Genomic DNA, 57,671 nt, shown 5'->3' on the forward strand with positions numbered 1-57,671 from the left:
TACAGGCAAGGACCATGAGCATCAGGTGTGGGAACAATAAAGCAACCGAATGAAGTGTTCTTTGGGAGCACTGAATCATCGGATATAACTTGATGAACATATAAACCGTGAGGCCGCAGGGCTTCGCGGTTTTTTGCTGACTGATGAACAGGGTGAAATGGATACATATGTAAGTGCTATGTAATATACGTATTTAACACGTCTAGTAAACTATATATTAACAAAAAAAGAGAGAATAATGTCGAAATCCCGCATGATTATGTAAAGTCGAACTCTTATGTGCGGATAATGTAAAAAATAATGCTTTTCAACCACGCTTCATTGCGTTATGATTTGGAATGTAAACGATACGCACAGATATGAATAGATGTTCATGTGAGATAAACTAACCTGAATTCAGCTGGTTAAGACCGTGATTTTAGCACGCACAACCCATGAAATCTATGCTATTTCTGCGCCTATTCGTTTGCACACTATGGCATGATTCAATGTACATAACCGGGAGGGGTTATTTTGAAAAAGAACAAAAAAGTATTATCAAGCCTGACTGCCGCTTTGGTTGCATTAAACGTGCTTGCAGTATTTCCGGTACCTGTATCGGCTGCAGATGCTGCCAAAGTAAAATTGCGGATCATGGAAACAACGGACATTCATGACAATCTGATTAACTACGACTACTACTCCGATAAAGAGACCGATCAATATGGACTCGCCAAAACAGCTACGCTGATCAAAAAAGCCCGTGATGAAGCGAAGAACAGCCTGTTGTTCGACAATGGTGACCTGATTCAGGGTAACCCGCTCGGAGACTATGTAGCCAAAATCGATCCACTTCAAAAGGGTGAGACTCACCCTGTATATAAAGCAATGAACCTGCTCGATTATGATGCCGGTAACATCGGAAACCACGAGTTTAACTATGGTCTGGATTTCCTGGACATGACGCTGGAGGGCGCCAACTTCCCTTATATTAATGCGAATGTCTATGTAGATGACGGTGATGACGATGAAACGAACGACAAGAATTACTTCACACCCTATGAAATTCTGGACAAAAAAGTAACGGATGAGAGCGGCAAAGAGCACACGATCAAAGTGGGTGTTATTGGATTCGTGCCGCCACAAATCATGCAGTGGGACAGTGCTAATCTGGAAGGCAAAGTCATTGCCAAGGATATTATTGCTACAGCCAAGAAATTCATTCCGCAAATGAAGGCTGAAGGTGCAGATATTATCGTTGCCATTCCTCACTCCGGTTTTGAAGATATCCCTCAAACGGATCTGATGGAAAACTCGGTGCTGTACCTGAGCCAGGTAGAGGGCATTAATGCGATTCTGTTTGGACATGCCCACAAGGTATTTCCAAGTGCTGATTTTGAAGGCAAAAAGGGAGTAGATCTTGAAAAAGGCACCATCAATGGCGTTCCAGCGGTGGAGCCAGGGTTCTGGGGTGATCATCTCGGAATCATTGATCTTGATCTGGAACTGGTGGATGGCAAGTGGAAAGTGGTAGATTCCGCGACAGAAGCACGTCCAATCTATGACACTGCGAACAAAAAGCCATTGGTTGATGCAGATCAGGAGATCATCGATGCGGTTCATGAAGAGCACGAAGGTACGCTTGACTATGTACGTGGTCCGGTCGGAGAGACAACGGCTCCAATCAACAGCTTCTTCGCGTTGGTACAGGACGATCCATCCATTCAGATCGTGACGAATGCTCAGAAATGGTATGTGGAGAAACACATGCAAGGAACCGAGTATGAAAATATCCCGGTATTGTCTGCAGGAGCTCCATTTAAAGCAGGCGGTCGTTCAGGTGCTTCGTACTATACGAATATCCCTGCAGGCACCATCGCGATCAAAAACGTAGCGGATCTGTACGTATATCCGAATACGGTACATGCCGTTCTGGTTAACGGTGCTGAAATCAAGGAATGGCTGGAATGGTCTGCAGGCCAGTTCAATCAGATCGACCCGGCTAAGGGTGGACAGCAGCAGCTGATCAACATGGATTTCCCGACGTACAACTTTGATGTTATCGATGGTGTAACGTATCAAATCGATGTGACTCAGCCTGCCAAATACGATTCCAAAGCAACCGTGGTGAATGCATCGGCAAGCCGGATCAAGGACCTGAGCTTCAATGGCAAACCGATTGATCCGGAGCAAAAGTTTATCGTGGCAACGAATAACTATCGTGCTTCTTCGTCCAAACTGGCCAATCCGGATGGTAAACGTATCGTTTTGGCAGCACCGGATGAGAACCGTCAAGTTATCATTGACTACATCCGTGATAACAAAACAATCAATCCGGCTGCGGATGGCAACTGGTCACTGGCACCAATTAAGCCTTCTGCAAGTGTAACTGCAGCAGCACTGAACGATCTTGAAGTTGTGTTTGCGTCTTCTCCGGATGCCAAAGCGCTGGTTGAAGCTAACCCGGCAATGTCGTTCATTGGTACGAATGACGAAGGTTTTGCCGAGTATGGCTTGAAATTGACTGGAGAAGCCGCGGTGACTCCTGAACCGGGAACGAAGCCTGCTCCAGCACCAACACCTGCCCCAACACCAAAACCAAAACCAGAACCAAAACCAGAACCGCAACCGCAACCTGAGAAACCAGCAAGCGGCAAAGTGGTATATGTGGTGAAAAAAGGGGACAACCTGTACCGCATCGGCTTGAAATATGGTGTGGACTGGCGCAAGCTTGCCACAGCCAACAAAATTTCAAATGTACATCAATTGAAAGTTGGACAGAAAATCGTAATTCCCGCTTCTTAATATATAGCGGATAATGAAGGCCGACAGTCAACAGACTGGCGGTCTTTTTTTCTGCAAAAATGTTTAAGACTGTAGCAAAAACGTTCATACCGGAAGTCATTAAAACACTAGAGATTAATTTTATGACCCATGCTATAATATTTACAAACTTTGGGTATATACCATTTTACATTAATTGAAATAGAAACATAAACCGGCAAGGGGGTTCTACATGAATTGCAGTGGCTGCAGTCCAATCTATCCAATTGAGGATCAAGGTACTCTGTATCTGCGTCCCGTTTTCCCCGTTTTGCTGGAATTGCTGAGAACGTTGGGTGTGCAAGTTGAACATTCGGATGAAGCGATATGGACGAACTATACGAATGCCGAATCTGTACAAAACTGGCTGGAAGCCATACAGAAGCTCGAAGTCATCCGCCCAGAATCCATTACAGTACAGGTAACTCCAATGCATGAACAGGCGGATCAAGCAGGCTGGATTAGTCTTCAGATGATGAAATCTCGATTCGAGCATGCAGATCTGGTATCGATTATTTTGAACAATCAATTCAGCAGTCATATGCAGCCTATTGTTGATGCAAATGAACAGATTGTCGGATTCGAGTTTTTGCTTCGACCTTCCGAAAATGGCAAGACTTTTAGCCCGTATAACTTGTTTGAGGTTGCCCGGGACACGGGTTTACATTCCTTTTTGGATCGGACCGCAAGAATCACAGCAATCGAAACAAGTGCAGCTTTTTTGCCTCATGGTGTTAAGCGCTTTGTGAATTTTCTGCCCTCCTCTATATACAATCCTGAATTTTGCCTGACCCATACGTTTGAAGCGATTGAGCGCTTGGAACTGGACCCCCAGGATTTTGTGTTTGAAGTTGTGGAAACGGAACAGATCCAGCATATGTCCATTCTCCAGCATATTTTTTCGGTGTATCGTTCCCGTGGAATGTCGGTAGCACTGGATGATGTTGGGGCAGGGTATTCGACCATTGAATTGATGAATCGGCTGGAGCCTGATTTTGTCAAAATTGATCGCAGTCTGATTGATCAGTGTGATCGTGACCCAGTGAAACAACAGCAAATTATCGATATTGTGCAGATGTCACGCCGATTCGGGGGACGTGTGCTTGCTGAAGGCATCGAACGCATGGAGGAATTCGATTTTTGTCGCTCCATAGGGATCGAGCTGGCTCAAGGATATTACTTTGGCAAACCTTCGCCCAAGCCGCCACAGGGCCCATACGGGCAAACATCTGCCTAGATAAATGCCTTTCTAATATGTACATATAAACAAGTCACTTCCAATAGCGGAGTGGCTTGTTTGACATGTCATGTGAATTATTGTAATCAAATAAATTTAGACTTAAGCCGATATATAAGATAACCCTATGCGAAGATTTGGTATGAAGAGAAGGGTTAAGGTAGACATGGAGAGGGTCCTACATACGAACAAAGACAGATTGAACTTTTTAGAGGGGGAGAAGCAGATGGGGGAGAATCTGGACCAAGGGCAAGCGAAAAAAGCTGCCAAACCAGTCAAACAGAAAGAAAATAAAGCAAAAAAGAAGAACAAGAAAAAGGGCTTTGTCTGGAGTATACGAAATAAATTGCTGGTATCCTTTCTGGCCGTATTGCTGGTGCCCAGTTTGATCATTGGAATGATCACACTGTTGATTGCCGATCGCACGGTAGAAGGTCAACTGATGGATAGTGCCAAACAAAGTGTAAGCACGACGAATTCAATTATTGAAACCCATGTCAATGCGAAGATTCACGATATCAATTATTTTGCCGAATCCATTCGGACGGACATGCTTAGCGGGGATGGTGGCCTTTCTGAATTGGAAGTGAAACTACAGCAGTATGTCGGATTGCATCCTGATGCGCTGAATATATTTGTAGGAACTGAAGATGGGACTATGGTTAGGGGGAAAGAAAAAACCGGCAGTGCACAAGGGTCCAACTATGATCCAAGGGAGCGGGAATGGTACAAGCTTGCGATGGCCAACCCGGGCAATCCCGCTGTGTCAGCCGTGTCCAAGAATACGGATGGAGTAACGGTTGTGTTTATATCCAAAACACTGGAAGATCAATCTGGTGTAGTAGGTCTGTCTTTGGATCTAACGGAACTTAGCGAACAGGCTTCCATTAAGGTGGGCAAGGAAGGATACGTTATTATTATGGATCCGGAGAGAAATTATATCTCCTCACCTGTGGTGGAATCTGGCACGCACGAAACGTCAGAGGCTTTGGACCCCATGTTTGCAGAACAAGAGGGATCGTTCGATTACACCTACAATGGTGATTCCAAAATGATGATCTTCTCTACTAATGAAGCTACGGGCTGGAAGATTGGCGGAACGATGTTCCAAAGTGAATTGTCTCATGCCAGTAAAGACATTCGTATGGCAACCTTAATCGTCATTCTGGCTGCGACCTTCCTCACGCTAATATTCATTATCTGGTTTACACGCTCCATGCTGCGTCCAATCCGACGTCTCCAGGAGTCTGCTCGTGCGGTAAGCAAAGGGGATCTGACAGTCAAGATGGAAACCGGACGAAAAGATGAAGTCGGTGATCTCGCCAAGTATTTTGAGCGGATGGTAGATAACCTTCGAATGATGATTCTGGGTGTACAGGAGACGACGGAGCAGGTATCGGCTTCCTCTCAGGAATTGTCGGCGAGTGCGGAGCAAACGACCAAGGCCATTGAGCACTCGACACTTTCCATTCAGGAACTTGCGGAAGGTGCAGAGCAGCAGGTGAAGAGCGTGGCGGGCGGATCGGAGCAGATGAGTCGTATGGCCGAAGATGTCCGCATGATGTCTGAACGTGTGCAATCCATTACGCAGAACATGCGGAATACATCCGGAGCAGCTTATTCCGGTAATGAAGCAGCGGGACAGGCCATGGATCAGATGAGCAGCATTCAGGAGACGGTGGAACAGCTGGCGGTGGTGGTTCAGTCCTTGAATGCGCGGTCCACAGAAATTGGAAACATGGTTAATGTCATCGCCACCATTTCCAAACAGACCAACCTGCTTGCACTGAACGCGTCCATTGAAGCGGCGAGAGCGGGGGATGCTGGTCGTGGATTCGCAGTGGTAGCAGGTGAGGTTCGGAAACTGGCGGAAGAATCCGGCAGCTCTGCAGCACAAATCGGCGAACTCGTTCATAATATCCGTCTGGATATGGATGCCGCCATGGATGCCATGACGGCTGCCCAGACCCGGGTAGAGGATGGGATTCAGGCTGTAAATACTTCAGGACAGTCATTCGCACAGATTCGTGTGGCCGTTGAAGATGCAGCCCATACGCTCGATGATCTGTCTCAAACAACGAAGCAGCTGGAAGAAGGAGCGGCACGTGTTGCCCAAGCCATGAATGATATTTCTGTCGTAACCCAGGAGAGTGCTGCGAATACGGAATCCGTATCGGCTTCCTCTGAGGAACAGCTGGCATCTGTAGAAGAGATTGCGTCGTCATCAGCACATCTGAATAGTATGGCGGATCAATTGCAAGGCCTGCTGGGCATGTTCAAAATGATGAAAGATACGCCGAAGAACAAGGATCAGGCATAACCTGGTGATAATACTTGTTCATAGAATAAAATAAAGATAGACAATCCTCCTGTTGCCCTGTATAACTATATCGTTGGTTTTTCTCTTAGATTGCGGTGTATTTATAATAGTAGTAATAGGGTGAAGGTACAGGAGGATTTATGACATACGTAGCTATACTAATCTTTGTATTAACCGTTGCGCTGGTGATCTGGCAGCCCCGTGGACTGGGTATTGGCTGGTCTGCTTCAGGTGGAGCCGTGCTCGCCTTGCTATGTGGTGTCGTCAGTCTGAATGATGCCTCCAATGTGGCGTCCATCGTATGGAATGCAACACTGGCATTTGTCGGCATCATTATGATTTCATTAATTCTGGATGAGACTGGATTCTTCGAATGGGCTGCACTTCATATGGCGAGACTCGCTGGAGGGAACGGACGCAGATTATTCATCTACTCCATTTTGCTCGGAGCAGCAGTATCTGCTTTATTTGCCAACGATGGTGCGGCGCTTATTCTGACTCCGATTGTTCTCGCCATGGTGCGTGCGCTGAAATTCGATGAACGCATGGTACTTGCATTTGTCATGGCAAGCGGGTTTATTGCCGATACTACGTCACTGCCGCTGATTGTCAGCAACCTGGTGAATATTGTGTCAGCCGATTATTTTGGAATTACGTTTGTCGAGTATGCTGTGCGGATGATGGTTCCCAATATCTTTTCCATGGTAGCGAGTACAGGAATGCTGTATCTGTTTTATCGTAAAAGTATCCCTCATCGCTACGACATCTCCGCCGCTCGCGATCCCAAGGAAGCCATTCGCGATCCGCGGATGTTCCGTATTGCCTGGTATATGCTTGCGCTGCTTTTGATAGCTTATATCTCCAGTGAGTTTCTGCAGGTCCCGGTATCGGTTATCGTGGGCGCCGTTGCTCTGCTATTTGCCATATTGGCACGAAAGAGTGAAGCAGTTGACCTGAAACGTGTTGTCAAGGAAGCACCTTGGTCCATTGTGGTCTTCTCGGTAGGCATGTACATCGTCGTATACGGACTGCGTAATGCTGGATTGACAGATCATCTGAGCCGCTGGCTGGATGCCATAGCAGAGCATGGCCTGCTGGCTGCATCGGTGGGCATGGGATTGATCGCAGCAGTATTATCATCGGTGATGAACAATCTGCCAACCGTGTTGATTAACGCACTGGCGATCCAGGATGCACATACCGAAGGCATTGTTCGAGAAGCGTTGATCTATGCTAACGTGATTGGATCTGATCTGGGTCCCAAAATGACGCCAATTGGTTCACTGGCCACATTGCTCTGGCTGCATGTGTTGTCGCGGAAGGGTGTAAAGATTACGTGGGGATATTATTTCAAGGTAGGTGTAATCCTGACGATCCCGACATTGTTAATCACCTTGGCTGGACTGGCCCTGTGGCTGTGGATTTTGAATTAGTAGAAAGGCTGCTTTTGCTCTGGTGCCTTGCACTTGAGAGGGGGCAGTTTTTTTATTTTCTTCTATATATGAAGTTTAAATATTATTAACAAAAAGTATTTACATTAGACCAGCCTTTTATTGACTGGTCCTTTTTATTTTCTCACCTCTCCCCAGGCGGTGGATTAAAACGTCTGAAAGCGACCAAACAACACCGAGGCAGTGGAGGGAACGGAATCTATTCTGAAGAAGCGGAGCATCCGTCTGCGGCCTGGAGTTTTTAACATTACATTGGAACGGAGAGGACAGTAATAATCTGTAGAAGCGAAGCACTCGCCATTATTACCGGATTTTTACCAAAGGGAAAAATTAATGAAATCCGGGGATAACAGCGATCGGAAGATTGTTCTGTCAGCGTAGTGGCACGATGTAATTTACGTGAGGCCAAGCCAATACAGCGATCGGAAGAACGATCCGGAACCGGAACGGTCGCTTACGGTGTTGTTTTGCGTTCCATATATTTCAAAACACCGCCCATAATTTTAACATTGCGTTTACAAAACATTGATTTTGAGATGACATACCGAAACTACAATGATAAAAGAGTTGATGGTGAACAAACAAATTCACAAAACGCCATCACTACATTGGGGGAGGAAAACAAAACATGTTTAAAAAGTTGCCGTTTATTTTGATGACCTTAACGTTCGTACTGGTACTCGCAGCATGCGGATCCAAAAATGATGCTGGTACAGAGGGCGCTACAAGCAATGGTTCAGGATCAGGCGAAGCAGCTGCTGAGCTTAGCGGAAATATCCTGGCTGTTGGTTCAACAGCACTGCAACCTCTGGTAGAGCAAGCTGGACAAAAATTTATGGCAGTTGATGAATATAAAAATGTAACAGTGCAAGTGCAAGGTGGTGGTAGTGGTACGGGTCTGACTCAAGTATCCGACGGACAAGCTACAATCGGTAACTCCGACGTATTTGCAGAAGAGAAGCTGGAAGATGAAGCAAAAGCAAAAGAATTGGTTGATCATCAAGTAGCAGTAGTAGCGATCGCACCAGTAAGCAACAAAGATGCAGGTGTGGAAGATCTGACGAAACAACAATTGATCGATATCTTCTCCGGTAAAATTACAAACTGGAAAGATGTTGGTGGTGCAGACCAAGCCATCGTTATCGTTAACCGTCCAAGCAGCTCTGGTACTCGTGCAACATTCGAGAACTTCGCTCTGGGAACGAAAGTAGAAGATATCCAAGGTTCCATTCAAGAAGATTCCTCAGGTACAGTGAAGAAGCTTGTATCCGAGACTCCAGGAGCAATTGGTTACCTGGCACTGTCTTACCTCGATGACAGCTTGCAAGTACTGAAGTACGAAGGCGTTGAAGCAACCGTTGAGAACGTAGAAGCTGGAACATATCCAGTATGGGCTTACCAGCACATGTACACAAAAGGTGAGCCGGATGCAGCTACAAAAGCATTCCTCGACTACATGCTGAGTGACGAAATTCAACAAAATGATGTAACGGAACTGGGTTACATTCCGGTATCCGGCATGAAAGTAAAACGCGATGCAGCGGGTAACTTGACTCAATAATCTTTGAACTTGCGCATACAGCGAGAGAGGCGGACTAAGGTCCTGCCTCTTTACGCGGTTTTTGAATGAAATAATCCCATATTTTACATTACTCTATTATAGAAGGATGGTTGTTATGGAACAGACCGAAGGGGGAACGGTAATGAACAGCAAGATCAAGTCACGCCGACCCTTGAGAGAGAAACATTTCTGGGAAGAATGGACAGGACGGATCTATACGTCGATTTGTGTCGTATTGTTGATCGTTGTCATGTTTTCCATCGTTTATTTTGTGGCGTCCAAGGGTCTCTCCACCTTTTTTAAGGATGGTGTGAGCCTGAGTGAATTCCTGTTCGGCAAAACGTGGAGTCCATCATCAGAACCAGCAGCCTATGGAGCATTACCGTTCATCACCGGTTCCTTCACAACCACCCTGCTGGCCGCTCTGATTGCAAGCCCGCTCAGTTTGTGTGCGGCACTCTTTATGACGGAGATCGTGCCGGGTAAAGGGAAAAAGATACTGCAGCCTGCCATTGAATTGTTGTCGGGTATTCCGTCTGTCGTTTACGGTTTTATCGGTCTGAGTGTTATCGTGCCTCTATTGCGCAGCATCTTCGGCGGAGCCGGCATCGGGATTGCAGCCGGATGTTTGGTTCTATCCGTAATGATTCTGCCTACCGTAACAAGCATTATGGCCGATGCTCTGTCTGCTCTGCCCAAAGGTTTGCGTGAATCGTCCTATGCTCTGGGCGCTACGCGCTGGCAGACGATCTATCGCGTGATTATTCCAACAGTTCTGCCAGCCTTGCTGACAGGGATCGTTCTGGGTATGGCTCGTGCCTTCGGTGAAGCACTCGCTGTACAGATGGTTATCGGTAATGCACCGCATGTACCGACATCCTTGCTTGAATCAGCTTCTACATTAACAAGTGTAATCACCCTGAGTATGGGTAACACCACGATGGGTTCGGTTCATAATAATGCACTCTGGAGTATGGCGCTTGTCCTGCTTGTGATGACGTTTGTATTCGTCATTCTGGTTCGTTTGCTCGAAAGGAGAAACCGGGTATGAAAATGAAGGCAAAAACGGTCGATAAAATTGCTACATCCGTCATAGTTGTTTTAGCCTTGTTCATCGTGGTATTGCTGCTCGGTTTGCTGGGATTCATCCTGTTCCGGGGAGTAGGGCAAATCAACTGGCACTTCCTGACGAGTGCACCGCAGCTGCTCAAAGGGGGCGGCGGGATTGGACCGCAGCTCTTTAACTCCATCTTCCTGTTGATCTTAACGCTCATTATCACCATTCCGCTCGGTTGGGGCGGAGGAATCTATATGGCGGAGTATGCGAAGCCAGGCAAGATTACAAGTTTTATCCGATTGGTTGTTGAGGTATTGTCTTCCTTCCCATCGATCGTTATCGGTTTGTTTGGTCTCTTGTTGATTGTGAATACGTTCGGTCTCGGTTTCTCCCTGATCTCGGGTGCCATGGCGCTCGCGATATTCAACTTGCCGCTCATGGTACGTACAACGGAGCAGGCTTTCCGGGCCGTTCCGAAGGAACAGAAGGAAGCGGGCCTGGCACTGGGTCTGTCCAAATGGAAAATCATCACGTCGATCCTGCTGCCTGTGGCGCTGCCAAGCTTGATTACAGGTACAATCCTGGCTTCCGGCCGGATCTTCGGTGAAGCGGCAGCCCTGATGTTTACGGCAGGGATGAGCAGTCCGCCGCTGGACTTCACGGATTGGAATCCAACGAGTCCAAGATCGCCGCTGAATCCATTCCGTCCGGCAGAGACACTTGCCGTTCATATCTGGAAAGTCAACAGTGAAGGCATTGGGCCAGATTCCAAGGAAGTGGCAGCCGGAGCATCTGCGGTGCTTGTTATCCTTGTACTGGCGTTCAATCTGAGTGCACGCTGGATCGGCCGGGTTGTATACCGCCGCATGACAGCTTCGAAATAAGGAGGAACCAACATGGCCATACCTTTTGGTACGGAACAGTTAAGCATATATTATGGGCATTTCCAGGCAGTCAAGCAGATCAGCCTCGCGTTTCCTGAAGCCAGCGTTACCGCGCTGATTGGACCTTCCGGTTGCGGTAAATCCACGTTTTTGCGGTCCCTCAACCGCATGAACGATGAGATTTCCGGTTCCCGCACAGAGGGGCACATCTGGATGGATGGTAAAGACCTGAACGAGCCAGGCACCGACGTGATCAAATTGCGCCAGAAAATTGGCATGGTGTGGCAGAAGCCAAACCCATTTCATAAGTCCATCTACAACAATATCGCGTTTGGCCCCCGCTACCGCGGTATCAAAGGCAAGAAGGCACTGGATGAAATTGTGGAAAAAAGCTTGCGCCGCGCTGCGCTGTGGGATGAAGTGAAGGACCGACTGAATGAATCGGCCCTGTCTCTCTCTGGTGGACAACAACAGCGTCTGTGTATTGCACGTGCCTTGTCGGTTGATCCTCAGATTTTGCTGCTCGATGAGCCGGCATCCGCGCTGGACCCGGTATCAACGGGTAAAGTAGAGGAACTCATTTCCGAGCTTAAGAAGGATCTCCGAATCGTAATCGTAACCCATAATATGCAGCAAGCAGCACGCATCTCGGATTATACAGCGTATTTTTATCTGGGAAGCATGATTGAGCACGGGGATACGGAACATATTTTCACCAACCCCGATAACCGTTTGACACAAGAGTACATTATGGGACGTTTCGGTTAAGGAAATTGCATGACATTGGATGGAGTATAATATAAAGCAATAAACAGAGAAGAAAGCATAACTCCCAACGACGACGTTTGGGGTTATGCTTTTTATATTTTAGGAATGGTAGAGTTTGCCATAACAAAAACAATCATGCTACGATAACCAGAGTTACTAGAAAGAGTAGTGCACAGAGCTATGTTTCTGAAGGTAGAGATGACAAGTGGATATCTAGAATTCTGAAGGAGATGTTGATGATAACAACGGACCGCGAACGATTCCTGGACAGCTTGGTAGCGGATGCGATAACACGCTATCCCTTAAGGAAGCCCTCGGCCTCCTTTATCCGTCACAATGAGAATCTGACCTATCATATTATGGACGAAGCAAGTGGACAGAAGTATCTGCTGCGTATACATAAAGCTGCTTATGCAAGCATGACCGGTATTCAACATACACGTCCGGCACTGGAAGCGGAGATGAATCTCCTTCATGAAATAAAATCATCTACCGGATTACGCGTGCAGAACCCTGTTCGTAATCTGTCGGGAGATTGGGTTACTGTCTGCTTCCTGGAAAACGGGGAGGAAATCTGCTGCACCATGCTGGAATGGATTGAAGGCAGGGACATTCAGCAAGGGGAGCAGCTGACAACAGAGCAGATTCATGACTTGGGGATACAGATGCAGACACTTCATCAATATGGTCGCATGAAGGATAGACCTAATACAACCAGCACCGGACCAGAAGCGAAGGATGGCTGGACAGGCCAGACTGAAGTCCGTCCATCATATGGCAGTATCGAAGAAAATCTGAACATGCTTGGGCAGCTTGAGGAAGGCGTCACATTGGGCATATTTACACCTGAGGATGTTGCCTTGATACGTGAGACGTTTGGGAATATCAACAACCAGCTGGAAGCATATCCTATTGGCCCAGAGACATGGGGAGTGATTCATGGTGACATTACCCGGGGGAATCTGCTGATGACGGAACAGGGAATCTCCATGATCGACTTTTGCTTATATGGTTATGGCTATTATCTTTTCGATGCTGCAGGTGCGGCCTTGATCTTCAATAGGGAGGAACGGGATATCTTTCTGTCGGGTTATACCAAACAAACAGCTCCGCTCACCAAACAAGAGATCAGGCTGATGGAAGGATTTATGCTCATTTTTACGTTCGGTTACTATGCCTTCCAGATGGCCAACGAGTCCAGACATGAATGGATGAAGGATCGGATGCCGAAGCTCTGCAGCAAATATTGCAGACCCTACATCGAGAACCACAGTATTTTCTATGAATTATAAGATCATTATTTAATATAGTAATCACGACATTACGACCACATGCTTCAACCAATATAATTGGGGCGTCCTGAACTCAGGGGGCTCTTTTTGCGTACTCGTAGCTTCTTGATTCAAGAATGCATTTATGAAGAAAGTATAAACTCTGCGGAGAGAAAGATGTATTTCGTTACAATACAGTCATGGGAGGATGAAGCAGCGATGAGAGACAACGTGAACATATTGCTGGTGGAGGATGATCCGGAAATTGCCCGCATTTTGATGGACCATCTTCGGCGCGAGGGATATGGGGTGACCTGGGCTTCGAGCGGCCTGGAGAGCTGGGAAGATTTCAGGAAGGGGACCTATCAGCTGGTCCTGCTCGACCTGATGCTGCCGGAGATGGATGGGTTCACGGTATGTAAAAATATTCGGCTGATCAGCGACGTTCCGCTGCTCATGATGAGTGCACGCATCGAAGAGGAGAGCAAGGTGAGAGGTCTTGGTCTGGGCGCTGACGATTATATTACCAAGCCGTTCAGCCTGGCGGAGCTTACAGCACGCATTGAAGCCCACCTGAGCAGATATCGCAGATATCAGGGCATCAAGCCGGAAGCGACTCATCAAGCGTACAACGACGGCTTGTCAATCAACCCATTGAAACAACAGGTGCAGGTTCACGGGGAAGATGTCATGCTGACGAACAAGGAATGGGCCCTGCTCACGCTGCTCGCCTCTCATCCGGGCCGTGCATTCACCAAAGCGGAGCTGTACGAACATGTGTGGAACCAGCCGGTAGCAGGAAGCTCAGGTACGGTTACCGTGCATGTAAAAAGCCTGCGGGCCAAGCTGGGCGACGAACCACATCAACCACGCTGGATTCAGACCGTGTGGGGCAGCGGATACCGATTTATAGGAGATATAGCAGAATGAAGCTGAAGTACTGGCTGATGGTTGCTTTTCTCATTGTGATGCTGCTTCCTGTCGCTGCAGGTTGGGCACTGTTCTCCCTGTACAACTACTATAACGACCAGCGCTCCGTAGCGGAATATGTAGAGTTAACCGGGCGGCTTGCTCCTATTGAAAAGAGGTTGTCCGATCCGGGTCTGTACCGTCTGCAATCTTCGGATGCTTATGCTTCGCTCTCCGGGCTGGCTAGTGATCAATTGAACGTTGACCTCTATCTGCCTTCAGGGATCCGGGTGTATACATCCGGCGGGGATACCTGGGCTGCCGGAGCTTATACTGTCAGGGGTTCGGAGCTATATCGTGATCTGTATGACATGCAGATTCGTCATCGTACGTTTACGCTGAAAAAGCCGGTATGGGAAAAGGGTGAACTGATTGGCATTTACGAGATTACCATGCTTCGCGGAGAGTGGCTGGAGGGCATCTCGGTTCGGACAGCCTGGGTCGTTGGGTTCGCTGGTGTTTTCTTTATCCTGTTATACGGCACCGTGCTCTGGCTGCTATCCAGAAAGCTCTTCCGTCCGATGAGACATCTGATGGGCCGAATGCATGCATTTGCACGGGGGGAGGTTCCCCTGGATAACGTACCGGTACGTCGGGATGAAATGGGCATGCTGCTGGAGCAATTTGATGCAATGCAGGAGAAAGTCAAGCAGACTCAGGCAGAGGTGGAGAAGGAGCAAAAAGAGAAAGAGCTCATGGTCGCTTCGCTGTCTCATGATCTGAAGACGCCATTAATGTCCATCAGTGCCTACGCAGAGGCACTCAGTGTGGATGCTCCGCTGGAACCGTCAGAGAGACGGGACTACCGGGATGTGTTGTTTGGTAATGTGGAACGGATGAAACACATGATTGGTGAACTTGAAATGTATACGGCGCTGGGTTCCAGTGAATTGGAGATGGCCATGGTTGAGGTGGAAGGAGAAGAGTTCTTCGATATGCTGCTTGGAAGTTACGGGGGACTTGCCGAGCGTGGACAGATTGAGGTGAGAGCGGTTGTCCGCACGGATCACCTTTACCGGCTTCATCCCGAACAACTAATGCGTCTGACAGATAATTTGATCAACAATGCACTGCGTCATACAAGCAAGAACGGTTTGATGGGTCTGGGTGTGATTGCTTCAGATCAGCCGCTACCGGAATGGGTTATTCCAACACTGGCGTTGGAGCTGGATAAGTACAGAACGGGAACAACATTAATTCTGGTGCAAAATGAAGGGACTGCTATTCCTGCAGAACAGCTGGATCGTATTTTCGAGCCCTATGTGCAGCATCAGAATCAGGAAGAGAAGGCGTATGCGGGCAGTTCGGGTCTCGGATTAAGCATAGCCAAAAGGATTGCCATCAAGCATGGAGGTGAGATGCGCATGTGGTCGGCGGAAGGATACGGCACGCTGGCTGCATGCCGATTGCCTGAGATGTAATGCCCTTAAACCAATGAGAGAGGATGAACGATAATGATGAAAAAAGGATGGATGATGCTCGGTACGGCGCTACTTGCTGGGTCACTGCTCGGAGGCTGCGCTGAGAAGGATCTGGTTGGCCTGTCAGGAGATGAGATGATCGAGAAGGTTGTCACTGCAGAAACGAAACCCGCTTCGTACTATGCTGAAGGTGTAATGAAAGTGTGGTCGGATGACAAATTGAGTCACACCATGCACATTAAGGAATGGGTCGATGGAGAGACCGGGCGTAAGCGCACTGAAACCGAGGAGAATGGCAATATCAGCTACGCCGTCAATAACGGAACGGACATCACCATTTATGAAAAAGAAACCGGCACGGCGTATTCGATGAACGTATCTGCCATGGGACGACAGCCAGAACAGACTCAAAAGCAGATGCTGGTGGATCAGCTGGAACGGTTGCGGGATTCCCATGATGTGGATATGATGGGACAGGAAGAGCTTAACGGACAGGAAGTCATTCACATCAAGCTGATGCCAAAAGAGGGTGGCACTTTATCCATTTCCTCCGAATATTGGGTTGACCCCAAAACGTGGATGATTGTTAAAGTCATTAGCACATATGGTGATGAAAAGTCAGAAATGGTCTATGATCCGATTCAATATGATCCCGAATTTTCGGAGGATACGTTCGTAATCGACATTCCCGAAGAAGTGGAAGTGAAAAATCTGAACGATCTGAGCCAGCGTTCGGAAGTGAGTCTGGAAGAAGCGGAACAAGCGTTGGGCCAACCCTTTTTACAGGATATGAGCGGTGAGCTGGAGCTGTCTCGGATGGAAATGTATTCATCAAGTGGAGAGATTGGCAGGGATGAAGTGACCTTGTATTACGTCAACAAGGACAAGGTTGAAGTGAGTCAGACCGTATTCAAGGCACCGGTTGAAAATGTGGATGATACACTGCTGCCTGATGAGTCCAAGGTGGAGGTTCGGGATACCGAGGGTTCGTATATGAAGAGTATACGGAACATATCATGGACTGAGAATGGGCTGCGGTACTCCATCATGGGTGAGAACGAGGAATGGACGAAGGAGAAGCTTCAGGCTTGGGCGAAGAATCTGAAGCTTCCTAATCAGCCTTAATTTTGAATGGTAGGAGAGTGTGAGTCACGCAATGGATTACACAGAGGTTAACAACGGAGAACTGCGACGTCTCCACCCCAAAGCCAAACAAGCTACAGCCCTGACGGCCCTTATGGTCAATGGGCTGTTGACTCTTTTGGCTGCTGGATATCTGATTATTGCATGGGTTAGAGACTGGGTGCTGTGGCCGGGCTGGATTGGCTTAGGGCTTTTTATCATTTCACTGATCTGGTACACCTGGATTCTGCCCGGATTGCGACACCGACACTTTAGTTTTCGGGTGGCTGAGGATGAAGTGGAGATTCATTCCGGCTGGTTATGGCATACGGATACGATTGTGCCGATGACACGTGTACAGCAGGTGGAACTGGAGAGCGGTCCGCTGCTGCGAAAGTATGGACTTGCCAAAGTCAGCATCGTTACTGCGGCAGCCACACTCCATATCGCCGGACTGGAAAAAGAGGAAGCAGAGCAATTGAAGCGCAGTATCGGACATCTGGCGAAGGTGGAAGATCCCGATGAATGAACCCAAGCATCTACATAAGCTGTACATGTTATTTCCCTTTTTTAGCGTAATGAAGTCCATCATTCCCATCCTTGTTCTACTCATCATCAAAGGCGTGAACTGGAGCAAGTTTCCCTGGTATGGTTATGCGGCTGCCGCTGTCCTATTTGCGCTTCCGTTTATTCTGTATGGTTGGTTTAAATGGCGTAAATTCAGCTACACGCTTCAGGATGATCGGATTGTGCTGCGTCAGGGCCTATTTGTCCGGGAGGAGAAATCGATCTATTTCAGCCGTATTCACTCCATCCAGACACAGCAGCCTCTGATTCAGCGCTTGCTCCGGCTGGCACAGCTCAAGATTGAGACGCCAGGCGGCAGCAAGGAGGCCGATGGGGTATTACCCGCTCTGGCGGTTGCGGAAGCCGAGCGGGTAGAGCAATGGTTATATCAGAAGCGGAATGAGGCTGTGAGGAAAGCGGAAGCACCTCTCCCAGTTGAACATGCTGAAGATCTTAACTCCGATGAAGAGGGAGAATCTCCTGAGCAAAAGGAGAAACACCTCCAGCCATCCGCTACGCTTATGCAGCCAGAACGGGAAGTTCTGCTGCGGCTGTCAGCCGGAAGACTGTTTGCCGGAGCGCTGACCACGATGAATTTGCCGCTCGTCGTCGTATTCGGTACGGGGGTTTATTCCTTCGCGGATGATCTGCTCCCTGCGCACTTCTACAGCAGCTTGGTTGAGCGGGCTGGGCAGCTGCCAGCGATCTGGTGGCTCGGGCTTGTTCCTGTCATGTTTTTACTGGCCTGGATCTTATCAGCTGTCCTGTTCACGATTAAGTATGCCGGATTCACGGTGGAGCAGGAAGGCGGTAATATTACGATTGTTTCCGGATTGCTCGACCGAAAGAAGCATGTGTTCTCACCAGGGAAGGTCCAGGCGGTGGAGATCAGGGAGGGACTGCTGCGACAGCCGTTTGGTTATGCCGAGGTGGAGATTTTTGTTTTGACTTCAGAGACGGAGAAAAAAATGATGCTTCATCCACTGCTGCCGCTCCGCGATGTCAATGAGCTGCTTGCCCGAATTGTACCGCAATTCGTCATGCAGCCACCCGCTAACAGACCCCCGGATCGAGCCCGCTGGTTATTCCTGCGCTGGAAATTGCTTGGTGCAGCCCTGCTGGGAACAGCGGGGACGGTGTTTCTGGGTCCGATGGGTGCATTTCTATTTCTCCTTATTCCCTTATGTGCCGTTTGGGGATACGAGTGCTTCAAGGATGAAGGGCTGAGCATTCAGGGCAAGCTGCTAACCCTTCGCCACCGGACCATCTCCCGCAGAACAGCGCTGATGCGCCGGCCTCATGTGGTCACAGTGGATACGGTTGCTACCCGAAGACAGCGAAGCAAGTCCTTGTTATCCGTTCGGGCGAGGCTGATGGTGAATCGGGGCGGCTTCAAAGCCATATTCCTGGAATATGGCCAGGCTAATGCCGTAAAGGAATGGTTTCGGCAGGCTTCGGATCTGACCCAAAAATGATATAGAAAAGCAACTTGGATTAAACCGACTTGAGACTGCCCGATTAACGGCAGTCTTTTTGGTACGGGAAGCCTTGCGAAACATGAAGATCGACGCCGGGCATAGTCCATTTTTTTACTGCGAAAAAGGATCAAATAGGAGATAATACAATTATTGGGTTTTAATTCAGTACTTCTTAAAATTCATGAATGAATCTGGGAGGGATCTGATGAATGAGCAATGATCGAGATCAGGAGAACGGGAAGGGCACCCAGTCAGGGGGATGGAAACATGCCGGTTTGCTCCTGGGCGGAGTAGGCATATCCAACCTGGGGGATTTTATCTACATTGTGGCCATTAATTTGATGGTGCTTAACATGACACAGTCCCCGGCGGCAGTTGCAGGCTTGTGGATTATCTCGCCGATTGCCTCGGTATGCACCAAATTCTGGTCAGGCAGTCTGATTGACCGCTACGACCAGCGGCAGCTGATGATTGGGGCGGATGTGGTGAGAGCTGTGCTCGTGGCATTGCTTCCGCTGATGCCCAGTCTATGGATGATGTACGGCATCATGTTTCTTGTCAGCATGTCCTCATCCATATTCGTGCCTTCTTCGCAGGTGTACATCACCCGGCTGGTTCCTGCTGAGCGGCGCAAGCGATTCAATTCCCTGCAGGCCATGATCAGTTCTGGTGCTTTTATTACAGGCCCAGCCATAGCCGGAGTCATGTTGATCTATCTGTCACCTGCAGCGGCGATCTATGCCAATGCAGCTTCCTTTGTGGTGTCGGCGCTCATCCTGATGTTACTGCCAAGGCTGGGCACTGGAGAGCAGAGCAGCGGTAGGGCAAGGCTAACCCCTCGTCTGATTGCCCAGGATTGGCGAGCCGTAATGCTATTCAGTCGACAAGCAGGATATGTGGTGGGCATCTATGCCTTGTTCCAGATTATTCTTGTTATTGGCATGTCGCTGGATGCACAGGAAGTGGTTTTTATCCGTCAAGTCATGAACCTGTCCGAGTCACAGTATGGTGCGTTGATGAGTGTTACTGGAGCTGGATACATGGCGGGTTCTCTGCTGGTGTGGTTGTTCGCCAAACACTTGTCCATCCGTCACATGATGGGCGGAGGCGTGCTCTTGGTTGCGCTTGGTTATTTCCTGTTCGCTCGTTCGTTTTCGTTCGAGCTTGCCGCATTCGCCTTTATTCTGCTTGGGTTGTGTTCGGCGCCGGCAAACACGGGACTGGTCACCTTTTATCAGAATAATATACCGGTAGACTTGATGGGGCGAATGAGCAGCGTACTTGGACTCATGCTGAGTGCATTGCAGGTCATTTCGATTTTGGTCATGGGTGTAGTTGCCGAAGTGGTCTCTCTTCGAACGGTATATACGGTCGTTTCGGCAGTTCTGATGCTGGGTGCCCTTCTGTTATGGCTTACGAGCTGGCTTCCTTCAAGACAGTCATATTATAAGGATCACAGCTCTTCCTCAAAATCACTACATAGCTAGTCTATATCCTATTGGAAACTGAACGATTCCGTGGAAAGCTGCATATAATATTAGAGGAATTTTGCCAAGATGATAATGATGCGTTACTTTTGTTGACATTACGTGTGTTGCATATTAATCTGTTATATGAATGATCAATCTCACAAGGACAACGTTTGATATGTGTTCAAGCGAATATATACGATACAGCGGATGAAAACGAGCGGGAGAGACCTGGGCAGGCCACTGGTTTCAGTAGGCTGCCAGGCACCGAAGGAGCAAGCCGCTGCGCACCCGGCGCAGGTGGTTAATCTCTCAGGTAAATGTACCATCGTTGGACGCAGCTCTGGAGAGTGCGCGAATGCGCCACCCAAGGGGTATATGATGAGAAGGGTACCCCATGGGGCGGCCTCTGATCATGAAACTCTCAGGTAACGAGGACAGAGAGAGGGCCTAAGGCCTTCTACTGTCCTTTTTTGATGTCATCATTCAGTAATGAAGGAACATTATGGTGCATGTCTGGATGGATATGACGATATGGAGGGGTACAGGATGCGATTTAAAGATGTTTTTTCAATTATCGGTCCGTCGATGACGGGCCCTTCAAGTTCACATACAGCCGGGGCAGCGAGACTGGGGAGAATTGCAAGGCAGTGGCTGGGGTGTACCCCTGAACGTGCCAGGCTGACACTGTACGGCTCATTTGCCGATACGTATCAAGGTCACGGTACGGATCTGGCATTGATTGGTGGTTTGCTTGGCTATGTCACGGATGATCCGCGGATACCGGACGCCGAGGCGTATGCCGAACAAGCGGGCATGGAGGTGGAGTTCTATACAAGTGGACTGCCTGCTCCGCATCCGAATACGGTCAAAATTGAGTTGTGGCACGGTGAGCGTCAATGTTCTCTCGTTGGTGCTTCGATTGGCGGCGGCAGTGTGTCGGTGCATGCGCTTAATGATTTTCGGGTACAGATCAGCGGGGAATTCCCCACACTCGTTCTGCGTCATGCGGACAAGGCAGGGGTGCTTGCTTCCGTGACGTCTACGATCAGCTCCTCAGGGGTTAACATCGGTTATATGCAGGTGGACCGGAAAGCCCGGGATGGCGAAGCGCTAACAGCGATGGAAATGGACGGAGCACCAAGTGCCGAGATGTTGGAACGCTTGCGTTCATTGGAGCATGTGCTGGATATTCGCGTTATTGATTTGAAGAGAGGGGTTGATCCGGATGCGCTTTAAGCACTTGCATGAACTGAATACGATCTGTACGGCTGAATCCAAAACCATTGCCCGGCTAATGATCGAGGAGCAGGTTCAGGAGACCAATACGCCGGAAGCGGACGTTGTGCGGCAGATGTCGGAATATTATCAGGTGATGAAAGAGGCTGTACGGAAAGGACTGACGGAGGACACCACCTCGCGCAGTGGCTTGACTGGCGGAGACGGCAAAAAGATGGCCGAGTATATTCGCCAGGGCGAAACCTGCTCGGGGGACGCTTCCGCACTGGCAATGGCCTATGCGCTGTGTGTATCTGAAGTCAACGCATCTATGGGCCGGATTGTGGCTACGCCGACAGCGGGTTCTTGCGGGATAATCCCCGGTGTATTCATCAGCTCCCAGGAGCGATTCGGATGGAGTGATGAGCATCTGGTGAACGGCTTATTCTGTGCAGGTGCAATTGGATATGTCATCGCCAATAACTCGTTTATTTCAGGTGCAGAGGGTGGCTGTCAGGCAGAAGTCGGTTCGGCGATCGGCATGGCAGCCGGTGCAATGGTGGAGCTGCGTGGGGGGACGCCGGAGCAGGTCGTTCATGCCGTAGGTCTCGCGTTAAAAAATACACTGGGCCTCATCTGCGATCCGGTTGCAGGGCTTGTTGAAATTCCATGCATCGTCCGCAACGGACTCGGTGCGGTAACGGCACTGGCTGCAGCCGATATGGCGCTGGCCGGGGTAAGAAGTGCCATTCCATCGGACGAAGTCATTGACGTCATGCTGGAAGTGGGAAGTACGATGCCGAGCAGGCACCGCGAGACGGCGCAGGGCGGATTGGCCCAGACGCCAACGGGCCGAAAAATGATGGAGAAGCTGGCGAAACCCAAAGCGAAGCGTGCGGAACCTGAAGCTGAGTCCGAACCACAGAACACGAAGGATAATGAGACAGAGCAGGCATAGAACGAGGCTGATAGGATAGGATTTATTATACGGGAGACAAACGGAGAAAAGCGTCCGCTGGCCTTTACAGGTCATGCAGGACGCCTTTTTTTGTTTGAAGAGAAAGAGCCTCAGCCTAACTCCGGGCTTTACAGGAGAAAGCTCCTGTAATCTATAACGATAAGAAATAAATATTTACCGTTTATCCCTGAACGATATCCGTACTTAACACGGCATAACCGTATGCTGGCAGTTCAACAGCGAGAATATCGCCGTCCCTGGCCGTGCGGTGGTTACCGTCCAACAATTCGGTCCATTCGTCCGTACCCGCCTCGAATTCAATGATCGCCGTTTCCTCCGAACGATTGAACAGAACGAGAATGCGTTCATCTTCACTTTGCCGTTCAAGAATCAGCTGGCTGCCTTCAGGACGGGCTTGCAGGAATCGGACGTGACCTTCTGCACGCAGAGCGGGATGGGCATGGCGAAGGGCGATAAGCTGCTGATAAAAGGTGAACAATTCACGGTCCTGCTTCGCCTCGTCCCATTCCATGCATTTCCGGCAGCCCGGATCATGGTCACCATCCAGCCCGATCTCGTCTCCGTAATAGATGCACGGTGTGCCCAGATAGGTGAACTGGAACAATGCTGCCAGTTTCATCTTGCGCTGATCACCTTCACACAGTGTCAGTAGTCTTGGCGTATCATGGCTATCCAGCAGGTTGAACGCCACTTCGCTGGCTTGCAGTGGATAACGTGAAAGCTGCCGTCCGATGGAATTTGCGAACGTCTCGGCATTCATTTTATTTTTGACAAAGAAACTATTCACGGCATCGGTAAACGGATAATTCATGGAAGCATCGAACTGATCACCTTGCAGCCAGGCCGAGGATTCGTTCCAGATTTCTCCGAGAATATACGCCTCTGGATTCGCAGCCTTGACCACCCGGCGGAAATCGCGCCAGAACGCATCATCCACTTCGTCCGCGACATCCAGCCGCCAGCCGTCCATGCCCACTTCCTTGATCCAATACTCGGCTACCTTCAGCAGATAGTCCTTCACCTCCGGATTTTCCGTGTTCAGCTTCGGCATGTGAGGCTCAAATCCAAAGGTCTCATACGTAGGGATGCCATCCTTCACGTCCAGCGGGAATTCATGAACATGGAACCAATCCTTGTATTTGGACTTCTCCCCGTTTTCCTGTACGTCTACAAATGGGGCAAACGTCTTCCCGGAATGATTGAACACCGCATCGAGAAGCACCCGAATACCGCGTTCATGACACAGTTTGACCAATCGTTTTACGGTGTCTGCATCACCGAAATGCCGATCTACCCGGAGGTAATCCTCGGTATCATATTTATGATTGGTGGTTGCTTCGAAGATAGGGGTAAAATAAATGGCATTAATGCCTAGCTCACTGAGGTAGTCCAGATGATCCATTACACCCTGGAGGTCGCCTCCGAAGAAGTTGGATGGTGTAGGCTCGCCGCCCCATGGTTCAACATTCTCCGGATTCAGTTCCGGATTGCCGTTGGCAAATCGCTCGGGGAAGATCTGATAGAAAACCGCATCCTTGACCCACTCAGGCGGCGTAAAGACGGCACCCTGGTGGATATAGGGGAACTGAAACATCTGCCCCGGATCGTCTGGTTCGTCTTCCTGGAAACCCGTTTCAGACATCCAGATCTGCTCGTCTCCGCTTTTGAGCAAAAAGGAGTATTTCAGACGATGGTACGGAGGCTTTATTTCACCTTCATAGTAGTCGAACATGGAGTCTGAGGTGAACTTGGTTAAAGAGATCTGCTTTTTTGTATTTTCCCATGCGTATTTGTCGCCAGTCATGGCGTATACCTCGGTGAGATCATTCTTTTTGGCACGCAGGCGCAGGCGAACAGTATCCTTATCGTAGGCATATGCCCAGTTCCGTTTGGGTTGATGATAGATGGCTTCCAGCAGCATGTTAAAACTCCTCCCGTCTACTCACTTCATATGTACTTCATGGACATCAGGCATGGCATTTCTGTAGCTGAAGATTAAGGTATAATACTAATGAGAGTAACGGAGTAATCCCTTAGATGGTGCTTCGTTCGTTCCTACATACAGCTTACTCCAATATGTTCAGATATATAATTAACCCAAAGGGTGCAGAAAGGAAACGAATCTACGCATGAAAACAAAACTGCTATACATTGAGGACGATACGGAAATCGCGACATGGGTCAGAGCTGACCTGGAGGAACGCGGTTATGAGGTCATATGGCTGGGAAGCGGTGAGGGGGCTGCCGAAGCTGCCGGGGACTGCTCCCTAATTATTTTGGATGTCATGCTGCCTGGGCTGGATGGATTTACGGTAGGACAGAGGCTCAAAAAGGAACACCCTTCCGTGCCCATCGTCATGCTCTCGGCCAGAACCTCCATCGATGACAAGCTGCATGGGCTTGATTTTGCCGATGATTATGTAACCAAGCCGTTTCATCCCGATGAGCTTGCTGCACGAATTGAAGTGCAGCTGCGCAAGGCAGGGACCACCGTTTCGTCCGATGCTGCCCTGAAGCTGGATCACCTGTCCATCTATGAGAAGGACAATCGGATCGTCAATGAGGAGACGGGGGAGGAGATTATTTTATCGGGAAAACAATTTCACATCTTCGCGTACCTGCTCAGGCATATGGGCATGATCCGTACGAAAGAACAGATTTATGAGGCTGTCTGGAATGAGCCTTATCTGGATGGGGATAAGACATTAATGGTACATATTCGCCATCTGCGCGAGAAGCTTGAACGGGATCCGGCCAATCCGTCGGTTATTCAAACCGTACGCGGGGTTGGATACCGTGTGAAGAAACCATGATCAGACGGTTCAGAAAGCGAGAGAATCCGAAGGGTCAGAGCGAAGGGGAAAATACAGGGAAACGTAAGTTTCGATTTGGCCAATCACTCATGTCCCGTTATATGATTCTGATCTTGTGTGCCGTTTTATTTGTTCCCGTCGTACTTCCCATTACCTCCATCGTATATGTGGTGATTGTGAATAACATGGGCAAGAGCAGTAATACTGCTCCTTACGGTGACGTTACCCATATAAGCAATCTCTGGTCCAATGAATCGAAGAAGCTGGAACAGGCAGCACCTGCCAAGGTAGATCAACGCATACAACAGTTACATGCCCAATATCCCAAATCTTCGATGTACAGAGTGGATGAAAATGGGGAGACCGTGTTTATTCTTGGGGGTGAAGGTGTAGAAGTAGTTGAAACTCCGGCAAATGGCTCAACCCTGACTACTCTGAAATGGCCGCTGGATGATCAGAAAAAGGTAGAAACCCGCATTCCCGCAGTATGGGATGCATCCTACACGCTGGCATTCATGAAGGAGGCCGTCTACCGTGACCCGTTAACCGTCGTTTCGTTTATAGGTGGAGGCAATGAGGACAAGGGAAAAGGCTTCATGGTCATTGAAGTGCCGAGATATCTGCTCCAAAAATCCCAGAGCAACTGGCCGATGGAGCTCCTGTATCTTGGTTTGCTGATGACGATTATTTTTCTGTTCTTCATTGTGATGTCCATTCTGTTTTTTGCACGGATTCGCAAACGCCTGATCCGTCTGCAGACAGCCATGATTACGCCAGGTAAGGAAGGCATTCCGCTTCCTGTTGATATTCGCAGATCGGACGAGATAGGTCAGCTGGAAGACTCCTTCAATCAGATGGTGTATCAGTTGACCGAAAGCCGTCACAGGGAACGTGAGGAGGAACAATTCCGCAAACGTCTCATTGCAGGACTCTCCCATGATTTGCGTACGCCACTAACGGTCATTCGTGGACATATGCATGCTCTTCACAAGGAAGCGCTCAGCGATAAGGGAATTAGTTCATTGTCACGCATGGAGTCCAAGATGGATGATCTAAGTGGACTTATTGATAACATGTTATCGTACAATCTGCTGGCGAGTGGTAAGTATACACTGAAGCTGGAAGAGAAAGATGTTTTTCGGATCGTTAGAGAAACGGCCGCGGCATGGTATCCCGTATGGGAGAGAGAGCAGTTCGACATCGATATTGACCTGCCGGATGATCCGCTGATCTGGCGTGTGGATGAACAGGGCATGCGTCGTATTCTGGATAACCTGTTTCAGAATGTGGTTCGGTATGCAGGAGACGGAAAATACATTGGCATATCCACTGAACGGATTCATGACAGAGCAGCTCTGGTTATTCGGGATCAGGGTCCGGGTATGCAGCAAGAGGTGGGGGCGAAAGGTACAGGTCTCGGGCTGTCCATTGTGGATCTGCTCGTTCGCGAGATGGGCCTGCGTAAAAAGGTGGATAGCTCACCCGAAGGAGTTCGGATATTTATTTATTAACCTTAGGTCTGACCTTGCAGTATTTAAACTAAACTTAAACTTCGGACAACTGTAGTTTTAACCTTGGACGGTTACGATGATATCCGAGGTGATTAAACAGTGAGTGATAACATTATTCAAACGGCTAATTTATGGAAAACATATCGGGATCGTGCGGCGGTTCGTGAATTGGATCTGCATATTAAGAAAGGGGATATCTACGGTTTTCTGGGACCCAACGGTGCGGGTAAAACAACAACCATCCGCATGCTGCTGGGCTTGATCAAACCGACAAAAGGCGTAATTCGTGTCTTCGATAAAGACATTCGGAAGGATCGCATGGATATCCTGAGCCGTGTCGGCTCGCTCGTGGAGTATCCGTCCTACTATGGCCATCTGAATGCGGTGGAGAATCTGGAGGCATTGCGCCGGATCCTGAACGTGCCCAAATCGAGAATTGCCGAGGTCCTGTCCATTGTCGACCTGACGAGGGATGCGAAACGCTCGGTTAAAGGATATTCGCTTGGAATGAAGCAGAGGCTCGGAATAGCAAGTGCCTTGCTGGGCCAGCCCGAACTGCTGATATTGGATGAACCTACGAATGGACTGGATCCGGCCGGTATTCAGGAGATCCGGGAGTTAATTAAGCGCATGCCGCTGGAACACGGGATTACGGTATTGGTATCAAGTCACTTGCTCAGTGAAGTGGAGCAGATGGCCAGCCGGGTTGGGATTATTCGCGAAGGCAAAATGGTCCTTCAGGATACAATTGCGAATTTGCACAGCCAGACAGGCAGCTCCATCCGATTGACCGTCTCCGAGCCGGAGGAAGCGATGAAGCTGGCGAGAGAACAAGGACAATTTGGTCAGCGTCAAGGGTCTGAGCTGACATTTCCATACATGGACAACAGTGCGATTGCGCTGCTGGTACGCAGGCTGGTTGAGCAAGATCACGCTATTTACAGGGTGGAGGAGCACCGACAGTCTCTCGAAGACCTCTTCATGCGGGTCATTGGTGAGGGGGCTATGGTATGACGGGACGTGCACTATCGTCGGACTGGCTCAAAATTCGTGGCAAGGGCATTTGGTTTCTTGTATTTCTCGCACCCATCGGACTTACCTTAATGCAGGCTCTGAACTTTGGACTCCGTCTGGATTATTTAAAAGGAATATATGGGGATAATCTGTGGAATGGGCTTCTGGAGAATGTGGTTGTTTTTGTACCGCTAGCATTAATGCTAGGCGCAACGATCCTGAGCTCCATGATTGCCAATGTTGAGCATGAGCAAGGTTCATGGAAGCAGCTTCTGGCCATGCCGATTCCGAGACCAGCAGTATATCTGGCGAAGTTCTTATTGGCGTGTATACTGCTTGTGATCTCTTGTCTTCTTTTGACTGCCGGAATCGTGATTCTGGGCCTCGTGTTCGGGTTCAATGCCGGAGACATTCCCTGGATTCAAGCATTCAAGCTGGGCCTGCTGCCACTGGCCGGTGCACTTCCTGTACTATCCATTGAATTGTGGCTAACGATGGTTGCCAAAAATCAGGCACTTCCGGTGACCTTGGGCATTGTCCTTGCGATCACAGGTATGTTCGCACTTAGTATCTCACCAATCTTCCCGCTCGCATGGGCACAGATGGCATGGAATGGACCGAATCCATTCATGTACGCAGGGATGGGATTGGCGGCGGGGATCCTGATTATGCTGCTTGGAATGATGCATTTCAGCCGGAAGGATGTGGCTTAGGATGAACTTTGCTGCGACGTATTTCCGAATCCTGTCCTCTGAACGGCTGAAAATGGGCAAATCACCTGTATGGCTCTTGATTCTGTTGAGTCCGTTGTTAGCTTTGCTTATTGGGCTTCTCAGTGAGCCATCAGGACAGTGGAAAGTTCTGATGGGAACGATGGTCTTTTTGCATGGAATGCTGCTCATGCCGATCCTGACGGGGGTATTCACCTCGTTTGTCTGCCGCTTCGAACATGCTGGTGGGGGATGGAAGCAAATGCTGGTACTGCCGCTTACCCGGACAGGCGTTTATGCAGGCAAGCTGACGATCGTCATTTTACTGCTGCTTTGCACCCAAGTGTTACTGCTGGGATCCATTCTGCTGGCAGGATTTATTCAGGGTCTAACCGAGCCCATACCCTGGGAATGGATTGGGGGCAAATTGCTGCTGGGCCTGTTCGCCTGCCTGCCCCTTGCCGGTTTACAAATGTTAGTTTCCCTGATCTGGAGCAGCTTCGCAGCACCCCTTGCTCTGAATTTTGCCTTGACTGTACCGAACATCCTGATTGTGAACTCGGCGACATTCGGTCCGTTCTATCCTTGGGCTCAGCCGATGCTGCTGATGACAGAGGCGGAAGGCGGAGGATTCGGAGCCTACAATGTACCGCTGGGTACGCTCCTTGCAGTAGTTGGAGGGAGTGCAGTGCTGTTTATTTTGATCGGAGTTTTGTATTTTAGAAAAAAAGAAATCTAGGATTGCACGATGTTAAAAACAGATCTTCATTAAAACAAGATCCCCCAAGACCGTCCACCGAGCAAGGATGATGTGCGGACAGGGGGATCTTTTCTTTATCTCAACCAACCTTCGTGTATGGTAAGTTCACGAATCACCTTTGCCGGTGTTCCGGCAACTAATGTATTGTCGGGTACATCCTTGGTGACCGTACTCCCCGCGGCAACGACAGCATTTTTTCCTATGGTTACTCCGGGAAGGACCAATGCGCCGGTTCCGATCCAGGCGTTGTCTTTAATAATGATTTTTTTGGCCATGCTGCTCCCGTCATCAAGAGAGTCAATTCGGTGGTAGGCACTATCGAATATGCTTGTCCTTGGTCCAATCATGACATTATTGCCAATGGAGATTTCGATATTGGCAGCAATCCCCACTCCGGCATTAATCATGACGTCATCCCCGATGGTTAACCTTGCCCCTTTGACAACAGTCAGCTGTGTCCCCCAAGGCTTTCCAATGATATTAAGTCGTTTGCCCACATGGAGATCACCAAATTTATTCAGGTAAACCTTGCCTCGTATTCGTGGCAGCAGCCTAAGTGACGGCTGAATTCTTCCAAATAAGACATTGTAACTAATATCCAGATTTTCAAAGCCAATTTTGGACTTCCGGAACAATCATTTAATTTTGATGTTGAAATAAAGAATGGAAGGTTCCATCTTTTTCAAGTTGGGATATTACAAATTTAAACGAGATTGTAAGCAAAATCAGACTGGAATCTGGTAAAATAAAAAAAGCTGTTTCTAGGCAGCTATACATGGTTATTCGAGGGTAGATACTTAATACTAAAAATGGCTTTTTAGAATGTTTAGAAAAAGATACAGGCTGAGAAAAGAGGGGTAAGCCTTGGATATTAATAAAACGGAAACCCTGAAGCGGATTATTTCTGAGGGAAGTTCTTACCAATCATTGTTTTTTAATCACCCGGATGCCATATATGTGATGGACATCCATGGAAACTATATCGATGCCAATCCATCAGTAGAGCGAATATCAGGCTATACGCTTGACGAGCTGATGCGTATGAATCCAGGTCAGGTCTGTCCACCAGACAGTGAACAGTCGAGGCAGGAATATATTAACGAGGTCATTACTGGCCGTTCAGTCAGTAACAGTATAACGTTTTATCATAAAAATGGAGCTGTAAGACAAGCTGAAATTACCTACGTGCCCATAACAGCGGGAGAAGAGGTTGTAGGCATCTATGGTATTGCCAAAGATGTGACGGATATTGTTGAAGTGGAACGGAAACTCCAGGAGACGCAAGAAAAGTATCAGGTGCTTGCTGAGCACGCCCAGGATCTGATTACGACAAGTGCGCTGGATGGCAAACTGCTTTACGTTTCCCCATCCGTGTATTCTTTGCTCGGATATCGACCGGAAGAAGTGACAGGCAAGTCCTTCAAGGATTATTGCTATCCCGGAGATTACCCGGATCCGATGGAGCTGTCTGAGATTGGCAACGGCTGCAAAATGCGCGTGCGGCACAAGAAAGGTCACTATATCTGGATGGAAACTCTGGCTAAGCCAGTAGCTGGAGAGAAGGGAAGAGGCATTCAGATCGTAAGCATCAGCCGTGATATTACCCAGCATAAGGATGCGGACAGACGTCTGAGAGAGAGTCGTCAGCGGTATAAATCCTTGTTCGAGCACAATCCAGCTGCGGTGTACTCATTAAATCTTGAAGGTAAGTATAGTGCGGTGAATCGTAATCTGGTTAAAATGCTCAACATTCCTCGCGGCAAGCTGATCGGACAGTCGTTTCTGTCCAATCTCGATCCATGTGAGGTAGGGCGCGGCAAATCCTACTTTGAGCTGGTGAAGCAGGGTAAACCGCAGCATTATGAAACGCGTATTGTGAATTCCATGGGGAAGACGTTCGATGCATCCATTATCAATGTGCCGATTATCGTCGATCAGGAACTGGTTGGAGTGTACGGAATATTGTCTGATATTACCGAACGTAAGGAGTATATGGATCGTATTCAGGAACTCAGCAAACAGCATGCGCTGATTCTGAATTCCGTTACAGAAGGCATATATGGTCTGGATGCGGAAGGAACCACCATGTTTATGAACCCGGCGGCGGCTTCCATGTTTGGGTATGAAGTGGAAGAGTTTATCGGCAAAAGCGCCCATCCGATCATCCATCACTCCCGTGCGGATGGAAGTTATTTTCCTAAAGAAGAATGTCCAATTCACATGACCGTCATGGATGGACAAAGACGCTCGGTCAAGGAAGATGTATTCTGGCGCAAGGATGGCAGTAGCTTCCTGGTGGAATACCAGGTTACACCGATTATTGATCAGGAACAGATTCAGGGCGTAGTCATTGTGTTCAATGATGTAACCGGAGAGCGTGAAATTGTGCGCGCCAAGGAGACGGCTGAGCTTGCAGCGCAGGCCAAGTCAGAGTTCCTGTCGATGGTAAGTCATGAGATTCGTACGCCGATGAACGGGATTGTGGGCATGACCGAACTGCTGATAGGAACCGATCTGTCGGAAGAGCAGCGGGAATATGCCCAGATTATTCAGGAGAGCGGAGATGCACTGCTGAATATTTTGAATGACATTCTGGATTTCAGCAAACTGGAGTCGGGTAAGATGGCTCTTGCATATGAACCATTCTCTCTACGCAAAATGCTGGAGCAGGTGGCAGAGCTGTTTAAAATTCGGGCAGACGAAAAACAGCTGCAGCTCAGGTATCGTCTGAATCCAAGCATTCCAGAATTCATGGTGGGTGATGCCATGCGTATCCGTCAAATTCTGGTCAATCTGGTTAGTAACGCACTAAAATTCACGGATAAGGGCAGCATCGAAGTCAATGTGGATATCGTTAAGGGCAGAAAGCCAGAAGATAGCGTGCTTGATTTTGCAGTGAAAGACACCGGGATCGGTATTCCTGCGGACAAGCTGGATCAGTTGTTCCAATCCTTCTCCCAGCTGCACCCGGTCATTAATCGCAAGTATGGAGGTACAGGACTTGGTCTTGTTATCTCGAAGCGGCTTGTGGAGATTATGGGCGGTAGTATTAGCGTGGAGAGTGAGGACGGAAAAGGATCAACGTTCCGTTTTGCAGTACCTGCAACGAGTGTAGATTACGCGTCAGAAGACACAGCACGTCAATTCAGTCATGATCGCACACGTCAAGGTGACAAGGTGTCCATGCGTATCCTGGTAGCTGAGGATCACCCGGTGAACCGAAAAATTTTGACCGAGTATCTGGAAAAGCTGGGTTATGAAGCGGATGTATGTACCAATGGAGTCGAAGCCATTGAGGCCATCTCGCAGAATTCGTATGATATTGTGTTGATGGATATTCACATGCCGGTCATGGATGGGCTCAAGGCAACCGATCTGGTGCACCGTCTGATTCCACAGGATCGCATTCCGGCTATTATTGCCGTAACAGGCAATGCAAAACGGGAAGACAAGGAAGCGTGTCTCGAGATTGGTATGCGTGACTTCATCAGTAAACCGGTCATGCTCAGTGAACTGAAACGGGTACTTCAGCAATGGGGGCCTACAGATCAGCCCCAGCTGGCACCGAATTAAATAAAATCCTGAGATGTTAATCCAAACAGGCCAGCGATTTCTCCTAGCAGGAGGTCGCTGGCCTGTTTGATTGTTCCTGCTTTTCAATTCAGAAATGAGTCTTTAAGGCCATGGAACAATTAGGCCAAGGTCAGGCGATTAATATTGCCCGCTAAAATCTCACAGGAACGCTCGAATTTTTCACGCTCGGATGGGTCCAGATTCAATTCGATGACTTCCTGAATCCCGTTTCCTCCAATAATGGCCGGAACGCCTGCACAGACGCCTTTCTGACCATATTCTCCCTCCAGAATGGCCGATACGGCAATGATTTTGTGTTCATCATTAAGGATGGAACGTGTAATATGAGCCAGGGCATTGCCAATCCCGAATTGGGTGGAACCTTTGCGGGTGAAGATCTCCCAACCGGCATCTTTGGTTTTGCGGGCAATATCATCGAGATCCAGGTGTTTGAAGCGTTCCTTATGCTGTTCCATGATGTGCATGATCGGTTTGCCTCCAATTGTTACGTGGGACCAGGCTACGAATTGGGACTCCCCGTGTTCCCCGAGAGCATATCCGTGCACACTGCGCGGATCAATCGAAAACACTTCGGATAGCAGCGTTTTGAGCCGGGAGGAATCGATGGAAGTCCCTGTGCCAATGACATGCTCACGCGGAAGGCCGGACAATTTCCATACCATATAAGTTACTATGTCAACCGGATTGGCTGCGACGACAAAGATACCGTTGAATCCGCTATCCATGATGGGGAGGACGATGTCTTTTGCAATCGATTCGGCCTCCTCCAGAATATCCAGACGTGTCTGGCCAGCTTTTGGATTGGCTCCTGCAGTCAGGACAATGACATCCATGTTTCCGCAATCTGCATATGTCCCGGCATATACTTTGGTACGATTATGTGTAAAATCCATACAATGCGAGAAATCCAGCGCCTGGGCAACAGCGCGGTCATACGTCCGATCCACCATCATGATTTCCCTGCATATCGACTGATTAATCATGGAATATGCACAACTTGAGCCTACAAGACCCGCCCCGATAACCGCCACTTTACCTGATTTGCCTAACACTGCCGTTCAACCCCCATATCCTAATCATGTAATTGTCCTGACTTCAAGCCATATGTTAAGTATAGTCCTTTAATTTATGCCGAAATCCGTTTCTACGTTACATAAGATAACACATGGAAAAGCTGTGCAGCAATGATATCCTCTGTCGCGGGAGCGTATTGGAGTAGTGGGGTTAACAAAATTGACATGAATATCCTGTTTTCATAAACCGACGGCGTCTGCACCAGCATAATTCGATTGTGACAGCATTCCTCCTCCATGTCGGAATAAGAGGGATTTTTACGAATAACAGACGTGACAAAACTTCTTATGAATCCCCAGAAACAGAACAAAACCGCCAAAGGGATCGAGCCAGACGTTGACGAATACCTATGGCAAGCTAAACAAAAGCCATTTGTTCATGAGACAGGTTGACCCGATCCGATGACAGTTCCAGAAGGGAACGCTGAAGCCACCATTTCGAATTCAAAAGACTTCATTCCGGGAGGGAATAATGATGATTGAAGAAGCAGGAGCAACGACGGAAACGGCCAAGAGCCTGGGCATAGGAGCCAGTACTCTTCGTAAATATGCGGCAGCACTTGAGGAACAGGGATATCGATTCGAGCGTTCCGCCAACAAGTCCAGATTGTTCAGATCGGACGATATTCAGTGCATTGAACGATTAATGACGGAGCTGAGGGAACATAACCTGCCGCTTGCAGATGCCGTGGTGACGGTCCTGTCCCCGAATGTGCCAGAGAGCACAGTAGAGATGACTTCTGAGAAGGAATGTGCAGCAGCCGTGCTGCCTGCCGTATTCCCTGAAGAAACGGAGCCGACTGGCCATCTCCGGTCCTATGAAGGTCTGGGTCAGCTTGTGAATGAAGTGACCTTCGGGATGATCGAGCCACAGGATGATCGTGTGCAAATGCTCCAGCAGCGGGTGGATGAGCTGGAGTTAACGCTGAAGCAGCTTGCTGATACGCATACGGCTCTCCAGGATCAGATGGAGAAGCAGCGTCTATGGATGAATGAGAAGTTGGAAGAAGAACGGGATCGTGAACTGGTCACCAATCTGCGCAGCTTCCAGGGCCGTAAACGCAAACCGAAAGGGACTTCACTGCGTATGCTCTTTGGCTTGCTGCCCAAGAAACACAAGGAAGCGTGAGGGCAGAGGGGCTGCCGTGATTTCGTGCAGGCAGCCTGATATAATAGGCTCCATAGTACAACAGGAAAACTGGCTGTTAGGACTGCTCGAATGTGCCTGTGAAGGGTCGCGTGAAGTTCAGAAGTCGCCAGTGTGGGAGGACAAGTGGAGCTGCAACGAAGCTGGCAAAGATTTGTGGGTCTGTGGACAGACCGTCCTCGGCAAGAAGGTTCTCTGATCTCGGGACGTTACCGAATTCAGGAGCTGCTTGGTATGGGAAGTTATGGACTCACCTATTTGTGTATCGACGAACTGAATGGCAAGGAAGTGGCGTTAAAGGAATCGAAGCCCAGCAAAGGCAGACTTTCTGCCCGGTTGCTGGAACGGGAAGCGGACGTGATGAGCCGGATGGATCACCCGGCCATCCCGAAGCTGCTGCATGCATTTATATATAAGAGGAGAAGCTACATTTCCACAGAGTATATCCGGGGAGAGACACTGGAACAGTGTATATTTGAACAGGGCCGAAAGTATACAGAGCAGGAATGCTTGGCACTGGCTCTCCAACTGCTGGAGCCTGTGGTCCATGTTCACGAGCGGGGATATATCCATGGGGATGTGCGGATACCCAACGTTATTTTGCGTGATGAGCGTGTACATTTGATTGACTTCGGTCTGGCACGGCGTATGGGGGAGCCGTTGCTGCCTGAGCTGAAGCGAAGAATGCGGGAACTGCCCATGCCGGAGGATGAGCCGGCTGCACCTGATCAGGATCTGCAGGATCTGGGACACTTTCTTCTGTTTATGCTGTACTCGGCATATGAGCCGGAGAAGGGCAAGGCACCTGCAAGCTGGCAGGAAGAACTGAAGCTTACGCATGGTTTGCACCACATGCTGGAGAGACTGCTGGGGCTTCGCCCGGGATACACAGAAGGAGCACCTGAATTACAGGCCGAGATAGAACGCCTGCTGGATTCTTATTAAAAGTGAATCGGAAACGCCAATAGGGGATGTTCTGCTGCCGTGAGATACGGCTGGCTGAACATCCCCTATTGGCGTATATCATCATTGCAGCACCATATTAGCTGGAGCTGTACTTTCTACTTTTGTAATAACCGGAGCCATGGCGGTTATCCCTGTATTTCATATCGGACGATGAATATCGTTTATAGCTTCGTTTGCCTGAAGAGCTGCTGTAGCGTTTATAGGAGCGTCTGTCCGAGGAGCTATAGCGCCTTCGGTGTGATGAAGATTTCGAATCAAGGAGTTTGCCAATAATTTTTTTGAACATGCAAGATCATCCTTTCGTCTTCCGTTTTAAGCATATACGCAGCCTTTGTGGGGAGGGTTTCGTGTTTTTTATGGGAAATGGTATTCATTGCACACGAGGTTGGCGTATAATAGGATGTTGGTGCTTTACAGATTGTACGAATTTTTTATTTTGTGCGTTTCGCGTTACAATAGAAGACAGGATAAGATCATAACGGACAGGAGAAGTTGTAATGATTACGTTAAAAACCAAAGAGCAGATACAAAATATGAAAAAGGCGGGCGAAATTCTCGCCGCGTGCCATAAAGAAATTGCGAAAATGATTCGTCCAGGGATCACCACCCAGGAGATTGACCAGTTCGCAGAAGCTTTTATGAAGAAAAATGGCGCAACACCGGAGCAAAAAGGGTACAACGGGTACCAATATGCGACATGTGCGTCTGTAAACGACGTGATTTGTCATGGCTTTCCGGGAAAATACGTACTGCAAGAAGGCGATATCGTGACGATTGATATGGTCGTGAATCTGAATGGCTGGCTGGCCGATTCTGCCTGGTCTTATGCAGTGGGTCAAGTGACACCGGAAGCCCAGCATCTGCTGGATGTCACCAAAACGTCCCTCTACAAAGGCATTGAGCTTGCCGTAGTTGGCAACCGGATCGGTGATATTTCCCATGCCATTCAGACGTATGCTGAAGGGGAGGGCTTGTCTGTCGTACGTGAGTTTATCGGTCATGGCATTGGCGAGAAAATGCATGAAGAACCACAGGTGCCTCACTATGGTCCACCACATCGTGGTCCCCGCCTCAAAGAAGGCATGGTCATTACCATTGAGCCCATGCTGAACATTGGAACGTACCGCAGCAAGCTGGATGCGGATGGCTGGACAGCCCGTACGCAGGACGGAAGCCTGTCTGCTCAATACGAGCACACCATTGCCATCACAGCAGATGGTCCTGTAATTTTGACTGCGCAGGAATAGTGAATCAATTATGGCAATAGAATGAGATTTGATGTTTTCAAGGCGGCCCACGTTTGTGATCCGCCTGTTTCGGTTTAAACTATTAAGAGTCAGTATTTGGCATATAGGATACAGAAAGCATCATGGGGATTCTGAATTGCTAACGGTGCCTTCCAGATCAGCTATGTCCAAATGCTCGAAAAGATAACATATAGTGCTGGTGGTATAACATATACGATGATAAGGGTTATACGCAGGCCACTGGCAACAAGGAGGTCATGAAGTTGTCTCAAAATGAACAGATCGTACTAGCATCCCGTCCGGAAGGTGCACCATCCAGGGATAATTTCAAATTCATTCAGACGCCGCTCCCTGAACCGGAAGCAGGACAGGTTCTGGTGCGTACATTATATTTGTCGGTTGACCCTTATATGCGTGGCCGTATGAAGGATACGAAGTCTTACGCACCTCCATACGCGCTGAATGAAGTGATCAAAGGTGGGGCCATCGGACAAGTGGTGGACTCGTCAGAACCCAATCTGCGAAAAGGTGACTTTGTCTCCGGCATGTGGGGCTGGCAGCGGTATGCAGCTGTCAACACGGGAGATCTCTCGCTGATCGATACGGAGGAAGCGCCGCTTACAGCCTATCTTGGTGCCCTCGGCCTGACGGGCCTGACGGCTTATTTTGGTATGGAGGATATCGGCAAACCGAAGGATGGCGAAACGGTGGTGGTATCCGGCGCAGCGGGAGCCGTCGGTATGATCGCCGGCCAGATCGGCAAGATTGTCGGAGCAAGAGTGGTTGGAATCGCAGGTTCTGACGAAAAATGCGCATATCTGAAAGAAAAGCTCGGGTTTGATGTGGTCCTCAACTACAAGCGGGAGAATGACATGTCCGCAGCGATCGAACGGGTATGTCCAGATGGGGTAGACGTCTACTTCGACAATGTTGGCGGTGACATTTCGGATGCGGTACTCAGACATATCAACCGAAATGCACGTATTCCGCTGTGTGGGCAGATTTCGTCCTACAATTTGGAGAAACCGGACATCGGCATGAGACCACAGACGCTGCTATTGACCAACACGGCGCTGATGAAAGGATTTCTGCTCGGGGACTATGCCAAATCCTTCAAAGAAGGACGCGCCAAATTGGCAAAATGGATGAAGGAAGGTCTCATTCAGTATGAGGAGAACATTGTAGAGGGATTTGAACAAACACCTGAAGCCTTCATGGGTCTTTTCTCGGGAGATAACCTGGGTAAACAGCTGGTGAAAGTTGCAGATCCCGAGTAAGATCGTGCGCTACCCTATGTGCCATGAATCAAGGCCAGATAAACAACAAAAAGACACGTTCCGCATGCGTACATGCCGAGAACGTGTCTTTTTTGACGTCGTCGCTAGTTAGGCTCAAGCCGATGCAGCGACAACTTCTTTGTAGTGTTTGTACATATATACCCGCCAGCGCACAATCATGCCGAAGGCCAGAAGGAAGAATAATCCGCCTGTTTGCGGGATGGTAACGTACTGCTGAATGACTTCATGCAGGATCAGGCGTACCGCCAGCAAACCAAGCAGAATGAAGGCAAAGCTGCGGGAACGGGTCGCGAATATCTCCTCGTTTACCTTTTCAAACCGGGTACTGCGAATGAGAGGATAGGAGAAGATGAACCAGCCAACCAAAAATGCAATGACAGCCCACCATAGTGGAAAATGCGTTTCCGGGACAACAAACATCAAAAATCCGGTACTCATGCCCAGTGGGGGAATCAGAATTTTGCGTATGGTCACCGGCCTGTGACTGGCTTTCATCCGAATGAAAATGGCAAGCAATGCCATGATGAGCATACCCAGGGTTGCACCGATCTGAAGGTAAGACGGACTGATTTGAGCCACGAAAGTATCCCTCTTTCTGGAATAATATATGTTCCGTACATCCGGATCATCAAACAAATCATAGAATTTAATGTTTCTATATATAGATTCTATTATATCACAAACCAAGAAAGCCGATAGAATGCTTAGTGCATCATTTGCCCGAATACGGTATAACGAGATTAACACAGTTTGGCATTGGAAATTTGTATTATTTTGTCCAATGCAGGTGCATTTATGCGAACAAGGGCAAAACAGGTAATCAAGCACGATATCGATGCACAAAGAGAGCAAGCAAGACACCCTGGGAGGAAGACACAGCATGAAAAGAAACCACAGGCCGCTAACCTTATGGTTGCTGGCTTGTCTGACACTGATATCGGTCGGTCTGGTTGTCCCCTGGATCTGGTGGCAATCTCAAGCACCAGTGCTGCTGAACATCATGATAATAGACAAAACGAATGCTAATGCACCTTCTCCGGGATATAAGGGCCTGGTTTGGCTGTTAAATCAACAGAAGATTGTACAGAAGACTGGAGAACGATACGTTTATGACGAAAATGAGGATGAGGTTAACCTCCTAGAGCATGCTTCCCCAATAACGAAAAAACTTCCGGACGAAGTCACTGAAACCGATCTGATCTATCTGGCTTCATCGAAAACAAATGCTGCACCTCCTGTTAATTTCAGAACGAAGAAGGTCGAGGAGGACGCAGGATTAACGGTTTATGATGTCCTTAAAATTCGCGAAGCAGCCAGCAGAGGGGTCGCAGTCGTTGCAGAGTATAATACACAATCCTTATGGACGTCGGATAACGTCAGGGAGCAGCTGCATCCCATTTTGGGCTTGAAGAGCAGCGGGTGGCGAGGAAAATATATATCCAATCTGCAGAGCCGAGTTCAAGTGCCTGAACAGGTACGTATGGATTATGAGCGTATTGCTGGGCAGGCTTGGCCATACTCCGGAAAAGGCATTCTCTTGGTGCATGAAGATGGCCGGGTCATCGTGCTGCGTGGCGGCAAGGATGTCGGGGCAGCAGAGATCAAGCTGTCCTTTACGGAGAAAGGCAGGCAGTGGAGCGGCATTCAGCAGGAGTTCCAATATACCAGCTGGTTCGATGTTGTCGTGCCGGATTCGCCAGAATCGATACTGGCAAGATATAAAATGAGCCTGACTCAAGAAGGACGGCAGAAGCTGATTAATGCCGGTATTCCGGGTGATTTTCCGGCCATCCTTCGCAATGATGGAGATTATCAGTCGTATTATATGACAGGTTCATTCGGAGAGATGGAGCATTACTCATTCTGGCGCAGGATCAAGGGATGGGATGTCATCAGAGAGTGGCTTACACCGAATCGAAAAGAAATACCGGATATGTTTTACTGGAAGGTGTACGTGCCTGTCATGAAGCAGATTCTGAAGGAAGTTCAAGCCGAAGAGCGTGTGTGGCCATAGGGAAAGACCGTTCGGAGAGAAAGGCCGAAGGTAGAAAGGGATGCAGTGTAGTGCTGCATCCCTTTTCAGATATTTAGGTGGAGAGTCAGTCCTGATGCAGATGCTGCAGTCCGTTAAGGAAGGCCTGGACAGTCAGGTGCAGGCTCTCATTGGAATCAAAATCCATGTTGAACCCGCCCTGGGCTTCAATGGATGCGAAGCCATGGCACAGGCTCCTTAATCCGCGCACCGCATGCAGCGCTTCGGCTTCGGTGAGCGGGTAGGGCTGCAATGCATGCAGCAGAATGTCCAGCGTAGCTGCACTGGCTTCGGCAAGCTCCGGTTCATGGATATCCGGAGCGTGGAACGAGGCTTCGTACAGCCCTGGATGCTGGCGGACAAAGCCGATATAAGCTGCGGCGATGGCCTGTATGGCCTCGTCGCCCGTGCGTTCAGCGGCAGCCGTGGCAAGTGCCTGGCTGAGCTGTAGTACAGACATCAGCGCCAGTTCCTGGCGAAGCCCGGGAAGCCCGCTGATGTGGTTGTACAGCGACGGGGAGCGCACGTCCAGCCGCTGGGCCAGTGCGGCCAGCGTCAGCGCCTGGAAGCCGTCGCTGTCGGCAAGCTGTGCCGCGGCACTTAGCAGTGTGCCGCGATCCAGCCCCTGCCGCGGGCTCACAGGTGCCCCCCGGCAGGGCGCAGCCGCTGCTCCGCATCAGCCGCTGCCGCACGCATGGCGGCCCCTGGCTGGTGCAGCATCCGTCCGTGGCCTACCGCCAGCACGGACGGTTCCAGCTCGGCTAGGTGCTTCGCGCTGGCCAGAGCCAGTTCCCGGTTCCACGTCGCAAGCGCGGGGAACGGGAAGAGCGGGCGCACGCGGCCGGAGACGGCGAGGCCGCCATGCAGCTGATACGCGTCGCCGGCAATGAGCACGCGGCTGCGCGTGTCCATGAAGGCCATATGCCCGGGCGTATGGCCTGGAGAAGCAATCGCGATCAGGGAGCCAATGCGATCGCCGTCTTCCAGCAGCCGGTCCGGACGGGTGCGGATGCCTTTCGGTACACTGCCGCGTACTGGGGTCTGGGGTTCTCCCGGAAGCAGGGCAGCATCTCCGGCCAGCAGCCTGGCATCCCGGCTGGAGATAGAGACTTCCGCTGAAGGGACTGCCTCCTTGAGGCCATCCAGCGCACCGACATGGTCGCCATGGGCATGGGTCAGAATAATCCGGGTGATCGGTTTACCAAGGGACTTGGCGGTAGCAAGAATCCCCTTCAGACTAAATGGCATCCCCGCATCAATAACGGTTACACCATCTTCTTCTTCCACGATATAGACGTTCACAGGGAAAAGACGGGGGAGAAAGGAAATCTGAATAACGTCATGTTCACGAGTTAATCTCATGCAATGGGCCTCCTAAAACTAATGGTATTAGTAATATAACTAATGTCATTAGTTTTTGCAAGATGCCCCGTAAAATAAAAAAAATGGAGGAAAATCTCCTCTTTACAAAAAAAGCGTTTTCAAATTGAGGAATACCGATTATAATGATGACGTAAGCCCTTTCATATGTCTATCTTTTTGGAGCCATTCGCGATGCGATTGGCTCACTTTTTTGTTCATTTTGTATAGAAATACGGTTACTTTCGTAAAATGAGCTTGTTCTGTTTGAGGACCATAAATGCTGCTATAACAGGGAATCCTGGGCCTGGTTGAACGGGGGAGCAGAAGTTGACAAACATAACTGTTATTCCTATAATAACAGTTGAACTTACCTTGTGTTTTACTACATCGGTGATTGCTGCCGGGAAGGGAGTAAGTGATGAACAGTGAATTTACCATTGCCGTCCATTGTCTGGTTTTTCTGTCCATGAAGGATGAGTGCATGGCGAACAGTGAAGACCTGTCCCATAGCGTCGGTACGCACCCGGCGAGAGTACGCAAGGTTCTTAGTGTGCTGCGGAAGAATGGTTATCTGACCACCAAGGAAGGTGCTCACGGCGGATACCTGCTCAGTCGTCCGAGCGAAGAGATCAAGCTTGGGGAGTTGTACCGTCTGGTTGCCGGCGGCTCACTTGGGCCCAATTGGTGTTCCGGAGAGTCCGGTTCCAATTGCATCGTATCCTCTAACATGCAGGATGTCATGGGGAGCATCTATGATGGCGGTGAGGATGCGCTAACTTCCTATTTCGACAGTATATCGATTGAGGATGTGAAGCATCGTATCGGAAATGGGGAAGCATGCTCTTCGTCCAAGAATGAATTGTCGTCGAACGGTTAATTGGCATGGACGTTGTCCCGGGGAAATGAGATTCATGGATGTTTCAGGAGATTCCGGGCATAACGTGAACACAGATGGGTGCGATCCTCTGCGCTGATGTTATTTTCGGAAGGTGGGTATCTCGTAGAGATCACTTGATATGGCCTTGCGAACATAAATGGAAACAACAGAAATGATAAGATATAATAAAAAAACAATTTTGGGGAGTGGAATGAATGTCCAGCATTGAAAACAATGAAACACTGCGCGTCATTAACGAGCGTCATTCAGTCAAGAAATATGAAGCCGGATTTGTTATGCCAGAGGAGGATCTCACTGCAATCCTGACTGCAGCTTCTGAAGCTCCATCTGCATGGAACCTGCAGCACTGGAAATTCCTTGTGATTGAATCCGAAGCGGATAAGGCTAAATTGCTGCCGATCGCTTATGGCCAAAGTCAAATCACAGAAAGCTCCGTTACGATCGCTGTACTCGGAGACCTCGAAGCCAATCGCAATGCAGTCATCTATGATCAGGCTGTTGAAGCGGGCCACTTGAAGCCTGAAATTCGCGACGCGTTGGTTGGTCAAATCAACGGTGCTTATCAAAGCCAGCAAACGGCTCGCGACGAAGCGATCCGCAATGCTTCTTTGGCTTCGCAAAACATTATGCTGGCTGCGCGTTCCCTTGGCTATGATACATGCCCAATGGGTGGTTACAACCCGCAGCAACTGATTGAAACATTTAACATTCCTCCTCGTTACATTCCTATCATGCTGATCACAGTAGGTAAAGCGGCACAACCGGCTCGTCCGGCAGGTCGTTTACCATTGTCTGATGTCGTAGTTAGAGGTTCGTTCTAAGATATATTCATATTAAAAATAGCCGCATGCCCTCTCAGGGAGCATGCGGCTATTTGCTGTAAGAGGCAGGAAGGATTGGGTAGCTCAGCCGCCCATCCTTTCCAGCTCTTCATTGCAATTCTTATTTCTCAGGTGTTTCCGGGATTTGCGGAGCATGGAAGCTTTCCATGTATTCGATGGCATTGTACATCATAACTGCCGCTTCTGCACGAGTGATGGTTTCCTTCGGATTGAAGTTGCCATCCGCATCAAGCGTGTTGATTTTAAGAACCAGCGAGCGCTGAACCGCACCCTGATATTCCGGAGTAAGCTCCTGTTCATCTGTAATTTCTACCGGTTTGATGTTAATCATCGGCAGGCCGCCTTTGGCTTCGATTCCCTTCATCAGGAACAGAGTGAATTGTTCACGTGTCATTTCTGCAGCTGGATCGATATCCTTGGGCATCTGAATTCCATTATACTGGGCACGAACGAAGGCATCGCTGTACCATACACCGTCCTTGACGTTGCTGAAGGTATCACTCGGGAGCGGTTGTTTGATAAAACGGATGGCATCCAGGTTCAGATCGAGACCATCGGTAATCAGCTGCACTCCTTGTGCAGTATTTAATTGCTGTTCCGGTTTGAACAAGCTGTCGCTCACTCCCTTGATCAATCCATCCTGATGCAGAGCTTCAATTTTGTCAGCACCTGCAATACCTTGAAGGTCCGTAAAATGGGCTTGAGCAGCGTTAATCGGGCCAGCACTCAGGGAGAGTGTGAGCAGTGCTCCGGCAGTTATAGTGGCTAGTATATTTTTTTTCATGTTGAAATCGCCTCACTTTTCTAGGGAGTCCCTTTGTATAAAAGCTATTTTCCCTATAGACGACCCTTGTCTAAAAAAGGTTGCTGCAATTTTCCAACAGATGATTCGCATTATTTCAAGTAACAAGGGAATGCACAACTAACCCTTGGATTTGTTGCGATACTCCGTGGGTGAACGTCCCATCATTTTGCTGAACAGTCGTGAGAAATAATAAGGGTCCTTGAACCCCAGTTCGGAGCTGATCTGTTTGACGGTCCAGTCCGTAAAATCAAGATAACGGCAGGAATGCTGGATTTTGAGTCGCAGGAAATAATCTATGGGTGAATGTCCGGTTGCCTGCTTGAACAGTTGTGAATAATGGGGTGCTGATAACTGGGCCTGTGCTGCTAGCTCCTTTAACGTCAATCCGCGCTCCAGGTGTTCCAGCATATACTGGACCGATTGCTCTGCTGCTCGTTTGCTGCTGATCATGCTGACCCCTGTTCCCTGACCATAGGCCAGCATACCGAGCATATAGCCCGTAATCTGCGAAGCGTATATCATGGCTTGCAGGGAGTACCCGGTTTCCAGTGCATCATAGCATTCATGGAACAGCTCCAGCCATTTGGGGGCTTTGGAAGGAACGATGGCAGAGATTTTATGGGCCAGGAGCAGTTCAATATAGGTAGAAGCGTGTTCGCCACGCAGATGAATCCAGTAGATGCTCCAGGGTTCAGCCGCATTAGCCCCGTAAACGTGGGACATATATGCAGGCAAGATGACCAGGTCACCTGCATGTACAACTTGGGGTTTGCTGCCATCTAATTCGTACCATCCTGTTCCTTGTACGCAATACATGAGAATATGGGAGTCACATCCTTGAGGCCGATCCCGGTAATGATGCTCTGCTTCATGGAAATATCCGATATCCGTAACGTACAGCCCTGAAGTTACTGGGTATCGAGCTGCTTCATCGAGCAGAGGATCAGGCAGTACAATGAGTTTTTGCATAGGGAATCCAGCAGATTTGCGCAGTGTGGTTGTACGGTTGTAAGGTCTCATACTTGTATTATGGTGAGGGAGGATGGGGGAGTCAATGACGGATATGCAAGCGTTCACAGAAATATCATGATCTTCAGAACGTTGCGAGTGTTCCGATGAAGCAGAAGCCGGTGAATTGGGTAAGTACATCATAGTGGAAGCATTAATCCAGAGCATGAACCGACTCAATGAAGAAAGATAGACATGGAATTGGAAAAGAGAAGGAGAGATGAGAGATATGGAACAAGCAGCAGCGAATGAAACATTTTTCTATACAGGAACTTATGCATCAGCAGATCAACCAGGGATTGTGCTGTGCGCACTGGATGCAGATACAGGTGAGATGAGAATCGTCAGTCACACAGAGGGTGTGGACAACCCATCCTATCTCGCATTATGCCCAGATGCTAACTGTCTGTACGTTGCGAGTGAAACCGATGAGGGCGAGTTGCTTGTATATCGCAGGGATGCGGCAACAAGTGAACTGCATCTGATGGATCGCAAGCTGACCAAAGGGGCTTCTCCTTGCTATGTGTCGGTCACCAAGGATGCCAAATGGGTTCTGACTTCGAACTACAGCAGCGGTAGTGTGAATGTATTCCCGGTAGGGGATCAAGGGACGCTTGAAGAGATGAGTGCACTGGTTGAACATACGGGCAGAGGGAAGAACGATGATCGTCAGGAAGGACCTCATGCTCATTCCATACAGCCGGACCCGTCCGGACAGTATGCGGTCGTATGTGACCTTGGGCTCGACCAGATTATTGTTTACCGTATGGAAGAAGGAAGGCTGGTCACACACCGCGAGACGAATCAGCCTCCTGGTTCAGGGCCAAGACACTTGGTTTTCCATCCGAGTGGGAAATGGGCGTATGTCATTAATGAGCTGAACAACACGGTTACCGCATTCATGTATGATGAGCGGAGAGGCGAGTTCAATACACTGCAGCATATCTCCACGCTGCCTGAAGGGCATTCGGGAGAAGGAACAGCTGCAGATATCCGTGTATCCCCTTGCGGCCGTTTCCTGTATGCTTCCAACCGCGGCGATGACAGCATCGTGCTTTATCATATTGATCAGGAATCCGGAAAATTGGAAGCTGTGGAATGGACGTCGACCATCGGTCAGACTCCTCGTAACTTCAATTTGATGCCAGGCGGCATCCTGCTCGTGGCCAATCAGGATAGCAACAATATTGTTGCTTTTCAAATGGATGGGGAAGATGGGCGCCTGACGCACAATGGATTCAAGCTCGAAGTGTCACGTCCGGTATGCATTACGCCTGTGGTATAAGCTGCAGTGCTGCAATTGAGCAGATTCAAATCCGATTAACTCAAGACCATGCATGGGCCTGATCCAGCATGGTCTTTTTATTTTTTATTTTTCAATGTATCCCGAGAGTTCAAGGTATTCCGAAGAATACAAAATCAAAGTGCTTACGACACAAAATTACTAATTTAGACCTATAGATGGAATTAAATGTTTAATTTAGAATGAAATTATTAAAGCGCTTACATAAAGATGACGCTAAGGAGACAACGGGCTTACCAATTCCATTTGGGGAGGCTATTATTCTATGTTGAATCGATTGTCTTGGAGAAGGGCGCTGCGAATTACCGGAATAGCCCTGCTAAGTTCAGCCATGCTGACGACTGCGTTAGGACTGGGGAACACACCGGTAACCGAGGCGGCGGGTACGCGTCAGATGGAGTTTCTGGACCGTGGGGTGGTTGCGGTAAAGACAGGTACGGGTGTATTTGTCAGCTGGCGTCTTTTGGGTACGGAAGGATCCAATGTTTCGTTCAATGTATATCGGGATGGAACCAAAGTGAACGCATCCCCCATAACCAATAGCACGAACCTTCAGGACGCCAGCGGGACAAGCAGTTCCAAATATACGGTTCGGGCTGTAGTGGGCGGAACCGAGCAGTCGGCTTCGGCTGCTGCGAGTGTATGGGGAAACAACTACCTGTCTGTGCCTCTCAGCATACCATCGGGCGGGACAACACCGGATGGGGTGGCTTATACGTATAGCGCCAATGATGCCAGTGCAGGCGATCTGGACGGCGACGGGGAGTATGAACTAATCGTGAAGTGGGACCCCTCCAACTCCAAGGATAACTCTCAGAGTGGATATACCGGTGAAGTATTTATCGATGCCTATAAATTGAACGGGACACGTTTATGGCGAATTAGTCTCGGCAAAAATATCCGCGCAGGTGCTCATTATACCCAGTTCATGGTGTATGACCTGGATGGAGACGGCAAGGCCGAGGTTGCGATGAGAACGGCTGATGGAAGCAAGGATGGCACCGGTACGGTCATTGGCGATGCCAGCAAGGATTACCGCAATTCCAGCGGATACGTTCTATCCGGACCGGAATTCCTGACCATCTTCAATGGGCAGACTGGCAAAGCCCTGTCCACAGTGAACTATGAACCGGCACGTGGCAACGTATCCGATTGGGGAGATAATTATGGCAACCGGGTTGATCGCTTCCTCGCAGCGATTGCCTATCTGGATGGAGAACGTCCAAGTCTGGTCATGGCACGTGGATACTACACTCGTACGGTGCTTGTAGCCTACAACTGGCGGAATGGGCAGCTGACGAAGCAGTGGACATTCGATTCGAATACATCCGGCAATTCGGGATATGCCGGGCAGGGGAATCATAATCTGAGCGTAGCGGACGTGGATGGAGACGGCAAGGATGAGATTATCTACGGTGCCATGGCGGTGGATGATAACGGAAAAGGGTTGTACACGACAGGCCTTCATCATGGCGACGCCATGCATCTAAGTGACCTGGACCCCGACCGTGCCGGGCTGGAGGTATTTCAGGTTCATGAGACCCCGTCCAATGCGGGAGTTGAATTCCGTGATGCACGTACAGGGCAGCTGATCTGGGGCATACCTACAACAAAGGATATCGGACGCGGCATGGCAGCGGATATCGACCCGAGATATAAGGGGGCGGAGGTTTGGGCGGACGGTGGTCTGTATACAGCCAAAGGACAGAAAATTGGAACAACCTTGCCTTCATCCACGAATTTTGGCATCTGGTGGGATGGAGATCTGCTGCGGGAACTGCTGGACAGCAACCGAATCGATAAGTGGGACTATGCCAACAGCAAAACGGTTAATTTGCTGACAGCTTCAGGTGTTTCCTCCAATAATGGTACAAAATCCACACCGAATCTGCAGGCTGACCTGTTCGGGGACTGGAGGGAAGAGGTGGTATGGCGGACAAGCGATAGCTCTGCGCTGCGGATCTACACCACAACTGCGGTCACGGACAAGCGGATTTATACCCTGATGCATGATCCGGTGTATCGTCTGGGTATCGCATGGCAAAATGTTGCCTATAATCAACCGCCCCACACCGGTTTTTATTTGGGTGAAGGCATGAGCACGCCACCGGTACCCAATATTCATTATGTCGGGAAATAAGAGATAAGCATGAGCTGCGGCAACCAGAGCAAGATGCAATGTTAATTCGTTATTCTGCCTGATCTGAGGACAACAGGGGAATCCTGTTGTCCATTTTTCATTCCATGTCAATCGGATAGAAATCCGGAACAAATCGGAAAAAACGTTTGACACGTCAGAGGGCTGCCCTTATGATATGCATATAACTTACTAAACAGGTAGGAATAATGAAAATGATTGCTTTAACTATTGCGTCAGCAGTCATTACAGTCAGAGAAGAGTAACTTGAACAGAATAACGTTCTAACCGTATCGACGGAGGAACACTGCAGCACATCATTTCTGGATGAAGCATACACGGCCTTGGGTCGGCATGACTTTGTGAGGGAGAAGTGTGCGGGTGGTTCCTCCGTCTTTTGTTCTTTTTTCGGTGCGTTCCATACTGTTCAGCCTGCCTGAGGTAGTCATTGCAGAACCATTCTGGGGGGAGTGTTGTTTATGAAAAAGAGAATTCATAAGGGTATTCTGGTTGGTCTGGCATTGGTATTAACAGGGTTACTGGCAGCGTGCGGGTCGGAGAGCAGCGGCTCCAGTGCGGCAGGAACATCGGGAGAGCAGGATAGCGGCAAGGAAGCTGCCAAAGCCATCGAGCTGCTGAATGTATCCTATGATCCGACGCGAGAACTGTATGAGCAATATAACAAGGCGTTTGCGGCGTATTGGCAAAAAGAAAAAGGCCAGGAAGTGACGATTAAGCAGTCACACGGCGGTTCCGGTAAACAGAGTCGTTCCGTGATCGATGGCTTGGACGCAGATATCGTTACACTGGCATTGGGATATGATATTGATGCGATCGAGGATAAAGGGCTGATTAATGCCGGCTGGCAGGATAAATACGAGCACAACAGCTCCCCATATACTTCAACCATTGTATTTTTGGTACGCAAAGGCAATCCAAAAGGCATCAAGGACTGGGATGATCTGATCAAAGGGGATACCCAGGTGATTACCCCCAATCCGAAAACGTCCGGTGGAGCAAGATGGAATTACCTGGCGGCATGGGGATATGCACTGAAGAAAAACAACAATGATGAGGAGAAGGCGAAGAAATTCGTTGGTGAACTCTTCAAGCATGCACCTGTACTTGATTCCGGGGCACGTGGCTCTACGACAACATTTGTTGAACGTGGTATCGGTGATGTGCTGCTGGCCTGGGAGAACGAAGCGTTCTTATCGGTAAAAGAGCTAGGTCCGGAAAAATTCGATATCGTTGTTCCTTCCGTTAGTATCTTGGCTGAACCACCTGTAGCGATCGTGGATAAAAATGCAGACAAAAAAGGCAGCCGCGAGGTGGCAGATGCTTATCTGAAATATCTGTACAGCGAAGAGGGGCAGACCATTGCCGCGGAAAATTACTATCGCCCGACGCTGGATAGCGTGAAGGAGAAATTCAAAGACCAGTTCCCGGATGTTGAATTGTTTACCCTGAATGATGTATTTGGCACTTGGCGGGATACGCAGGCCAAGCATTTCAATGACGGCGGAATCTTTGATCAGATCTACGTTCCAGGCAGTTAATTTTGGATACAAATAAAGCTCACGACCATGTAAGCGGCCAACCAGCCTACCGGCTGAAGGCAGAGAGGATGAACGTCCATGAGCAAGGTGATGGTGGCCCGGAGACGCACACTGCCGGGCTTCGGATTGACAATGGGGTACAGTGTGTTCTACCTGAGCCTAGTTGTACTTATTCCACTGGCAGCGTTGATCTTTAACTCCACGGGCCTGACCTGGTCCACGTTAATTGAGACAGCAAGTAACCCCCGGGTACTTGCTTCTTTCAAGGTTAGCTTCCTGACTGCAGGAGTCGCTGCCTTGATTAATCTGGTTCTTGGGCTGCTCTTGGCTTGGGTGCTGGTCCGATATGAATTCCCAGGCAAGCGCCTGTTTGATGCAGTCATTGACCTGCCATTCGCCTTGCCTACTGCAGTGGCAGGTGTTGCCCTTACGGCCCTATATGCCGGGAATGGATGGATAGGGCAGCTTGTGGAGCCTCTGGGTATCAAGCTGGCGTATTCGCAGGCAGGTATTACCCTGGCACTGATGTTTATCGGCATTCCGTTTGTTGTACGTACGGTACAGCCGGTTTTGGAAGAGCTGGAAGCCGAAGTGGAAGAGGCAGCCGCAACGCTGGGAGCAGGGAGATGGCGAATTTTTCGGACGATATTGCTTCCAGACCTGATCCCGCCGCTGCTGACCGGGTTTGCACTTGCTTTTGCCAGAGGCATTGGTGAATATGGATCGGTCGTATTTATCTCGGGTAACATGCCGATGAAAACGGAGATTGCACCCCTGCTGATTATGGCGAAGCTGGAGCAGTTCGATTACGCAGGAGCTACGGCTGTAGCCTTGCTGCTGCTGCTGGTTTCTTTTGTCCTGCTGCTGGTGATTAACTCCCTTCAGCGCTGGAGCAGGAAGGCAGGCCGGGCTTAGGCGTAATAAGCCAACCTTAAACCAAAAGGAGGTACATATGATGGCGGGTTCTGTTCCAATAACGCCTGCTCCGCAAGTGCGAACCGGTCCGGGGACAAACCGTGCAACTACGGAAGCTCCATGGGTCAAATGGCTGTTGATCGGACTGGCAAGTCTGGTACTGCTCTGGCTTCTCATTTTGCCACTAATCATTGTAATGATGGAAGCACTGAAGCAAGGGTGGGATGTCTATATTGCAGCTCTCACCGAACCGGATGCCATGTCTGCCCTGAAGCTGACACTGCTGGTAGCGGCGATTACCGTACCGCTGAATACGATATTTGGTGTAGCTGCAGCCTGGGTCATCACCAAGTTCCAGTTCAAGGGAAAGGGAATCATGATCACGTTAATTGATCTCCCCTTCTCCATCTCGCCAGTTGTGGGCGGGTTGATCTTTGTACTGGTATTTGGCTCCAATGGCTGGTTTGGTCCGTGGCTGGCAGAGCATGATATCAAAATTATCTTTGCCTTGCCTGGTATCATAATCGCAACGCTGTTTATTACCTTTCCTTTTGTAGCGCGAGAACTCATTCCATTAATGGAGGATCAGGGTACGCGGGAAGAGGAGGCGGCAGTTACGCTCGGCGCTTCGGGATGGCGCATCTTCTGGAATGTCACGCTGCCCAACATTAAGTGGGGGCTGCTGTACGGCATCATTCTGTGCAATGCCCGTGCGATGGGCGAGTTCGGAGCTGTATCCGTGGTGTCGGGACATATTCGCGGAGAGACGAATACACTGCCGCTGCATGTCGAGATTTTGTACAACGAGTATCAGTTCTCGGCATCGTTCGCAGTCGCTTCCTTATTACTGATTCTGGCTCTGGCAACGCTGCTGCTCAAGAGCTGGCTGGGACACAGAACCGTTTCAGAGAAGTAATTAAGGGTCCGAATTTTGGCCCATTTCCAGCTTATTTGGGAGAAATCATGAGTTCATTATATTTCGATAATGTTTCTTGAAAATACAGATTGACAGCTACTGGAAGCCCTGCTAATGTATAAACCAAGTATATGGGTTGGATAAGAATGAATTATAAGTCGGATGGATGATCATGCGTCAATCATATAGCGGGCAGCAGCCCGGGAAGAGGAGGCGGCTCTATGGCTAAGCCGTTAAAAGTGGATGAGGTATGGATGGATCGAATTGCCGGACAGCTGAATGACATGGAGTTTGGCTCGCTTCACATCGTTGTACATGAAGGCCAGATTGTGCAGATGGAGCGGACTGAACGCAAACGATTTGAGAACACGCCCTCAGGCAGCACCTCCAAATCCGGCAGCACTGCACGAAGCAGCTCCCCCCGCTCATTGCGCGGATCGAACGCAAGTGCGAAGGGGTAAGAGACTGAGGCGGCATCAGGGAGCACAGATTGAAGCATAGATTGGCTTAGTGTGGGTTACCCATAAGTTTTCCAAAGAACACGTATTCTTTTGGAAACTCATGGGTAATTCATGCTTTTAATGTGATAATGTGGCCAAACTATTTCGTGGAATTTGTCTCCATTTGCCCGTTATACCATTCATTAGCTTCAGTCAGCACCTGCTTCCCGCCTGCTTCCATAAATTCCTCCACGAAGGTATCAAAACTTTCAACAGGCTGATCGCCGGTGATGATGGAGATGTATGCTCTGTCCCTCATATGGATCAACTCAGATGAATATTGAATCAGGGCAGGGGTAGCGACCTCCAGATGATTATAAATACCGTTCTCCGTCAATCTCTCAGATGCAGCCCACTGCTCCCGTTTGCCAGAGGTTGCGCCTGGAACGGTCATGCCAATGCTGGAGCCGATCATATTGGTGTAATTCTCCATACGGTTATATGGGGGCAGAATGTGAAATTCCCCTGAAGATGAAGAGCTCCAGTTCCAGTGCTTTCCTGGAAGGCCATATTCCATTTTGATCTGCTCTGCCGGATCGGAGTTAGCACTGACATAATCGAGGATTTCAAGGATTTTTTCCAGTTTACCAGGCTCGTTGACCGTATCGGCCCCGATTGTAATGAAACTCATCAGCAGATTGTAGCCTTTGGAGCCACTGAGTCCATCAGGACCTGTAACAGGAGGACCGAATTCAACGCCTGCGGATGCGTTCTTCTGCAGGAGTTCATGGACATTGAACATGGCTCCGACGGGAATTTCCTCATCCTTTTCATTAAGAATGCTATAATCGCCGTCTTGAGTCCAATGATAATAATTGCCCATGGAGGTCATCCCAATTCTGCTATTAATAAACGCATGCGACAAATGCTTGTAGCCACCTTTATTTTCTCCAGTTATGAATTCAGGATCGATAATCCCATCCTGATACCACTTCTGCAGATAAGCTAGGGCTTTCTTCATCTCAGGTTCCAATGCGCCGATCACGAGTCGGTTATTTTTTTGGTTAAAATATAGCTGCTCGGTAAAAACGGACTGCCCAAAAGCACCAAAAACGACATTCATGCCCTCTTTGGATAACCCGTATGTATCCTGTTTCCCATTTCCGTCAGGGTCACCTTTGGCGAATGCATACATAACTGTCTCAAACTCCTCTAATGTTCGCGGAACTTCGAAACCGAGTTTCTCCAGCCAGTCTTCCCGATATACAATAGGGGTCCGGTAGATGTTAGTCTGATTGATGACCGGGATTCCATATAAGGCGCCATTTATTTTTCCGTACTCCAGGTAACGTGAATCATAATCACGGATTCGCTTCACAATATTAGGCGCATGTTCTTCAAGTACGTCCTCGGGAATTTCTGCTAATACCCCCTGCATCTGATATTTAAGCAGATCATGTGGCTGCCTGATCCGAAGAAGATCCGGTATGTTTCCTTGAGCGAGCTTCAAGTCCAGCAGGTCCTCATAGCGTCTGTTCTCCAGGTTCCACACCTCCAGATTCACATCAAAAAGATCCTCAATATAGGTGATCATCTCTGCATTCTCAGGAACGGGAGTATTCTGATGCATGGTCCAGGAAATTGTATATGGCGGCTCTGTATCCTTCTCAGACTCATCAGCAGGATTGTGCTGCTGCATTTGAGCGCGTTGTTCCCCCGAAACGGTGCAGCCACTCATACATATGATAAGGATAACGGTTGTGATCAATAGACACAGAGCTCTTGAAAGGTTGAGGTTCATAGCAGCTCCTTCTCATGGTTTGATATCTGGGTCAATGTCCTAGGATAGGGATAACCCTTCGGCTATTCAGTTCATCAGACTGCGCATGAAGTTTTTCGGTGTACAGCCGTGAATTTCTTTGAACTTCTTAATGAAGTAAGCAGAGGTACGGTATCCGACCGTGCTCGCAACCTGCTCAATAGTAAATTCCTGTTGTGCGATGAGTTCGCGTGCGCGTTCCATTCTCTGATTGGTGACATATTCCGAATAGGCCATGCCAGTCTCTTCCTTGAAAATCTTACTAAGATACTTGGGACTGATATACACCTGTTCTGCGACATGATCCAGCGTGAGATCGCCCGAAATATGCTCGCGAACGTAGGCTTTGACAGCTGAAATGGTATCCGGGCTCCTGACCTCGCTTCGTTTCTCCATCTGTGTGATAAATTCGGTTACCAGATCAGTCATCCATTCCGAATACCGGTTGATATTGTAGAACGAGGAATATTGCTTGTACAAATTCATGGAGCTCATCTCGGCGGGCTGCCAGCGCACCTGACTGATGCAGTCAGCGTATATGGAAACCATTTTTAATAAAATAATGCGGCTGTATTCGGCTGAATAGAGGCCTTCCTTGATGGTCGATACCACATCCTGAATGGCCTGAACCGTACCATCCATATCACGGGATTGCAACTTCTTCTCAAAACTCATGAGGTAAGCGTCCGGAATCTCCAAACTGCTGGTTTCCCTTTGCAGGAGATCAAGGTCTTGAATGGCAGACAGAGCGGGAAAGAAATAGCTGTATTGAATCAAGGCTTTCGCCTCATGATAGCTTGTGTGAATCTTCGTGAAATGCTCTACCCAGCCGCCTAACGACACTGCAAATTCCAGACCGAACCTGTTTCTCGCCTCGGAATGAATAAAGGATACAATGTGATCCGAAACAGGCTCTTCGCGTTGGTTCGTACAGATGATCACGGCTATTTTGTGATCCTGCAATTCCTCCGCAAGCAGCTTGGTTTCAGCCATTTCTGCTGTCTCCAGCTGCTGAATCATCGTGTACAACGTATGCTGCAGCTGTCGTGGCTGCAATTCCTTCCACTTCTCGCTGACGGGGTCAATGACGATACAGCGATAGCGGGAATAGGCCACAGACACCTGAACAGACTGCAGCTGTTCTTTAAGTTCCTCAGGCGTAAATCGGTTATTTAACATATTCAGCATGATACTGTGCCTAATCATTTTGTGATTGGCCTGCAGCGTTTCTTCCAAACTATCGACTTTGATGGATAGGCTGCTGATAGCCGAATCGATGAATCGATATTCATTCTGCTTCAGGCTGCCGGGGCTATCTACCCTGGCCTTGATATTATTCAGGATACGCTTAAGGGGACTGTAATTGGCTACAGTGAAGCCGAACGACATGGCTATCCCAACCGCTACAGCAAGCAAACCCAGAAGCGCAGAGACCTCCTTTAAGCTATCCAGCTTATAATAGAAGCTTTTATTCGGGATGGTTGTGTAAATTCTCCATCCATTTTCTTCGAATTGCTCCTGGGAAACAACATAAGCATCATGATTAAAGTTTTGCGTGAAGCTCTCGCCGGAAGAAGGACTGGAGAGCAGCGATTGAAGCAGAGTCTCGTTCGTGGAGCTGCCTAACATCGATTTATCAGCGGCAGATATGACGACCCCACGCTGATCTACGATGTATGTATTTTCATAGTCTGCAGGAATCATATTACGAATCAGCTGACTGATCGTCGATTCTTTGATATCAATCGCAACCATGACCTTACTGTCTTGTCCAGAGGACTGAAATGGATAACTGTGAACATAGGAGATTAGAGGCATCGTGCTGCTCTGTTCGGGTGATTCGATATAAGTGTCCTCGGGAACCATACGTGTCTGCATCCATAAGGAGCTTTTGTCACTCTTTTTCATCGCTTCAATCCAGTCGTAGGCAGTATCTTCGCTCGAAGGATTGACCTCATGGAGCTGCAGCCCATATACAGAAGAGATCATGAAATGATTCTCTGTATCGTACACATGAATGGCCTGAATCAGGTCGGAATAATTCTGCACCTGACTTTTGAGCAGCTGCTCAATGTCCAGAATTTTGCTGTGGTTTCCTTGCAGGCTATCGAGCTGAATGCTGACTGGGCTGCCCAGGGCAAGAGAAAGATAGACTTGGTTCACCTTTTCGATAACGGAGGTCTCAATATAATTGACGGTACTTTGCAGCTGCAATTGTTTGTTGATCCGAATCTCTTTGCTGTATTGATGGGAGAAGAAGAGATATAAGATAGATCCGAAAAGAAGCGCAATAACAAGGACGACAGCAAGATAGGAAAAAATCATCCTGGATCTCACCGACTGGAAGAGCTTGCGCATTCTTTTTCCTCCTTCATAACGGGTTTCTAGACAACTTCATCATTATATAATAGCCCCGGGACTAGAAATCATGTTGATCGAAATTTAACAAACACCCCCAGAATAATTTACTTTCCGTTAATCTAAATTTACAAACAACTGCACTCTAGATGACGATTCTATTATTCACTCTATTTTTTGGAGAATACACCGGCCAAAACGTACGAATTTGATATAAAACGGAATTTGTTCTATAGATGCCAGGCTCCCCCGAGTGCTAAAGTTAACCCCAGATCAGACACGGAATGAATGGAGACCATCCTACACATTCGCTGATGAAATCGAAAAATTACGATTATGGGAGCGTGTATTTGCAGGCCATGAGAAAACCACTTAAAAAATCACTGGCATTACTTCTAATGTTGTCTATGGTAAGCCCAACGTTTGCAGATCGGAGCTTTGCAGCCGATCAGAAGATTCAGTTCTCTGATATTAAGGGACACTGGGCGGAAGCAAACATTCAAGCATGGGGTGATGAAGGACTGATTCGGGGCTATCTGGATCGTTCATTCAAACCAAACAACGAGATTA

General features: G+C 48.9%; 48 protein-coding genes and 2 riboswitches (2 of these 50 only partly in view). Of the genes, 38 read left to right on the forward strand and 10 right to left on the reverse strand.

The features are described from left to right. The 18 genes from AC3RCI_RS02275 to sdaAA all read left to right on the forward strand — a co-directional run. On the forward strand, positions 1–40 hold the 3' end of the coding sequence (locus AC3RCI_RS02275) for a pyridoxamine 5'-phosphate oxidase family protein (RefSeq protein ID WP_095291705.1). 377 nt of this gene lie to the left of the window's left edge; the window shows 40 of its 417 coding nt (coding positions 378–417); the start codon falls outside the window, past its left edge; the stop codon is at positions 38–40. Between the two features lie 473 nt (positions 41–513). Beyond that, on the forward strand, positions 514–2,784 hold the full coding sequence (locus tag AC3RCI_RS02280; RefSeq protein WP_492527432.1) for a bifunctional 2',3'-cyclic-nucleotide 2'-phosphodiesterase/3'-nucleotidase: 2,271 nt from the start codon (positions 514–516) through the stop codon (positions 2,782–2,784). Between the two features lie 211 nt (positions 2,785–2,995). Beyond that, the gene (locus AC3RCI_RS02285; RefSeq protein WP_492472297.1) at positions 2,996–4,039 is read left to right on the forward strand and encodes an EAL domain-containing protein; all 1,044 of its coding nucleotides are present in this window, start codon (positions 2,996–2,998) and stop codon (positions 4,037–4,039) included. Positions 4,040–4,265: 226 nt separating this feature from the next. Continuing rightward, positions 4,266–6,359, forward strand: a complete 2,094-nt coding sequence (locus tag AC3RCI_RS02290; RefSeq protein WP_492527433.1) for a methyl-accepting chemotaxis protein — start codon at positions 4,266–4,268, stop codon at positions 6,357–6,359. 140 nt (positions 6,360–6,499) lie between these two features. Continuing rightward, on the forward strand, positions 6,500–7,792 hold the full coding sequence (locus tag AC3RCI_RS02295; protein ID WP_492527434.1) for an arsenic transporter: 1,293 nt from the start codon (positions 6,500–6,502) through the stop codon (positions 7,790–7,792). 646 nt (positions 7,793–8,438) lie between these two features. Then, on the forward strand, positions 8,439–9,371 hold the full coding sequence (locus tag AC3RCI_RS02300; RefSeq protein ID WP_153976682.1) for a phosphate ABC transporter substrate-binding protein PstS family protein: 933 nt from the start codon (positions 8,439–8,441) through the stop codon (positions 9,369–9,371). Positions 9,372–9,486: 115 nt separating this feature from the next. Next, complete coding sequence (pstC, locus tag AC3RCI_RS02305; protein ID WP_236146679.1) at positions 9,487–10,422, forward strand: phosphate ABC transporter permease subunit PstC; 936 nt, start codon at positions 9,487–9,489, stop codon at positions 10,420–10,422. Positions 10,423–10,424: 2 nt separating this feature from the next. Further along, a complete protein-coding gene (gene pstA / locus AC3RCI_RS02310; RefSeq protein WP_095291810.1) occupies positions 10,425–11,312 on the forward strand; it encodes a phosphate ABC transporter permease PstA in 888 nt (295 codons plus the stop codon). 12 nt (positions 11,313–11,324) lie between these two features. Next, on the forward strand, positions 11,325–12,080 hold the full coding sequence (gene pstB, locus AC3RCI_RS02315) for a phosphate ABC transporter ATP-binding protein PstB (RefSeq protein WP_095291715.1): 756 nt from the start codon (positions 11,325–11,327) through the stop codon (positions 12,078–12,080). Between the two features lie 236 nt (positions 12,081–12,316). Further along, the gene (locus tag AC3RCI_RS02320; protein WP_492527435.1) at positions 12,317–13,372 is read left to right on the forward strand and encodes a phosphotransferase enzyme family protein; all 1,056 of its coding nucleotides are present in this window, start codon (positions 12,317–12,319) and stop codon (positions 13,370–13,372) included. A 198-nt stretch (positions 13,373–13,570) separates the two neighbouring features. Then, positions 13,571–14,281 carry a response regulator transcription factor gene (locus AC3RCI_RS02325; RefSeq protein WP_127539153.1) on the forward strand — a complete coding sequence of 237 codons (711 nt, stop codon included), beginning with the start codon at positions 13,571–13,573 and terminating at the stop codon, positions 14,279–14,281. Continuing rightward, positions 14,278–15,741, forward strand: a complete 1,464-nt coding sequence (locus AC3RCI_RS02330) for a sensor histidine kinase (RefSeq protein ID WP_492527436.1) — start codon at positions 14,278–14,280, stop codon at positions 15,739–15,741. The genes AC3RCI_RS02325 and AC3RCI_RS02330 overlap by 4 nt, the downstream gene beginning before the upstream one ends. 33 nt (positions 15,742–15,774) lie before the next feature. Then, positions 15,775–16,866 carry a LolA family protein gene (locus AC3RCI_RS02335; protein WP_492527437.1) on the forward strand — a complete coding sequence of 364 codons (1,092 nt, stop codon included), beginning with the start codon at positions 15,775–15,777 and terminating at the stop codon, positions 16,864–16,866. A gap of 31 nt (positions 16,867–16,897) precedes the next feature. After that, the gene (locus tag AC3RCI_RS02340) at positions 16,898–17,392 is read left to right on the forward strand and encodes a PH domain-containing protein (protein WP_492527438.1); all 495 of its coding nucleotides are present in this window, start codon (positions 16,898–16,900) and stop codon (positions 17,390–17,392) included. Further along, a complete protein-coding gene (locus AC3RCI_RS02345; RefSeq protein ID WP_492527439.1) occupies positions 17,385–18,905 on the forward strand; it encodes a PH domain-containing protein in 1,521 nt (506 codons plus the stop codon). Before AC3RCI_RS02340 ends, AC3RCI_RS02345 begins: the two co-directional genes overlap by 8 nt. A gap of 212 nt (positions 18,906–19,117) precedes the next feature. Beyond that, positions 19,118–20,395 carry an MFS transporter gene (locus tag AC3RCI_RS02350; protein WP_492527440.1) on the forward strand — a complete coding sequence of 426 codons (1,278 nt, stop codon included), beginning with the start codon at positions 19,118–19,120 and terminating at the stop codon, positions 20,393–20,395. Between the two features lie 193 nt (positions 20,396–20,588). Then, positions 20,589–20,714: riboswitch (glycine riboswitch) on the forward strand. A gap of 4 nt (positions 20,715–20,718) precedes the next feature. Then, positions 20,719–20,820, forward strand: a riboswitch (glycine riboswitch). 106 nt (positions 20,821–20,926) lie between these two features. Next, positions 20,927–21,616 carry an L-serine ammonia-lyase, iron-sulfur-dependent subunit beta gene (gene sdaAB / locus AC3RCI_RS02355; RefSeq protein WP_492527441.1) on the forward strand — a complete coding sequence of 230 codons (690 nt, stop codon included), beginning with the start codon at positions 20,927–20,929 and terminating at the stop codon, positions 21,614–21,616. Then, entirely contained in the window at positions 21,606–22,553 is a 948-nt protein-coding gene (gene sdaAA / locus AC3RCI_RS02360; protein WP_492527442.1) for an L-serine ammonia-lyase, iron-sulfur-dependent, subunit alpha, read from the forward strand. Before sdaAB ends, sdaAA begins: the two co-directional genes overlap by 11 nt. 181 nt (positions 22,554–22,734) lie before the next feature. Here sdaAA and AC3RCI_RS02365 read toward each other — a convergent pair whose 3' ends face one another. After that, complete coding sequence (locus AC3RCI_RS02365; protein ID WP_492527443.1) at positions 22,735–24,495, reverse strand: alpha-glycosidase; 1,761 nt, start codon at positions 24,493–24,495, stop codon at positions 22,735–22,737. Between the two features lie 208 nt (positions 24,496–24,703). Here AC3RCI_RS02365 and AC3RCI_RS02370 point away from each other — a divergent pair, with 208 nt between their 5' ends. The 5 genes from AC3RCI_RS02370 (at position 24,704) to AC3RCI_RS02390 (ending at position 29,361) form a co-directional block, all read left to right on the forward strand. Next, positions 24,704–25,387, forward strand: coding sequence for a response regulator transcription factor (locus AC3RCI_RS02370; RefSeq protein WP_336783762.1), 684 nt, complete (start codon positions 24,704–24,706; stop codon positions 25,385–25,387). Beyond that, a complete protein-coding gene (locus AC3RCI_RS02375) occupies positions 25,384–26,898 on the forward strand; it encodes a HAMP domain-containing sensor histidine kinase (RefSeq protein ID WP_492472310.1) in 1,515 nt (504 codons plus the stop codon). The genes AC3RCI_RS02370 and AC3RCI_RS02375 overlap by 4 nt, the downstream gene beginning before the upstream one ends. Before the next feature lie 99 nt (positions 26,899–26,997). Next, complete coding sequence (locus AC3RCI_RS02380) at positions 26,998–27,912, forward strand: ABC transporter ATP-binding protein (protein ID WP_336783760.1); 915 nt, start codon at positions 26,998–27,000, stop codon at positions 27,910–27,912. Continuing rightward, positions 27,909–28,625, forward strand: coding sequence for an ABC transporter permease (locus AC3RCI_RS02385; protein ID WP_110756779.1), 717 nt, complete (start codon positions 27,909–27,911; stop codon positions 28,623–28,625). Before AC3RCI_RS02380 ends, AC3RCI_RS02385 begins: the two co-directional genes overlap by 4 nt. Before the next feature lies 1 nt (position 28,626). Next, entirely contained in the window at positions 28,627–29,361 is a 735-nt protein-coding gene (locus AC3RCI_RS02390; RefSeq protein WP_336783758.1) for an ABC transporter permease, read from the forward strand. A 95-nt stretch (positions 29,362–29,456) separates the two neighbouring features. Here AC3RCI_RS02390 and AC3RCI_RS02395 read toward each other — a convergent pair whose 3' ends face one another. Beyond that, positions 29,457–29,879: an acyltransferase gene (locus AC3RCI_RS02395; protein ID WP_492527444.1), complete on the reverse strand. Its 423-nt coding sequence runs from the start codon at positions 29,877–29,879 to the stop codon at positions 29,457–29,459. Positions 29,880–30,246: 367 nt separating this feature from the next. On the opposite strand from AC3RCI_RS02395, the gene AC3RCI_RS02400 reads away from it, so the two are divergent. Beyond that, a complete protein-coding gene (locus tag AC3RCI_RS02400) occupies positions 30,247–32,955 on the forward strand; it encodes a PAS domain-containing hybrid sensor histidine kinase/response regulator (RefSeq protein WP_492527445.1) in 2,709 nt (902 codons plus the stop codon). Between the two features lie 119 nt (positions 32,956–33,074). On the opposite strand, the gene AC3RCI_RS02405 is transcribed toward AC3RCI_RS02400, so the two are convergent. After that, complete coding sequence (locus tag AC3RCI_RS02405; protein ID WP_127539168.1) at positions 33,075–34,028, reverse strand: L-lactate dehydrogenase; 954 nt, start codon at positions 34,026–34,028, stop codon at positions 33,075–33,077. 493 nt (positions 34,029–34,521) lie between these two features. Here AC3RCI_RS02405 and AC3RCI_RS02410 point away from each other — a divergent pair, with 493 nt between their 5' ends. The 4 genes from AC3RCI_RS02410 to AC3RCI_RS02425 all read left to right on the forward strand — a co-directional run bounded on the left by AC3RCI_RS02410 (position 34,522) and on the right by AC3RCI_RS02425 (position 38,686). Then, positions 34,522–35,178, forward strand: coding sequence for a MerR family transcriptional regulator (locus AC3RCI_RS02410; protein WP_492527446.1), 657 nt, complete (start codon positions 34,522–34,524; stop codon positions 35,176–35,178). Between the two features lie 144 nt (positions 35,179–35,322). Continuing rightward, complete coding sequence (locus tag AC3RCI_RS02415) at positions 35,323–36,141, forward strand: serine/threonine protein kinase (RefSeq protein WP_492527447.1); 819 nt, start codon at positions 35,323–35,325, stop codon at positions 36,139–36,141. A gap of 518 nt (positions 36,142–36,659) precedes the next feature. Then, on the forward strand, positions 36,660–37,409 hold the full coding sequence (map, locus tag AC3RCI_RS02420; protein WP_154896565.1) for a type I methionyl aminopeptidase: 750 nt from the start codon (positions 36,660–36,662) through the stop codon (positions 37,407–37,409). A gap of 257 nt (positions 37,410–37,666) precedes the next feature. After that, positions 37,667–38,686 carry an NADP-dependent oxidoreductase gene (locus tag AC3RCI_RS02425; protein WP_336783753.1) on the forward strand — a complete coding sequence of 340 codons (1,020 nt, stop codon included), beginning with the start codon at positions 37,667–37,669 and terminating at the stop codon, positions 38,684–38,686. 114 nt (positions 38,687–38,800) lie between these two features. On the opposite strand, the gene AC3RCI_RS02430 is transcribed toward AC3RCI_RS02425, so the two are convergent. After that, positions 38,801–39,286, reverse strand: a complete 486-nt coding sequence (locus AC3RCI_RS02430) for a CcdC family protein (protein ID WP_336783752.1) — start codon at positions 39,284–39,286, stop codon at positions 38,801–38,803. Positions 39,287–39,587: 301 nt separating this feature from the next. Here AC3RCI_RS02430 and AC3RCI_RS02435 point away from each other — a divergent pair, with 301 nt between their 5' ends. Further along, positions 39,588–40,721, forward strand: coding sequence for a hypothetical protein (locus AC3RCI_RS02435; protein WP_492527448.1), 1,134 nt, complete (start codon positions 39,588–39,590; stop codon positions 40,719–40,721). A gap of 85 nt (positions 40,722–40,806) precedes the next feature. On the opposite strand, the gene AC3RCI_RS02440 is transcribed toward AC3RCI_RS02435, so the two are convergent. Further along, entirely contained in the window at positions 40,807–41,379 is a 573-nt protein-coding gene (locus tag AC3RCI_RS02440) for a TetR/AcrR family transcriptional regulator (protein WP_492472317.1), read from the reverse strand. Next, positions 41,376–42,101, reverse strand: coding sequence for an MBL fold metallo-hydrolase (locus AC3RCI_RS02445; protein WP_492527449.1), 726 nt, complete (start codon positions 42,099–42,101; stop codon positions 41,376–41,378). The genes AC3RCI_RS02440 and AC3RCI_RS02445 overlap by 4 nt, the downstream gene beginning before the upstream one ends. 418 nt (positions 42,102–42,519) lie before the next feature. Between AC3RCI_RS02445 and AC3RCI_RS02450 the strand changes: the two genes are divergently transcribed. Continuing rightward, positions 42,520–42,978 carry an Rrf2 family transcriptional regulator gene (locus AC3RCI_RS02450; protein WP_154896569.1) on the forward strand — a complete coding sequence of 153 codons (459 nt, stop codon included), beginning with the start codon at positions 42,520–42,522 and terminating at the stop codon, positions 42,976–42,978. A 215-nt stretch (positions 42,979–43,193) separates the two neighbouring features. After that, positions 43,194–43,820 carry a nitroreductase family protein gene (locus AC3RCI_RS02455; RefSeq protein ID WP_492527450.1) on the forward strand — a complete coding sequence of 209 codons (627 nt, stop codon included), beginning with the start codon at positions 43,194–43,196 and terminating at the stop codon, positions 43,818–43,820. Positions 43,821–43,941: 121 nt separating this feature from the next. Here the strand turns inward: AC3RCI_RS02455 and AC3RCI_RS02460 are convergent, their stop codons facing one another. Further along, positions 43,942–44,625 carry an S-layer homology domain-containing protein gene (locus AC3RCI_RS02460; protein WP_336783748.1) on the reverse strand — a complete coding sequence of 228 codons (684 nt, stop codon included), beginning with the start codon at positions 44,623–44,625 and terminating at the stop codon, positions 43,942–43,944. A gap of 138 nt (positions 44,626–44,763) precedes the next feature. Continuing rightward, the gene (locus AC3RCI_RS02465; protein ID WP_492527451.1) at positions 44,764–45,615 is read right to left on the reverse strand and encodes an AraC family transcriptional regulator; all 852 of its coding nucleotides are present in this window, start codon (positions 45,613–45,615) and stop codon (positions 44,764–44,766) included. 268 nt (positions 45,616–45,883) lie between these two features. Between AC3RCI_RS02465 and AC3RCI_RS02470 the strand changes: the two genes are divergently transcribed. The 6 genes from AC3RCI_RS02470 to AC3RCI_RS02495 all read left to right on the forward strand — a co-directional run bounded on the left by AC3RCI_RS02470 (position 45,884) and on the right by AC3RCI_RS02495 (position 52,945). Next, positions 45,884–46,939, forward strand: a complete 1,056-nt coding sequence (locus AC3RCI_RS02470; protein ID WP_492527452.1) for a lactonase family protein — start codon at positions 45,884–45,886, stop codon at positions 46,937–46,939. Between the two features lie 349 nt (positions 46,940–47,288). Then, on the forward strand, positions 47,289–49,097 hold the full coding sequence (locus tag AC3RCI_RS02475; RefSeq protein WP_492529773.1) for a rhamnogalacturonan lyase: 1,809 nt from the start codon (positions 47,289–47,291) through the stop codon (positions 49,095–49,097). A gap of 476 nt (positions 49,098–49,573) precedes the next feature. After that, positions 49,574–50,653 carry a sulfate ABC transporter substrate-binding protein gene (locus AC3RCI_RS02480; protein WP_492527453.1) on the forward strand — a complete coding sequence of 360 codons (1,080 nt, stop codon included), beginning with the start codon at positions 49,574–49,576 and terminating at the stop codon, positions 50,651–50,653. A gap of 78 nt (positions 50,654–50,731) precedes the next feature. Continuing rightward, positions 50,732–51,568, forward strand: a complete 837-nt coding sequence (gene cysT, locus AC3RCI_RS02485; protein WP_127539183.1) for a sulfate ABC transporter permease subunit CysT — start codon at positions 50,732–50,734, stop codon at positions 51,566–51,568. Between the two features lie 40 nt (positions 51,569–51,608). Beyond that, positions 51,609–52,484 carry a sulfate ABC transporter permease subunit CysW gene (gene cysW, locus AC3RCI_RS02490; RefSeq protein WP_492529775.1) on the forward strand — a complete coding sequence of 292 codons (876 nt, stop codon included), beginning with the start codon at positions 51,609–51,611 and terminating at the stop codon, positions 52,482–52,484. Between the two features lie 221 nt (positions 52,485–52,705). Beyond that, entirely contained in the window at positions 52,706–52,945 is a 240-nt protein-coding gene (locus AC3RCI_RS02495; protein WP_095291770.1) for a YezD family protein, read from the forward strand. A 139-nt stretch (positions 52,946–53,084) separates the two neighbouring features. On the opposite strand, the gene AC3RCI_RS02500 is transcribed toward AC3RCI_RS02495, so the two are convergent. After that, the gene (locus AC3RCI_RS02500) at positions 53,085–54,623 is read right to left on the reverse strand and encodes an extracellular solute-binding protein (RefSeq protein ID WP_492527454.1); all 1,539 of its coding nucleotides are present in this window, start codon (positions 54,621–54,623) and stop codon (positions 53,085–53,087) included. Between the two features lie 168 nt (positions 54,624–54,791). Next, on the reverse strand, positions 54,792–57,101 hold the full coding sequence (locus AC3RCI_RS02505; RefSeq protein WP_492527455.1) for a helix-turn-helix domain-containing protein: 2,310 nt from the start codon (positions 57,099–57,101) through the stop codon (positions 54,792–54,794). 359 nt (positions 57,102–57,460) lie between these two features. On the opposite strand from AC3RCI_RS02505, the gene AC3RCI_RS02510 reads away from it, so the two are divergent. Further along, a protein-coding gene (locus AC3RCI_RS02510; protein ID WP_492529777.1) for an S-layer homology domain-containing protein crosses the window boundary here: on the forward strand, positions 57,461–57,671 show its 5' portion. Its footprint extends 2,501 nt past the window's final position; only the first 211 of its 2,712 coding nucleotides appear in the window; the start codon lies at positions 57,461–57,463; the stop codon falls past the right edge of the window.

It is taken from the genome of Paenibacillus sp. MT124 (assembly GCF_058792755.1).

Coding starts and splice junctions, on each gene's coding strand:
- AC3RCI_RS02285 (WP_492472297.1), top strand. CDS start 2,996: ATGAATTGCAGTGGCTGCAGTCCAATCTATCCAATTGAGGATCAAGGT.
- AC3RCI_RS02290 (WP_492527433.1), top strand. CDS start 4,266: ATGGGGGAGAATCTGGACCAAGGGCAAGCGAAAAAAGCTGCCAAACCA.
- AC3RCI_RS02295 (WP_492527434.1), top strand. CDS start 6,500: ATGACATACGTAGCTATACTAATCTTTGTATTAACCGTTGCGCTGGTG.
- AC3RCI_RS02300 (WP_153976682.1), top strand. CDS start 8,439: ATGTTTAAAAAGTTGCCGTTTATTTTGATGACCTTAACGTTCGTACTG.
- pstC (WP_236146679.1), top strand. CDS start 9,487: ATGGAACAGACCGAAGGGGGAACGGTAATGAACAGCAAGATCAAGTCA.
- pstA (WP_095291810.1), top strand. CDS start 10,425: ATGAAGGCAAAAACGGTCGATAAAATTGCTACATCCGTCATAGTTGTT.
- pstB (WP_095291715.1), top strand. CDS start 11,325: ATGGCCATACCTTTTGGTACGGAACAGTTAAGCATATATTATGGGCAT.
- AC3RCI_RS02320 (WP_492527435.1), top strand. CDS start 12,317: ATGATAACAACGGACCGCGAACGATTCCTGGACAGCTTGGTAGCGGAT.
- AC3RCI_RS02325 (WP_127539153.1), top strand. CDS start 13,571: ATGAGAGACAACGTGAACATATTGCTGGTGGAGGATGATCCGGAAATT.
- AC3RCI_RS02330 (WP_492527436.1), top strand. CDS start 14,278: ATGAAGCTGAAGTACTGGCTGATGGTTGCTTTTCTCATTGTGATGCTG.
- AC3RCI_RS02335 (WP_492527437.1), top strand. CDS start 15,775: ATGATGAAAAAAGGATGGATGATGCTCGGTACGGCGCTACTTGCTGGG.
- AC3RCI_RS02340 (WP_492527438.1), top strand. CDS start 16,898: ATGGATTACACAGAGGTTAACAACGGAGAACTGCGACGTCTCCACCCC.
- AC3RCI_RS02345 (WP_492527439.1), top strand. CDS start 17,385: ATGAATGAACCCAAGCATCTACATAAGCTGTACATGTTATTTCCCTTT.
- AC3RCI_RS02350 (WP_492527440.1), top strand. CDS start 19,118: ATGAGCAATGATCGAGATCAGGAGAACGGGAAGGGCACCCAGTCAGGG.
- sdaAB (WP_492527441.1), top strand. CDS start 20,927: ATGCGATTTAAAGATGTTTTTTCAATTATCGGTCCGTCGATGACGGGC.
- sdaAA (WP_492527442.1), top strand. CDS start 21,606: ATGCGCTTTAAGCACTTGCATGAACTGAATACGATCTGTACGGCTGAA.
- AC3RCI_RS02365 (WP_492527443.1), bottom strand. CDS start 24,495: ATGCTGCTGGAAGCCATCTATCATCAACCCAAACGGAACTGGGCATAT.
- AC3RCI_RS02370 (WP_336783762.1), top strand. CDS start 24,704: ATGAAAACAAAACTGCTATACATTGAGGACGATACGGAAATCGCGACA.
- AC3RCI_RS02375 (WP_492472310.1), top strand. CDS start 25,384: ATGATCAGACGGTTCAGAAAGCGAGAGAATCCGAAGGGTCAGAGCGAA.
- AC3RCI_RS02385 (WP_110756779.1), top strand. CDS start 27,909: ATGACGGGACGTGCACTATCGTCGGACTGGCTCAAAATTCGTGGCAAG.
- AC3RCI_RS02390 (WP_336783758.1), top strand. CDS start 28,627: ATGAACTTTGCTGCGACGTATTTCCGAATCCTGTCCTCTGAACGGCTG.
- AC3RCI_RS02410 (WP_492527446.1), top strand. CDS start 34,522: ATGATGATTGAAGAAGCAGGAGCAACGACGGAAACGGCCAAGAGCCTG.
- map (WP_154896565.1), top strand. CDS start 36,660: ATGATTACGTTAAAAACCAAAGAGCAGATACAAAATATGAAAAAGGCG.
- AC3RCI_RS02425 (WP_336783753.1), top strand. CDS start 37,667: ATGAAGTTGTCTCAAAATGAACAGATCGTACTAGCATCCCGTCCGGAA.
- AC3RCI_RS02435 (WP_492527448.1), top strand. CDS start 39,588: ATGAAAAGAAACCACAGGCCGCTAACCTTATGGTTGCTGGCTTGTCTG.
- AC3RCI_RS02445 (WP_492527449.1), bottom strand. CDS start 42,101: ATGAGATTAACTCGTGAACATGACGTTATTCAGATTTCCTTTCTCCCC.
- AC3RCI_RS02450 (WP_154896569.1), top strand. CDS start 42,520: ATGAACAGTGAATTTACCATTGCCGTCCATTGTCTGGTTTTTCTGTCC.
- AC3RCI_RS02455 (WP_492527450.1), top strand. CDS start 43,194: ATGTCCAGCATTGAAAACAATGAAACACTGCGCGTCATTAACGAGCGT.
- AC3RCI_RS02460 (WP_336783748.1), bottom strand. CDS start 44,625: ATGAAAAAAAATATACTAGCCACTATAACTGCCGGAGCACTGCTCACA.
- AC3RCI_RS02465 (WP_492527451.1), bottom strand. CDS start 45,615: ATGCAAAAACTCATTGTACTGCCTGATCCTCTGCTCGATGAAGCAGCT.
- AC3RCI_RS02470 (WP_492527452.1), top strand. CDS start 45,884: ATGGAACAAGCAGCAGCGAATGAAACATTTTTCTATACAGGAACTTAT.
- AC3RCI_RS02475 (WP_492529773.1), top strand. CDS start 47,289: ATGCTGACGACTGCGTTAGGACTGGGGAACACACCGGTAACCGAGGCG.
- AC3RCI_RS02480 (WP_492527453.1), top strand. CDS start 49,574: ATGAAAAAGAGAATTCATAAGGGTATTCTGGTTGGTCTGGCATTGGTA.
- cysT (WP_127539183.1), top strand. CDS start 50,732: ATGAGCAAGGTGATGGTGGCCCGGAGACGCACACTGCCGGGCTTCGGA.
- cysW (WP_492529775.1), top strand. CDS start 51,609: ATGGCGGGTTCTGTTCCAATAACGCCTGCTCCGCAAGTGCGAACCGGT.
- AC3RCI_RS02495 (WP_095291770.1), top strand. CDS start 52,706: ATGGCTAAGCCGTTAAAAGTGGATGAGGTATGGATGGATCGAATTGCC.
- AC3RCI_RS02500 (WP_492527454.1), bottom strand. CDS start 54,623: ATGCAGCAGCACAATCCTGCTGATGAGTCTGAGAAGGATACAGAGCCG.
- AC3RCI_RS02505 (WP_492527455.1), bottom strand. CDS start 57,101: ATGCGCAAGCTCTTCCAGTCGGTGAGATCCAGGATGATTTTTTCCTAT.